64 protein-coding genes and 1 riboswitch (1 of these 65 running past the window's edge) are annotated in these 57,021 nt (G+C 43.6%); of the genes, 57 read left to right on the top strand and 7 right to left on the bottom strand.

The features are described 5' to 3' along the window. The 12 genes from mobP3 to B5Y67_RS06360 all read left to right on the top strand — a co-directional run. The coding region (gene mobP3, locus B5Y67_RS06410; RefSeq protein ID WP_088225674.1) for a MobP3 family relaxase at positions 1-2,255 on the top strand (2,255 nt) is incomplete at its 5' end. 18 nt (positions 2,256-2,273) lie between these two features. Further along, a complete protein-coding gene (locus B5Y67_RS26165) occupies positions 2,274-2,405 on the top strand; it encodes a hypothetical protein (RefSeq protein WP_282432761.1) in 132 nt (43 codons plus the stop codon). 18 nt (positions 2,406-2,423) lie between these two features. Beyond that, positions 2,424-3,857, top strand: coding sequence for a DUF3991 domain-containing protein (locus B5Y67_RS06405; RefSeq protein ID WP_088225661.1), 1,434 nt, complete (start codon positions 2,424-2,426; stop codon positions 3,855-3,857). A gap of 13 nt (positions 3,858-3,870) precedes the next feature. Continuing rightward, positions 3,871-5,688: a VirD4-like conjugal transfer protein, CD1115 family gene (locus tag B5Y67_RS06400; RefSeq protein WP_088225660.1), complete on the top strand. Its 1,818-nt coding sequence runs from the start codon at positions 3,871-3,873 to the stop codon at positions 5,686-5,688. Between the two features lie 11 nt (positions 5,689-5,699). Then, positions 5,700-5,969 carry a helix-turn-helix domain-containing protein gene (locus B5Y67_RS06395; protein WP_088225659.1) on the top strand — a complete coding sequence of 90 codons (270 nt, stop codon included), beginning with the start codon at positions 5,700-5,702 and terminating at the stop codon, positions 5,967-5,969. 468 nt (positions 5,970-6,437) lie between these two features. Further along, the gene (lpdA, locus tag B5Y67_RS06390; RefSeq protein ID WP_242975888.1) at positions 6,438-7,841 is read left to right on the top strand and encodes a dihydrolipoyl dehydrogenase; all 1,404 of its coding nucleotides are present in this window, start codon (positions 6,438-6,440) and stop codon (positions 7,839-7,841) included. An 82-nt stretch (positions 7,842-7,923) separates the two neighbouring features. Further along, positions 7,924-8,298 carry a hypothetical protein gene (locus tag B5Y67_RS06385; RefSeq protein WP_088225657.1) on the top strand — a complete coding sequence of 125 codons (375 nt, stop codon included), beginning with the start codon at positions 7,924-7,926 and terminating at the stop codon, positions 8,296-8,298. Positions 8,299-8,300: 2 nt separating this feature from the next. Beyond that, on the top strand, positions 8,301-8,594 hold the full coding sequence (locus B5Y67_RS06380) for a ferredoxin family protein (RefSeq protein WP_088225656.1): 294 nt from the start codon (positions 8,301-8,303) through the stop codon (positions 8,592-8,594). After that, positions 8,587-9,441, top strand: coding sequence for a putative zinc-binding protein (locus B5Y67_RS06375; RefSeq protein WP_088225655.1), 855 nt, complete (start codon positions 8,587-8,589; stop codon positions 9,439-9,441). The genes B5Y67_RS06380 and B5Y67_RS06375 overlap by 8 nt, the downstream gene beginning before the upstream one ends. Next, positions 9,434-9,835, top strand: coding sequence for a putative zinc-binding protein (locus B5Y67_RS06370; RefSeq protein WP_242975887.1), 402 nt, complete (start codon positions 9,434-9,436; stop codon positions 9,833-9,835). Before B5Y67_RS06375 ends, B5Y67_RS06370 begins: the two co-directional genes overlap by 8 nt. Before the next feature lie 2 nt (positions 9,836-9,837). After that, positions 9,838-10,332 carry a putative zinc-binding protein gene (locus tag B5Y67_RS06365; RefSeq protein ID WP_348982292.1) on the top strand — a complete coding sequence of 165 codons (495 nt, stop codon included), beginning with the start codon at positions 9,838-9,840 and terminating at the stop codon, positions 10,330-10,332. A 31-nt stretch (positions 10,333-10,363) separates the two neighbouring features. Then, positions 10,364-10,600: a 4Fe-4S dicluster domain-containing protein gene (locus B5Y67_RS06360; RefSeq protein WP_088225653.1), complete on the top strand. Its 237-nt coding sequence runs from the start codon at positions 10,364-10,366 to the stop codon at positions 10,598-10,600. A gap of 236 nt (positions 10,601-10,836) precedes the next feature. Here the strand turns inward: B5Y67_RS06360 and B5Y67_RS06355 are convergent, their stop codons facing one another. After that, positions 10,837-12,180: a methyl-accepting chemotaxis protein gene (locus B5Y67_RS06355; protein ID WP_088225652.1), complete on the bottom strand. Its 1,344-nt coding sequence runs from the start codon at positions 12,178-12,180 to the stop codon at positions 10,837-10,839. A 466-nt stretch (positions 12,181-12,646) separates the two neighbouring features. On the opposite strand from B5Y67_RS06355, the gene B5Y67_RS06350 reads away from it, so the two are divergent. The 21 genes from B5Y67_RS06350 (at position 12,647) to B5Y67_RS06250 (ending at position 27,798) form a co-directional block, all read left to right on the top strand. Then, positions 12,647-13,846: an MFS transporter gene (locus B5Y67_RS06350; RefSeq protein WP_088225651.1), complete on the top strand. Its 1,200-nt coding sequence runs from the start codon at positions 12,647-12,649 to the stop codon at positions 13,844-13,846. A 22-nt stretch (positions 13,847-13,868) separates the two neighbouring features. Further along, complete coding sequence (locus B5Y67_RS06345; RefSeq protein WP_088225650.1) at positions 13,869-14,870, top strand: lipoate--protein ligase; 1,002 nt, start codon at positions 13,869-13,871, stop codon at positions 14,868-14,870. Between the two features lie 143 nt (positions 14,871-15,013). Continuing rightward, a complete protein-coding gene (locus B5Y67_RS06340) occupies positions 15,014-15,250 on the top strand; it encodes a hypothetical protein (protein ID WP_088225649.1) in 237 nt (78 codons plus the stop codon). Between the two features lie 224 nt (positions 15,251-15,474). Then, on the top strand, positions 15,475-16,080 hold the full coding sequence (locus tag B5Y67_RS06335; protein WP_088225648.1) for a DUF2680 domain-containing protein: 606 nt from the start codon (positions 15,475-15,477) through the stop codon (positions 16,078-16,080). Positions 16,081-16,311: 231 nt separating this feature from the next. Further along, positions 16,312-16,836, top strand: coding sequence for a thioredoxin family protein (locus B5Y67_RS06330; RefSeq protein ID WP_088225647.1), 525 nt, complete (start codon positions 16,312-16,314; stop codon positions 16,834-16,836). Next, a complete protein-coding gene (locus tag B5Y67_RS06325; protein ID WP_088225646.1) occupies positions 16,833-17,525 on the top strand; it encodes a cytochrome c biogenesis protein CcdA in 693 nt (230 codons plus the stop codon). Before B5Y67_RS06330 ends, B5Y67_RS06325 begins: the two co-directional genes overlap by 4 nt. A 258-nt stretch (positions 17,526-17,783) precedes the next feature. After that, positions 17,784-18,110 carry a metalloregulator ArsR/SmtB family transcription factor gene (locus B5Y67_RS06320; protein WP_242975886.1) on the top strand — a complete coding sequence of 109 codons (327 nt, stop codon included), beginning with the start codon at positions 17,784-17,786 and terminating at the stop codon, positions 18,108-18,110. Positions 18,111-18,236: 126 nt separating this feature from the next. Then, on the top strand, positions 18,237-18,629 hold the full coding sequence (gene arsD, locus B5Y67_RS06315; protein WP_088187977.1) for an arsenite efflux transporter metallochaperone ArsD: 393 nt from the start codon (positions 18,237-18,239) through the stop codon (positions 18,627-18,629). Between the two features lie 46 nt (positions 18,630-18,675). Further along, the gene (gene arsA, locus B5Y67_RS06310; protein ID WP_088225645.1) at positions 18,676-20,412 is read left to right on the top strand and encodes an arsenical pump-driving ATPase; all 1,737 of its coding nucleotides are present in this window, start codon (positions 18,676-18,678) and stop codon (positions 20,410-20,412) included. A gap of 224 nt (positions 20,413-20,636) precedes the next feature. Next, entirely contained in the window at positions 20,637-21,005 is a 369-nt protein-coding gene (locus B5Y67_RS06305; protein WP_088225644.1) for a hypothetical protein, read from the top strand. Between the two features lie 302 nt (positions 21,006-21,307). Next, positions 21,308-21,553 carry a thioredoxin family protein gene (locus tag B5Y67_RS06300; RefSeq protein ID WP_088225643.1) on the top strand — a complete coding sequence of 82 codons (246 nt, stop codon included), beginning with the start codon at positions 21,308-21,310 and terminating at the stop codon, positions 21,551-21,553. Between the two features lie 14 nt (positions 21,554-21,567). Further along, positions 21,568-22,584 carry a permease gene (locus B5Y67_RS06295; RefSeq protein WP_088225642.1) on the top strand — a complete coding sequence of 339 codons (1,017 nt, stop codon included), beginning with the start codon at positions 21,568-21,570 and terminating at the stop codon, positions 22,582-22,584. Between the two features lie 32 nt (positions 22,585-22,616). Then, on the top strand, positions 22,617-23,003 hold the full coding sequence (locus B5Y67_RS06290; RefSeq protein WP_140419059.1) for a metalloregulator ArsR/SmtB family transcription factor: 387 nt from the start codon (positions 22,617-22,619) through the stop codon (positions 23,001-23,003). 18 nt (positions 23,004-23,021) lie between these two features. Next, the gene (locus tag B5Y67_RS06285; protein ID WP_207652403.1) at positions 23,022-23,492 is read left to right on the top strand and encodes a (2Fe-2S)-binding protein; all 471 of its coding nucleotides are present in this window, start codon (positions 23,022-23,024) and stop codon (positions 23,490-23,492) included. Positions 23,493-23,495: 3 nt separating this feature from the next. Beyond that, entirely contained in the window at positions 23,496-23,822 is a 327-nt protein-coding gene (locus tag B5Y67_RS06280; protein WP_088225641.1) for a YnfA family protein, read from the top strand. Between the two features lie 27 nt (positions 23,823-23,849). Then, positions 23,850-24,203: a putative zinc-binding protein gene (locus tag B5Y67_RS06275; RefSeq protein WP_088225640.1), complete on the top strand. Its 354-nt coding sequence runs from the start codon at positions 23,850-23,852 to the stop codon at positions 24,201-24,203. Positions 24,204-24,665: 462 nt separating this feature from the next. Next, the gene (locus B5Y67_RS06270) at positions 24,666-24,995 is read left to right on the top strand and encodes a hypothetical protein (RefSeq protein WP_207652402.1); all 330 of its coding nucleotides are present in this window, start codon (positions 24,666-24,668) and stop codon (positions 24,993-24,995) included. 269 nt (positions 24,996-25,264) lie between these two features. Next, a complete protein-coding gene (locus B5Y67_RS06265) occupies positions 25,265-25,744 on the top strand; it encodes a permease (protein ID WP_088187984.1) in 480 nt (159 codons plus the stop codon). After that, complete coding sequence (locus B5Y67_RS06260; RefSeq protein WP_088187985.1) at positions 25,741-26,277, top strand: permease; 537 nt, start codon at positions 25,741-25,743, stop codon at positions 26,275-26,277. Before B5Y67_RS06265 ends, B5Y67_RS06260 begins: the two co-directional genes overlap by 4 nt. A gap of 43 nt (positions 26,278-26,320) precedes the next feature. Then, on the top strand, positions 26,321-26,587 hold the full coding sequence (locus tag B5Y67_RS06255; protein WP_088225639.1) for a DUF3343 domain-containing protein: 267 nt from the start codon (positions 26,321-26,323) through the stop codon (positions 26,585-26,587). A gap of 53 nt (positions 26,588-26,640) precedes the next feature. Beyond that, the gene (locus B5Y67_RS06250; protein ID WP_088225638.1) at positions 26,641-27,798 is read left to right on the top strand and encodes an aminotransferase class V-fold PLP-dependent enzyme; all 1,158 of its coding nucleotides are present in this window, start codon (positions 26,641-26,643) and stop codon (positions 27,796-27,798) included. Positions 27,799-27,922: 124 nt separating this feature from the next. Here B5Y67_RS06250 and B5Y67_RS06245 read toward each other — a convergent pair whose 3' ends face one another. The 5 genes from B5Y67_RS06245 to B5Y67_RS06225 form a co-directional block, all read right to left on the bottom strand. Next, positions 27,923-28,999 (bottom strand): cation diffusion facilitator family transporter, encoded by a 1,077-nt coding sequence (locus B5Y67_RS06245; RefSeq protein WP_088225637.1) that lies wholly within the window; start codon positions 28,997-28,999, stop codon positions 27,923-27,925. A 164-nt stretch (positions 29,000-29,163) separates the two neighbouring features. After that, the gene (locus tag B5Y67_RS06240) at positions 29,164-29,481 is read right to left on the bottom strand and encodes a metalloregulator ArsR/SmtB family transcription factor (protein WP_170932609.1); all 318 of its coding nucleotides are present in this window, start codon (positions 29,479-29,481) and stop codon (positions 29,164-29,166) included. 69 nt (positions 29,482-29,550) lie between these two features. Continuing rightward, the gene (locus B5Y67_RS06235; protein ID WP_088225635.1) at positions 29,551-30,972 is read right to left on the bottom strand and encodes an MFS transporter; all 1,422 of its coding nucleotides are present in this window, start codon (positions 30,970-30,972) and stop codon (positions 29,551-29,553) included. 13 nt (positions 30,973-30,985) lie between these two features. Beyond that, complete coding sequence (locus B5Y67_RS06230) at positions 30,986-31,546, bottom strand: putative zinc-binding protein (protein WP_088225634.1); 561 nt, start codon at positions 31,544-31,546, stop codon at positions 30,986-30,988. A gap of 99 nt (positions 31,547-31,645) precedes the next feature. Further along, positions 31,646-32,023, bottom strand: a complete 378-nt coding sequence (locus B5Y67_RS06225) for a carboxymuconolactone decarboxylase family protein (protein WP_207652401.1) — start codon at positions 32,021-32,023, stop codon at positions 31,646-31,648. Positions 32,024-32,307: 284 nt separating this feature from the next. On the opposite strand from B5Y67_RS06225, the gene tatA (B5Y67_RS06220) reads away from it, so the two are divergent. Beyond that, a complete protein-coding gene (gene tatA, locus B5Y67_RS06220; RefSeq protein WP_088225668.1) occupies positions 32,308-32,520 on the top strand; it encodes a twin-arginine translocase TatA/TatE family subunit in 213 nt (70 codons plus the stop codon). Between the two features lie 178 nt (positions 32,521-32,698). Here tatA (B5Y67_RS06220) and B5Y67_RS06215 read toward each other — a convergent pair whose 3' ends face one another. Then, complete coding sequence (locus tag B5Y67_RS06215) at positions 32,699-34,141, bottom strand: transposase (protein WP_088225632.1); 1,443 nt, start codon at positions 34,139-34,141, stop codon at positions 32,699-32,701. A gap of 355 nt (positions 34,142-34,496) precedes the next feature. After that, positions 34,497-34,620: riboswitch (molybdenum cofactor riboswitch) on the top strand. A 226-nt stretch (positions 34,621-34,846) separates the two neighbouring features. On the opposite strand from B5Y67_RS06215, the gene B5Y67_RS06210 reads away from it, so the two are divergent. From B5Y67_RS06210 to arsB, 23 genes are all read left to right on the top strand, one after another. Continuing rightward, positions 34,847-35,182 (top strand): hypothetical protein, encoded by a 336-nt coding sequence (locus tag B5Y67_RS06210; RefSeq protein WP_088225631.1) that lies wholly within the window; start codon positions 34,847-34,849, stop codon positions 35,180-35,182. Positions 35,183-35,280: 98 nt separating this feature from the next. Further along, positions 35,281-36,474, top strand: coding sequence for an IS256 family transposase (locus B5Y67_RS06205; RefSeq protein ID WP_088225630.1), 1,194 nt, complete (start codon positions 35,281-35,283; stop codon positions 36,472-36,474). A 257-nt stretch (positions 36,475-36,731) separates the two neighbouring features. Further along, positions 36,732-37,268 carry a molybdopterin-binding protein gene (locus tag B5Y67_RS06200; RefSeq protein ID WP_242975885.1) on the top strand — a complete coding sequence of 179 codons (537 nt, stop codon included), beginning with the start codon at positions 36,732-36,734 and terminating at the stop codon, positions 37,266-37,268. A gap of 22 nt (positions 37,269-37,290) precedes the next feature. Next, entirely contained in the window at positions 37,291-37,875 is a 585-nt protein-coding gene (locus B5Y67_RS06195; protein WP_242975884.1) for a molybdenum cofactor guanylyltransferase, read from the top strand. Then, positions 37,863-38,912 (top strand): 4Fe-4S binding protein, encoded by a 1,050-nt coding sequence (locus tag B5Y67_RS06190; protein WP_088225628.1) that lies wholly within the window; start codon positions 37,863-37,865, stop codon positions 38,910-38,912. The genes B5Y67_RS06195 and B5Y67_RS06190 overlap by 13 nt, the downstream gene beginning before the upstream one ends. 57 nt (positions 38,913-38,969) lie before the next feature. Continuing rightward, positions 38,970-40,178 carry a gephyrin-like molybdotransferase Glp gene (gene glp, locus B5Y67_RS06185; protein WP_170932607.1) on the top strand — a complete coding sequence of 403 codons (1,209 nt, stop codon included), beginning with the start codon at positions 38,970-38,972 and terminating at the stop codon, positions 40,176-40,178. 240 nt (positions 40,179-40,418) lie between these two features. Further along, the gene (gene tatA, locus B5Y67_RS06180; protein ID WP_088225626.1) at positions 40,419-40,646 is read left to right on the top strand and encodes a twin-arginine translocase TatA/TatE family subunit; all 228 of its coding nucleotides are present in this window, start codon (positions 40,419-40,421) and stop codon (positions 40,644-40,646) included. Positions 40,647-41,033: 387 nt separating this feature from the next. Beyond that, entirely contained in the window at positions 41,034-41,630 is a 597-nt protein-coding gene (locus tag B5Y67_RS06175; RefSeq protein ID WP_088225625.1) for a 4Fe-4S dicluster domain-containing protein, read from the top strand. Beyond that, positions 41,630-42,796, top strand: a complete 1,167-nt coding sequence (gene nrfD, locus B5Y67_RS06170) for an NrfD/PsrC family molybdoenzyme membrane anchor subunit (protein ID WP_088225624.1) — start codon at positions 41,630-41,632, stop codon at positions 42,794-42,796. The genes B5Y67_RS06175 and nrfD overlap by 1 nt, the downstream gene beginning before the upstream one ends. 1 nt (position 42,797) lies before the next feature. Next, complete coding sequence (locus B5Y67_RS06165; protein WP_088225623.1) at positions 42,798-45,608, top strand: molybdopterin-dependent oxidoreductase; 2,811 nt, start codon at positions 42,798-42,800, stop codon at positions 45,606-45,608. 213 nt (positions 45,609-45,821) lie between these two features. Next, positions 45,822-46,487 (top strand): molecular chaperone TorD family protein, encoded by a 666-nt coding sequence (locus tag B5Y67_RS06160; RefSeq protein ID WP_088188000.1) that lies wholly within the window; start codon positions 45,822-45,824, stop codon positions 46,485-46,487. A 65-nt stretch (positions 46,488-46,552) separates the two neighbouring features. Further along, a complete protein-coding gene (locus B5Y67_RS06155) occupies positions 46,553-47,074 on the top strand; it encodes a rhodanese-like domain-containing protein (RefSeq protein ID WP_088188001.1) in 522 nt (173 codons plus the stop codon). Between the two features lie 126 nt (positions 47,075-47,200). After that, positions 47,201-48,649, top strand: coding sequence for a YeeE/YedE thiosulfate transporter family protein (locus tag B5Y67_RS06150; protein ID WP_088188002.1), 1,449 nt, complete (start codon positions 47,201-47,203; stop codon positions 48,647-48,649). 85 nt (positions 48,650-48,734) lie between these two features. Continuing rightward, a complete protein-coding gene (locus tag B5Y67_RS06145) occupies positions 48,735-50,213 on the top strand; it encodes a hypothetical protein (RefSeq protein WP_088188003.1) in 1,479 nt (492 codons plus the stop codon). Between the two features lie 88 nt (positions 50,214-50,301). Next, positions 50,302-51,258, top strand: a complete 957-nt coding sequence (gene phnD, locus B5Y67_RS06140; RefSeq protein WP_242975883.1) for a phosphate/phosphite/phosphonate ABC transporter substrate-binding protein — start codon at positions 50,302-50,304, stop codon at positions 51,256-51,258. A gap of 49 nt (positions 51,259-51,307) precedes the next feature. Then, the gene (locus B5Y67_RS06135) at positions 51,308-52,825 is read left to right on the top strand and encodes an ATP-binding protein (protein ID WP_088225622.1); all 1,518 of its coding nucleotides are present in this window, start codon (positions 51,308-51,310) and stop codon (positions 52,823-52,825) included. Beyond that, on the top strand, positions 52,818-53,477 hold the full coding sequence (locus tag B5Y67_RS06130; RefSeq protein WP_088188005.1) for a response regulator transcription factor: 660 nt from the start codon (positions 52,818-52,820) through the stop codon (positions 53,475-53,477). The genes B5Y67_RS06135 and B5Y67_RS06130 overlap by 8 nt, the downstream gene beginning before the upstream one ends. Positions 53,478-53,563: 86 nt before the next feature. Then, positions 53,564-53,989: a Rieske 2Fe-2S domain-containing protein gene (locus B5Y67_RS06125; protein ID WP_088188006.1), complete on the top strand. Its 426-nt coding sequence runs from the start codon at positions 53,564-53,566 to the stop codon at positions 53,987-53,989. Positions 53,990-54,083: 94 nt separating this feature from the next. Next, the gene (locus B5Y67_RS06120; RefSeq protein ID WP_088188007.1) at positions 54,084-54,710 is read left to right on the top strand and encodes a cytochrome b N-terminal domain-containing protein; all 627 of its coding nucleotides are present in this window, start codon (positions 54,084-54,086) and stop codon (positions 54,708-54,710) included. Between the two features lie 52 nt (positions 54,711-54,762). Then, positions 54,763-55,161: a hypothetical protein gene (locus B5Y67_RS06115; RefSeq protein ID WP_088188008.1), complete on the top strand. Its 399-nt coding sequence runs from the start codon at positions 54,763-54,765 to the stop codon at positions 55,159-55,161. 177 nt (positions 55,162-55,338) lie between these two features. Next, the gene (locus tag B5Y67_RS06110) at positions 55,339-55,668 is read left to right on the top strand and encodes a metalloregulator ArsR/SmtB family transcription factor (protein WP_088188009.1); all 330 of its coding nucleotides are present in this window, start codon (positions 55,339-55,341) and stop codon (positions 55,666-55,668) included. Between the two features lie 313 nt (positions 55,669-55,981). Then, positions 55,982-56,320, top strand: coding sequence for a metalloregulator ArsR/SmtB family transcription factor (locus tag B5Y67_RS06105; RefSeq protein WP_088188010.1), 339 nt, complete (start codon positions 55,982-55,984; stop codon positions 56,318-56,320). 12 nt (positions 56,321-56,332) lie between these two features. Beyond that, positions 56,333-57,021 carry the 5' portion of an ACR3 family arsenite efflux transporter gene (gene arsB, locus B5Y67_RS06100; protein ID WP_088188011.1) on the top strand. 400 nt of this gene lie beyond the right edge of the window, so only the first 689 of its 1,089 coding nucleotides appear in the window; the start codon lies at positions 56,333-56,335; its stop codon lies beyond the right edge, outside the window.

The raw sequence follows: 57,021 nt of genomic DNA, 5'->3' as shown, positions 1-57,021 counted from the left end.
GTAATGTGTGGACGCCCATCATTTCTCTGCGGCGGGAGGACGCCGCCCGATTGGGATATGACAATGCCGCTGCGTGGATGGCACTCATCCGCAAACAGCGGAATATCTTTGCCGAGCAGATGAAGATTGCACCGGAAAACCTTCGCTGGTATGCGGCCTTTCATAACGAAGGGCATCATCCTCACTGCCACATGCTGGTGTACTCAGTGAATCCCCGTGAAGGGTATGTCACCAAGCCCGCCATCGAAAAGATGCGAAGCACCCTGGCTAGGGAGATCTTTCAACAGGATCTCATTCAGATTTATGCAGAGCAGACCGCACAGAGAAATACGCTTTATGAACAGAGCCATGAAGCCCTGAAAGAAATCATCGGCAGAATGAGCGGTGTGTGTGAAAGCGGTATCATTGAAAGTCTGCTCTCACATCTGGCAGAGCGTCTCAGGCATACATCCGGTAAAAAACAATACGGCTATCTCAAAGCACCCTTGAAGGCCATCGTGAATCAGGTCGTGGATGAGCTGGCAAAGGATGCGCGTGTGGCGGAGGCCTATGTAAAATGGTCAGAGCTTCGCAGCGAGGTGCTGCGCACATATACGGATAAGCTCCCCGATCCTGTTCCGTTATCGCAGCAGAAAGAATTTAAGAATATTAGGAATATGGTGATCGCAGAAGCAATGAACATTGGCGGTCACCATTTCACCTTTGAGGGGGATAATCCGGCAGACGAACTGCTTCAAGAAGCCGAAGAATCCATTTCCGTGATGCTGGGGGATGAATACATGCCAGTCGAGGATGAAGCGCCGGAGGACAGTGAGGATATACCGTCTTCAGCTTCGGAGGGTTCACCCCGTCAGGATTCGGATGAGACTGACTCCGGCAAATCGTACATCGAGTGGAGTGATCGATATATGGAGGCCCGTGCCTTTCTCTATGGCAGCGATGAGGCGGAGCCTGACTTTGAGCGGGCCCTTCGCTTGTTTTTGGAGGAAGCAGAGGGCGGGAATGCTCTAGCCATGCATGACCTAGGCAGGATGTACGCTGACGGTCTCGGTGTGGATATGAATGCAGAAACCGCATTTGCCTGGTACGAAAAAGCCCTCTCAGCATTCCTGGACATTGAAGCAAATAAAGAAAGCCGGTATGTGGAATACCGCATCGGTAAAATGCACGCGGCTGGGCTCGGTACGGAACAGGATTATGTGGAAGCGGCAGGATGGTTTGAAATGGCGGCTTCCCGAAATCACAAATATGCTCAATATTCTCTTGCCGGTCTGTACTGCCGGGGGCAGGGCGTGGAACAGGACTATGAAGTGGCGTTCCGGCTCTACGGTAAATCTGCCGCCCAGCGCGTTCCATATGCTTATTACGAGCTGGCGAAAATGTATCGGGACGGTATCGGTACAGAGAAGGACGCCGAGGAAGCGGAGCTCAATTTTGAGAAAGCCTTTTACGGCTTTAAGCGTCTGGAGGAACAAAGTCATGACGATAGGCTCCAATACCGTCTTGGGCAGATGCTCTATACCGGAACCGGAACGGAAAAGGACCTGGATGCGGCTATCGGATATTTTGAAAAAGCCGCTCGCCTCGGCAATGTCCATGCTCAGTATATGCTGGGCAGGGTTTATCTCGACGAGAACAGAGGACACAGAAATTCAGAGAAAGCTGTCCTGTGGCTGACCAAGGCTGCGGATAACGGCAGCAGCCCTGCTCAATTTGCCCTGGGCAAGCTTTATCGTGACGGCAGTCATGTGAAGAAGGATATTGCAAAAGCGGTGGAGCTGTTCACGAAAGCAGCAGAGCAGAACAATTCATTCGCTCAGTTTCAGCTTGGAAAACTCTTCCTAAGGGGACAGGATGTACCCAAGGATGTAGAAACAGCTGTCGAATGGCTGACCGCATCCGCGGAGCAGGGCAATCAGTATGCACAATATGCTCTCGGCAAGCTATTCCTTATCGGCGAAGATGTTCCCTGTGACCGTGAAGTCGCAGTACGCTGGTTTACCTTGTCTGCTGAACAGGGTAATGTTTATGCGCGGTATTTTCTTGACCATATGGACTCTTTCAGTAATCCGTTTCTGTTCCTTGCGGCGACAAGGCTCCTGCATCACCTGAGCCGGATTTTCCGGGATGAACAGCAAAGACTTTCCGGTGGTACCGGCATGCAGACGGACAGCAAGCTGCGCCGAAAGATACGCGAGAAGAAGATCGCCCAAGGACATGCACCGGACGATCACGAATTCAGGCAAATAACCTAATTAAAAGGAGGGCTCCCCATGCAGAAACTTCAATCAAAACATCTGCATAAAAAAGAACCGATTCCTGAGAAAATTAAACCAACGTCGCTCAAACCATCCGCGCATCGGCGGGTGGCTTTTTTTCGCCGGTGCGGTAAGCGTAAACGCTGACTAAGGGGGTAGTAGAGTATGACATATATTCACTTTACAGACGAACAAAAACAACGGGCCAATTCAGTGGATTTGGTGGACTTCCTCCAACGGCAGGGCGAACAGCTAGTTCGCTCCGGCCGTGAGTGGCGCTGGAAACGCTTCGACAGCGTGACCGTGCGCGGCAGTCAGTGGTTCCGCCATTCCCGGAAAGAAGGGGGCCATGCCATCGACTTCGTCCAGCAGTTCTATGACATGAGCTTTCCTGAAGCCGTTACGCTGCTTCTCGGCGGCGAGTCCGGCGTGGAATGGAACCAGACCTCCAAGAGTGCGCCGCCTCCGCGTAAATCCTTCGCGCTGCCGGAAGCCAATCAGGATATGCGCCGGGTGTTTGCCTATCTTATCAAGCAGCGGTTTATTGACCGAGAGGTGCTGACGCACTTTGCCCATGAAAAGCTGATTTATGAGGATAAGGAATATCATAATGCTGTGTTTGTGGGGTTGGATGAAAACGGCGTTCCCCGTCATGCTCACAAGCGAGGAACCTACACCCAGGGAGAGCCATACAAGGGCAATGTGGAAGGCAGTGATCCTAAATACAGCTTTCACCGGATGGGGGAAAGCGATACGCTGTACGTTTTTGAGGCACCTGTGGATATGCTGTCGTTCATCACCCTAAATAAAGATGGCTGGAAGCAGTACAGCTATGTCACGCTTGATGGTGTGTCGGAACACGCTATGCTCTGTCAGCTTGATACGAATCCACGGCTGAAAAACATCGTGCTGTGCCTGGACCATGACGAGGCAGGCATTGAAGCCAGTGGCCGTCTGAAGGATATACTGCAGGAGAAGGGCTATGCGAATATTTCTGTATTTCAGTCACATCACAAGGACTGGAACGAGGATCTGAAAGCCAGGCATGGAGTCAGTCCCATCCCGGCACGGGAGCATCCGAAGCTGGAGCTTCTGCCTAAGGTGTGCGCTAAACTGCACGATTTATGTAAAGCTCTGTCAGCTTATAAAGATATTGACTCCTTCCTCGCAGAGTGCGGCGAGGCAGTGGAGCCGCTTCTAGCCTCCGGCAATACAGCGGCCATGAATGCTGAAGCCGTTCGGGAATGCCTGCAGTGTATGGCAGCCGGCGCATTGACAGCCAAGCAAAGGCAGCTGTGCCAGATGGAACAGCCTGTGACAATAGAGCAGCTTATTCAAAAGCTGCAGGACAGCTACCGTCCTCATGAAGATCGGGGCTGGCTTCGTACCAAGGCGGAGCAACTGCGCCAGGATGTTTTGGCTGTCAACCGTCAGTTTCAGGCATCCGGTATCCGCACGCTGGATGATAAAGAAAAGCTCTTGTCCTTTTATCAGCGTCTCGCAATGGACAGCGTTAAAACCATAATGTTTGTTGAGCAGGAACTGCCGTCAACGCTTCCGGTGCAGGAGCCGGCAGTAAATTTTTTGATGACCATGTAGAGGAGGGATCGAGTTGCAGACGTCACAAATCATAATTCTATCAGCCGCCGGAATGTCTATGTTCGGGGTTATTGGCTTGTTATCGCTCATAGCTCATTACTATACGCTCAATGGCATCAAGTCCAAAACTGTCGGCGACGGCCAGCATGGTACGGCGCGCTGGGGAACAAAGCGGGAGATTAAAAAGACTTATACTGAAGTACCCTATGAGCCGGAGAAATGGAGAAAAGGAGAAAGTCTTCCGAAAGTGCAGGGCCTGATAGTCGGCTGGAGAAAAGCGTCTCTGTTTGACGGCACCATCTCGCACGGCTATGCGCTGGTGGACGATGACGATATCCACTGTCTGATGATCGGTGCCGCAGGTGTCGGCAAGACCGCTAACTTTCTATATCCGAATCTGGAATACACCTGCGCCTGCGGAATGAGCTTTGTGACTACCGACACCAAGGGAGACCTCTACCGCAATTATGCCGGGATCGCAAAAGAAAATTACGGATACGATGTTGCTGTTATTGACCTAAGAAACCCCACCCGCTCGGACGGAAACAATCTTCTCCATCTGGTCAACCGGTATATGGATGCATATTTAAATAATCCTCAGAATCTTGCGTTTAAAGCCAGAGCGGAGAAGTATGCCAAGATTACCGCAAAGACTATCATTAACTCCGGAGGTTTCGATACAGCAATGGCTGGACAAAATGCCTTCTTCTATGACGCAGCGGAAGGACTGCTGACATCTGTGATTCTGCTTATAGCGGAATACTGTGAACCGAAGCAGAGACACATAGTATCCGTATTCAAGCTCATTCAGGATCTTCTGGCGCCCAGCGGCGTCAAGGGCAGGACTTTGTTTCAACTGCTCCTTGCTCATCTCCCGGATGAGCACAAGACCAAGTGGTTCGCCGGGGCGGCACTCAATTCGGCGGAGCAGGCCATGCAGAGTGTCCTCTCCACAGCCCTATCCAGATTGAACGCTTTTCTGGATTCTGAACTGGAGCAGATCCTGTGCTTTGACACGGCAATCGATGCGGAGAAGTTCTGTACAAACAAAAGTGCAATCTTCCTGGTGATGCCGGAGGAAGACAACACAAAGTATTTCATTATCAGCCTGATCGTCCAGCAGCTCTACCGTGAAATCCTGTCAGTGGCTGACGAGTATGGCGGAAAGCTCCCGAACCGTGTGATGATGTTCCTCGATGAGATCGGAACCATCCCCAAAATCGAGTCGGCGGAAATGATGTTCTCTGCTTCCCGTTCCCGCCGTGTATCCATCGTAGCGATTATTCAGAGCATTGCGCAGCTGGAGAAAAACTATGGCCGTGAGGGCTCTGCCATCATCATAGACAACTGTCAGGATACAGTGTTCGGAGGATTCGCTCCTAACAGCGAATCGGCGCAGATTTTATCAAAAGCCATGGGAAGCAAGACTGTCATGAGCGGTTCGGTTAGCCGGGGTAAAAACGACCCTTCGCAGAGTCTGCAGATGATTGAGCGCCCGCTGATGACGTCGGACGAGCTGAAGTCCATGCCCAAGGGCCATTTTATTGTCACAAAGACGGGCGCCTACCCGATGCGTACCAAGCTAAAGCTATTTACGGAATGGGGTATAACCTTCGGCAAGCCTTATGAGATTGCCGAGAAATCGGCCCGAAAGGTGGAGTATGCCGACAGGCGCAGAGTAGAGGAAGAAATCATCTGCCGGCAGTCTGCCTGTGTGGATGTGACGGAGGAAGATGAAGTCAGAGCAGCCGCATCGGGCGGATTACTGCACTTACCGATTAAGGAGCCGGAAGCGCCTGCCAGGACAAAAGCACCTGTTCGGATTGAATAGGAGGTAAAGCTGTGGGTTACTTTTCTTCTCTTTATTCCTCGGAGCTTCCGCATCGTGCCAGGGCTGTCTATATGTACCTTTATGACCGAGCAGATAAGGACGGCAAATGCTACCCGGCGATTGGTACCATCGCCAAGGAATTAAAGCTGTCCCGAAGCACCGTCAAACGAGCCATAGCTGACCTTGAAAAAAACGGCCGTTTGCGCAAGGAGCAAAGATGGCGTGAGAACGGCGGCAAGAGCAGCAATCTGTATTATTTGGTGCAGACAGATTCAGGCTGATAGGCTAAAAATGACCTTCCCCGCCGAGGGGAAGGTCTGTCTGCTTGTTGGACTATGGAAGGGTTCATGATGAACCGTGAAGGCGAACTTATCACTCTAAGAAGATATAACGACAGAAAAAGAACAACAAGTAATTTGTTAAGAGGTTCCGATAATCGGGTTGTGTGTATTAGTAGGATTAGCGGAAGTTAACTTGAAAACAATTAGCCCTTAGAATTCTTCGAAAGAAGAAGAGATTTAAACCGCACTACAGGTAGCCAGAATTTTATAACAATGACTTATACATTAACATTGAATAGGTTATAGGTGATAAATAAAAGAACCGTTGATTTAGAACAAAGAAGCAAATTATGTCTGTATCTGTCGATATTTAACACATTAAAAATGATAAAATCTAAACTGAATGATAGCAAAATAATATTAAAATATGATAAAATACTAATATGTTAATTTTAGGAGGCGTTTTAAATCAACAGTAAGGAGCAAATTACAGAGATTTGCATTCTTGGCGGTGGTCCTGCAGGATATGTTGCAGCCATACGAGCTGCTCAGCTTGGTGCCAAAGTGACGCTTATTGAGGAGAGAGATGTCGGAGGGACTTGCCTCAACCGGGGATGTATACCAACAAAATCTTTTCTTAAATCTTCTGAAGCCATATCCTTGTTCACCAAGTCAAAGGAATTGGGTATCGCAGCAACGGTCGCATCGATTGATGCTAAAGTGATCAGAGCTAGAAAGGATCGAGTCGTAAAAAGCCTTAGGTTGGGTGTGGAGCATTTGCTCGCCAAGAATGGGGTTGAGGTTCTAAACGGAAACGGCCAGATAGACTCAGCACAAAGGGTGGTGGTTAAAACTGTCGATGGAGAGGAAGTGAAAGTTAACTGCAACCGCCTAATTATAACCACTGGCTCTGAACCATTGATTCCAGATATACCTGGCATAAAGCTGGCAGGAGTTATCACCAGCGATGAGGCCCTGGAACTCACAAAGATTCCTGAGAGCATTACCATTATTGGAGCTGGGGCCATAGGCATGGAGTTTGCCGCGTTTTATCACTCTATGGGCACTTTGGTAACAGTGGTTGAAGCGCAAGAAACAATCATTCCGAACGAGGACAAAGAAATCACAGCGGAACTCCTTAAAATCATGAAGAGGCAGGGAATCAAATTTATTCTTAAAGCCAAGGTCCAAGAGATTTCTAACTCTGAAAATGTACTGGAGACCTTTATCACAAATGGAGAAGAGAAAAAAATTGTCTTGTCTTCAGAAATGGTATTAGTCGCCGTGGGAAGAAAATTAGCAGGGATATCCCCCGACATAACAGCTCTTGGCATCAAGGTAACGAAAGGCTCCATCGTGGTAAATGACCAGATGGAAACCAATATCCCTGGAGTTTATGCTGCCGGTGATGTCATCGGCGGCAGCTTACTTGCGCACTTAGCCTTTGCCGAAGGGCGAGTTGCTGCTGAAAATGCAATGGGTATCCAAAGCAGACTAAATTATAAGGCTGTGCCGTCTTGCGTCTATACTAATCCAGAAGTAGCTTCAGTGGGCTTGAGTGAAGAACAAGCTCAGGAACAAGGTTTTTCTGTCAAGGTTGGACGTTTTGATTTCCGTAATAACGGCAGGGCCCTATGTCACGGAGAGCGGGAAGGGTTCGTTAAGATCATAACGGAGGAGAGCACTGGGGTTATTTTAGGAGCTCGGATTCTGGGACCTCATGCATCTGAATTGCTATCCGAAATTACCTTGGCAGTCAGTCTGGGAATTAAGGCAGAGGTCTTGGCAGACATGATTCATCCTCATCCAGCCTTAGCGGAAGCTGTCATGGAAGCGTGCGGGGATGCGATCGGCAGGGCCATTCATAAATAGTCCGTTGGAGTTAGACAATGAACATTAGTTTTGGGTTTCTATTTATAGAAGCCTGCAAATTCCAATAAATGGGGGAATCAAAATGTCAGAAAAAGAATTACCAGGATTTATAATGTGTGTTTGCACGGGAAAATGCCCAGGTTTTCAAAGTATGGACATCTGGGATTTCATTAATCAGGTCCGAGTCGAGCTGCCGGTGGAATATGGATTTATCCATCCTCAGTTATGCGAAGAAGACGGTGACCGTTTCTTGGCAGATTACCTAAAAGCCCACCGGAAGGTCATCATTGGTGCGTGTGCCCCGAATATGCAGCGGAAGATGTTCAAGCAGGCCTTTAAAGACGCAGGATTGGACATTGAAAAGGACGCTTATATGTTAGATATAAGGGATATGACCAACGAAGCAGCGTTCAAAAAGGTGGAAGAATTGGCAGAACAAATCGAAGCGGAGGGATAAACATGAGTGAAGAGACGTTTATGGGAGTTCCGAGAAATACCATCGACTGGAGCCCCATTATTGACTATGACAAATGCAATTATTGTATGGAGTGTGTAAAATTTTGTCCGCACCAAGTATACGAAATCCGAGAAACTGAGGAGAAAAAGCTAATCGTAAAAAATCCGGACAACTGCGTTGTCTTCTGTCGTGCATGTGGAAAAACCTGTGGCGTGGACGCCATAACCTTCCCAAACAAGGGGGAAACAACCAAGAAGATCAAGGAAACTCGAAAGGGGATGGGAGCCGATGAGTAAAAGTTTTGCTGTCTTACCTTGCAATGGTCTGGACAAAGCTGCGGGCTGTATCGCCCGAGAAATAGCGTTAAACATTCTCGAGAATTCTGAAAGCGAGATGATTTGCCCTGTGTTATATCGGATCGCTGATGCAAGATATACTAAAATTGCTCAAGAGAAACCTTTGCTTGTGATTGACGGCTGTCAGACACGGTGTGCCAGTAAGCTTGCTTCGGAAAAAGGGTTAAAAGTTAACATAAAACTTATGGTAAACGAGGAAGCCAAAAACAGAGGAATAGAACTGGGAGATTCCTTAAGGCTTAGGGAAAAGGAATTGAAACTAGCTCAAGATCTTGTAACTGAACTGCTAAAAGTAAAAGAAACAGAAAAGGTTTCAGAAAGTGAGATAGTCTACCCCGAAACGCATGATTATGAAGTTTATCAAAAGGATAAATTCATTTTCCGAGTACCCAAAGAAGGCTTTTTATTTAATGAAAACGACAGTTGGGTATATATATCCGGTAATAAAGCTCGAATAGGGGTTACTGATTATGTCCAGCAAAGCCTATCGGATATCATGTTTTTTACTCCCCCTGTCGTCGGGAGTGAGGTGGAACAGTTTGGAGAGTTAGGAACGGTAGAATCGGGCAAAGCTGTCTTTGAAGTGGTCTCCCCTGTGTCGGGTAAGATTATCGCTGTCAATGAAGAACTTTCTGCCGCACCAGAACTTATTAATTCGAATCCTTATGAAAAGGGCTGGATCGCTGAAGTCGAACTCTCTGATTTGGAAAGTGATAGAGAACTTTTGCTTGATTTTACGGGATACTTCACGATTTTAAAAAGAAAGGTAGATGAATTTCATGTCTGAGAGGATTAAAGTAATCCCCTGTAGCGGAATGGGCAAGGTCTACGGTCTCGTGGCGAGGGAAAGTGCCTTGAAGGTTGTTCAGGAGCTGTGCCCGCAGGAATCCAGCACAGTATGCCTTGCTTATATCGTAACAGGAGATCAAGAGGCTAAGGAATTGATCGAAGGGCAAAAGTGTATTACGCTCGATGGCTGTCCTGCCATGTGTGCGGCGAAAAACGCTGAGTTGGCTGGTGGTGTCGTTACAGAAAAGGTAAGGGTTATCGATTCGTTTCGCAAGCACAAGGGAGCAAAGCCTGGAACAGCGACAGATCTTACAGAAGAAGGTTGGCTGGTTGTGGATGAAATAGCCGGCGAAATTGCTGAAAAAGTTAAACTGTTGAGCAAGGAGGGTTAATAATGTCTATAAATATGGTGAAAGTCGGAGTAGTATCCTGCAGCGGCGAGGACTGTTTGGGAGGGACTATCTCTCGACTTGCTACTCGGAAAATGCTGGACGAAATTCGGCCGGATACGACAGTGACAATATGTCTGCCGTTATTTCTGGCAGGGGGAGTGGAAGAACGGGGATTTGCCGAAAAGTTCCCGACGATTTCCGTGGATGGCTGCTCGAAAGCTTGCGCCAAAAGGGCAACGGAGAAATATAGTGGCAAGGTAAGCGCCGCAATTGATGTTTCGGATTTTATTGGCAAGGAAGTAGCCGAAGCAGAAGCCTTGTCCATCAGAAACCTGACGGATGAACACTCAGCAATGGTTGAGAAGGTGGTCAGCGAGATAACGGTGAAGTTTGATGAAGTACTGAGGGCTGCGCAAAGAGACCTGGTGGCTAAAGGCCTGGCCATGGTAGGTAGTGGTCCTTCCGGAGGCTGTGGTTGCGGCTGTGGGACAAAGTAAAAAAGAAATTGCATTATAGGGAGAGGCTAAAATGACGACGAGTTGGTATCCGATTATTAATTATGATAATTGTATTGAATGCGGGTCTTGTATTAATAAATGCTCACATGGTGTCTATGACAAAGAGAGTACGAAGCCAATTGTCATCTATCCGGAGGGATGTATCGATCATTGTACAGGGTGTCAGGCACTATGTCCGGCAGAAGCGATTCAGTATTATGGAGACGATGGTAGTGGCCCTAAGACAACCTGCAGCTGCGGTTGTTGATAGAGATAGTCATAGGGAATAGAATTAAGAACAGCGAAAATAGTCCTTTGGTAGACGTGCTTAGGGCACGTCTCTTTGCACCAGGGACAATGCGCCTTCCTGTAGATTGTCTTTGGGGGCGAGGAATGCTGTAAAATTACTAAAACATAATTATGAACCCTCAATCGTTCATTACCCAGTAATCGACCATTGAGGGTTCATTTATATAAAAATGCGTTAAAACGATAATGCAATTTTTAAAGTTTAAAGCATGCAATAGTATTTTGAAGATCCTTAGCCAGTTTATCAAGGTTCTCTGCTGAAGTAAATAAAGAGACAGCAGTGGCATTTTGTTCCTCTGCGGCAGCGGCTGCTGTTTGCGTACCCGTTGAAATTCCTTCGGCTTCCATCACTATTTTCTTGGTGCTAGTCCTCATGTTTTGCCCCTCATTTTGAATCTGATGCACTGAGGATTCAATTGCATGCGCTAAAATCGCACTATCTTCGACAGATGATCGGATAGTCTCAAATTGTGTAAATATTTCTCTTATGTATGTCCCACCTTGATTGACGCTCCGCACACTAGCCTCCATCTCTAAATGTGCCCCCTGCGAGGCATGCTGCATTTCTTGTACACGTGCCGTGATGTCCCCAAGGCTCTGTTGAACCTGTTCAGCTAATTTTCGTACCTCTTCAGCCACCACGGCAAATCCACGGCCATGTTCGCCTGCCCGAACTGCTTCGATAGCCGCGTTTAAGGCCAGCAGGTTTGTTTGTTGCGCTATGCTGTTAATAATTTCAACTGTCTGGGCAATCCGCTCAGATTTGTCGTCAACTTGCCCAATGACTTCGCTGAGACTATTCACTTGTAATTCAATAGCCTCCATTTGAGTAACGACATTTTGCAGAGATTCGCTTCCTGCTTTGGATAGATCCGCGGAACGATTGGAAGAGTAACTAACTTGTTCTGCCTGCGTTTCAGCTTGGGACAATTCCTCAACCACCCGTCGCATTCGTTCCTGGTTTTCGGCCATGTGATTTAACTGAAGCTGAATATCCCCAGCAATGGTGCTTGTGGCGGCTGCTACTTGTTCTGCCGCCATGGCTGACTGTTCGGCTCCAAGACGAATCTGTTCGGCGGTACTTTTAAGGCGTTCACCCGATTCGCTGACACTTCCGACCATTGTGCTTAACGACTGTATCATCCCGCGAAAGGCCTGTTGAATCTCTTCTCCCTCTCGGTTCCAAGGCATCCAGAGGGCTTGTTTCCTTTGGGTTATATCACCAGCGCTGATTTTATTGGCAGTAAGGATAAGAGAACTCAACATTTTCGTTAACGCCCGGCTAAGGAAGATTCCGATTAAGAGGCTGCCAATGATATCGAGGACCACGAGAACACTGGAGATGAAACGATAGGCTTGCAAATGATAGCATAGATCGGAAAGGGTATTCATCGGAAGTATCCCTTGTTGTTGGAGCTTTGTGAAGGTGTTTTGCATTTGAGACATTTCAAAAACTCCAATTATGCCGACCACTCCAGCGGCTAAAGCCATGAGTACTATAAGGGCGGTTACCTGAGTTCCTAAGCGCCATCTCTTCATTATTTTTCACTCCTTGAATCAGTTTGTTTAGACGTTAACAATAAATATGTAAGACGGAAGCTTATTACAAAATAATAATATGATATATTTATAATATGATAATATTAATTTTATTCTTTTCTGTCTTTCTTTGCAAGAGTCACTAAAAATTTATGTACAAAAAATAACGTAACCGAAAGGGCAGACTCTAACTCGGTAGGGAGGAAGAGCAAGGTTTTGTTCTATTATGCATAAGTGTAACTTGGCAGCCGCCTGCGCCAGCCAAGCATTTCTTTATTTCAATATACCTCTTGAAGTATTATAAAATTTAAGTATAATAAAATTAATATATTATAAATTACTAATATAATAAAGGAGTGGATGTGGGGATGCCCTGAACAAGGTCAAGTTTCGCAGGATCACAAATTACCACTAAGCATAGAAGAACAGATGAGAATCATTATTAAGGATTAAGGGGTGAAACGCTATGAATAAGGATGGAAACAAGATCATCCTGTTGCTCGGTTTAGCTGGTTTTATCGTTATGGCAGACAATTGGGTAGTATCTCCGATATTGCCCGCCATTTCTCAAAATTTGACGCTTGATATTTCAAGAGCCGGACTCTTAATCACAGCCTATATGATTCCCTTTGGAATTTTTCAGATTATCTTTGGTCCCTTGGCAGATCGCTATGGAAAAAAACAGGTTATAACGTTGGCGATGATCATGTTTACGATCGCGACAGGGCTTTGTGCGTTAGGTTCGAGTCTAACTAACCTGGCGATATACAGAGCACTAACAGGAGTGTTTGCTGCCTCGGTCATGCCAATATCCTTAGCTTTGATCGGGGATATGTTCCCGATCCAGGAAAGACAGGGTGCCATAGGAACGTTTATGGGAATTTCGTTTCTGGGGCAAGGACTCAGTATGGCCATCGGAGGCACGATTGCTTACTTCCTTAATTGGAGAGGGGTTTTTGGCATCTATGCTATACTGGCCATAATTCCGACGTTGCTGCTCCTTAAAAATTACAAGTCGCTGCCTTCGGAAAAGCACCCTGGCAACAAAATTTTTGCACCGTATGCGAAACTGTTGGGGACCAGTAGGAGTTTGTTTACGTATTTCATTGTTTTACTGGAAGGGATATTTATTGTTGGAAGCTTTTCTTATGGAGGGGCTTACATTGCTAAAACCTATGGATTTAACTATTTATATATTGGTTTAATTATGACGGCCTTCGGAATCATGTCCGTTATTGGCGGGAGAATGAGCGGTAAGTTAGCGGCTAAAATGGGGGCGCGCAAAGTATTGAGCTTAGGGCTTGTGTCAGCAGCCATGGCGGATATCATTATCTACTTGTATGGGGATATTCTGGGGATGCTGATCTTAGGTATTGCCTTGCTGGGACTTGGTTTCATCTTTACGCATTCTACCCTTCTCACAAGAGCTACAGAGTTTGCCCAGAAGGCTAGGGGTGCAGCCATGTCCTTGGTTGCCTTTTGCTTCATGGGGGGTGGCGGTATCGGTACGGCAATTGGCGGAAGGGTGATTGCCGCCGCCGGACTCGACAACCTTTTTCTAATTAACGGGCTTGCCCTGGTTATTACGCTGCTTTTGAGCTTTGTCTTAATCCGGGATCATGTCGTGGAACCTAATGAAATAAAGGAAATGATCAGAAATTTGTAAAGATATAGAAAGAGAAACTACTATGATTACGCAACTTCAAACTCGTGTTATTGAATCATTATCGTATGATCCGTGGGTAAATTTGGCCATCGAAGAATATTTATTAAAACAAATAGCCGAGGATGAAGTTATCCTTTATTTATGGCAAAATGACAACACGGTGGTCATTGGCAGAAATCAGAACGCCTGGAAAGAGTGTCGGCATCTTGATTTGGAACAAGAGGGCGGAAAACTAGCCCGGCGTTTATCCGGCGGTGGTGCGGTTTTCCATGACTTAGGCAATCTGAACTTCACCTTCATTATGAATAAAAAACATTATGACTTATCAAAACAGCTCAATGTAATTTTACAGGCAGTAACAAAACTTGGCATAAAGGCCGAGTTTTCTGGGCGTAACGATTTGATGATTGAGGAAAAAAAGTTTTCCGGTAACGCTTACTATTTTAATCAAGACAGGGCTTTGCATCATGGCACGATCCTAATTAATAGCGATTTGACGAAACTTAGTCGTTACCTACAGGTATCTAGTGAAAAGATAATTTCCAAAGGGGTTGATTCTGTTCGTTCCAGAGTGGTGAATTTAGTGGAAGTTAAAAGAGCTATCACTTTATCCGATGTAACCCAAAGCATGAAAGAGAGTTTTTTTCATAATTACCGGGGGAGCACCCAAGAAATGGCTGTGGATCGCAATGACTTCAATATTGAACCGTTGGTTAGGAAGTATTCCTCTTGGGAATGGCGGTTTGGCAACACTCCGAAGTTTGACATTTCAATTTGTCGCCGCTTTGCTTGGGGAGAAATGGAATTAGGGTTTTGTTTGAAAAACGGCCGCATTGATTCAGTGCAAGTTTTTTCTGATGCCATTGAAGAGCGCTTAATCAGCGATATCGGAAAAGGCCTTGAAGGATGCTCTTTTAAGAAAGACAGGATGATTGAGCGTCTGATAAAGATTAATAGTCAATCTGGAAATCAGGCGCTTATTATTAAAGATGTAGCCCTATGGCTCAGTGAAACAGAGATATAGATTTAAAAAACATCCTGTATAGATTTACTTATTGTTCTATTCCAGGGGGATCTTTAATTTAGCCCTAACCTGTAGCTAACATTGTGCTTGATTAGAGAAAAGATGATGATTTGGATAGGAAAATAGTAGGAGGGTGTGAGAACATGAAAACTTGTCGTAATTGTGGGTTGGGTATTGAGGCAAGCAACGACCTAATAAGCTGTTTTAAATACAAGACGGCGAGCAATTCAGATGAGGAAAAATCCGACTGCCTATATTTCATTGATAAGATTATAGAGGATGGCGAGCCTTTGCCTCCAATACAACATCTTATTTTGGTCGAGCAAGAATTAGGGAAGGGAAAAATGAAAATTAGTATTAACAATGGTTTTCGATTATAAATCTTTCATCTAAAATTCTCATTAACTTCTATAGGCAACTGAATTGCCTGTGATATTTTGATTTTAATGCGTCCTTTTTCAAAACCTCCTTCTTATATATTGAACACAAATATACTTTTCACGAAGTTTGAAAATGTAACAGTTTTGACACGATTGCTGGTTAAGATACTATTGTACCGGGTGAAAAATATATTGAGGTCAATTTACGAAGGAGGTATTACTGTATGAAAAAGAAACTCGCCATAGGGGTGCTAAGTGTTGTGTTATTGGTGGGAGGAGCCACGGCAGCGTTCGCTGCCACAGATTCATCAAAGCTTGATGAGATCAAAAGCTTAACCCAGCAAGTGTTCGGAATTCAAAAGCAAATAGCTGACAAAGAAGTTGAGGCTGGTATCATTACTCAAGCACAGGCTGACGCTATGAAGAGCTCTATTGACCTGCGCCAGCAATACAGTACCCAAGCAATAGCGAGTGGTCAGGTTTTTGGCCCGGGCATGGGGAGGATGCGTGGCGGCATGATGTATAATAACGGTCAACCTATGACGGATGATCAGCTTAAAGCTTGGGACAGTGCAGCTCAAGCTCGTCTGCAAGCACAGGCTCAGGCTATGAAGGCGAACGGCTTGACGGATGATCAGGTTAAAGCCTGGACTGATGCTATGCAAGCCCAAATAAAAGTGCAAGAAGATGCCCTTATGAAAGGTACTTTTGTTTCCGGAGGAATGGGAATGCACGGTGGCATGGGTGGCGGCAGAGGTATGCATGGCGGTTTTTGGGGTTATAATACAGTGCCAAGCGCAGGTACATCAAGTAGCTCAAATACACAATGAGTTTATTTCGCCGTGATCACCTAACGTATTAATGGTTAAACGATACCGGTACATTATTTTTTATCCTTGAACCCACTTTATATTCTCTGCAAACCCTGAAACAGCTTGTTTCGGGGTTCGACTTTTACCAGCGGCTTTGCTTTCGCCAAGACTCCGCAGAAGTCATTTAATGATATTATCTCAGACACCGAAGGTTGTATCGGTAAAAAACGCGGGAGGTTGGAAAGTTTAATGAATTATAAAGACAATAAAACCAAATTTGTCCTCAAATTTATAGTTCCTCTCCTTATTATCGGAGTAATAGTGGGAATTTATATCTTAAAAAGTAGCGAACAGAAGCTTATGGCAGATACAAATGACGAATTCGCGCTCGAAGCAACAGCCATAGATCTAGATCAGCTAAAAACTTACGGGTTACCGATTGTGATTGATTTTGGTGCGGATTCCTGTGTTCCTTGTAAAGAAATGGCACCCGTACTTAAGAAACTTAATAAGGAGACGCAAGGCAAGGCTATTATCAAGTTCGTAGACGTTTGGAAAAATAAAAATGCAGCTGATAATTTCCCGGTAGACTTAATCCCAACGCAGTTCTACTTTGATAAAGACGGCAATCCCTTTGTGCCTAAAGACCCCGAAGCCATGCAAATGATGATGTATTCCACGAAGGATACCAATAAACATGTTTATACTGCACATCAAGGAGGTATGACGGAAGCACAGCTTAGAGCTGTTCTGAAGGAGATGGGTGTGGAATGATCACGGAATGGCTTGATGTTCTTTCGACGCTTATTTCTCAAAATATGTGGATAGCTCCAGTGCTTGCTTTGCTTGCCGGTGTACTGACGTCCCTGACCCCTTGCGCATTATCAAGTGTTCCGCTAGTCATAGGCTATGTAGGCGGCACTGGAAACAATAACATGAAAAGGGCCTTTTGGCTTTCACTTACCTTTGCGGCAGGCTCAGCGGTCACGTTTACAATCCTGGGAACAGTATCGTCACTTGTTGGGAAACTGATGGGAACAACATCATCCTGGTGGTATCTTTTATTGGGAGTTCTCATGGTGTTTATGGCTATGCAAACCTGGGAGATTTATAATTTCGTACCTTCTACTTTCCTCATTGCCAAGAACACTCGAAGGGGGTACATTGGAGCCTTTATAGCAGGAATATTAGGGGGCGTTTTTTCATCCCCTTGTGCAACGCCGGTACTGATTACACTTCTTGCAGTTGTGGCAGAACGAGGAAGTTTGCTATGGGGGATCGTCTTGTTATTATTCTATTCTATCGGTCATAGTACCTTGGTGTTGGCTGCAGGAACATCAATCGGATTTGTAAAAAACATGACAGCAACCCATCGATATGGTACATTCACCGTTGTACTGAGAATTGTCTTGGGTAGTTCAATTCTGCTCATAGCGTTTTATATGTTTTATTTAGGATTTTAGAGTGGGGATTTGAGTTTTGCACCCTTTTTTTCAAATTATGTCTGAAAGTATTAGTACGAGCTGCCATTGTCTCTCAGTACTTGTGAAGTTCACTATTACGGCATTTAGTCACTAAAACTATTGCTGCCTGACGATAAATTTTAAGATGAAGCGGATAAAGGACATTCTTAAAGGTAAAGTTACTTGCAAAAGACTTTAACATATAATAATATGCTTATATAATTAATGAGTTATAGATAAGGGAGGAGGCCGAGACTTTTGGCTTATGAACCGCGTATTGATGCAATGGTTGAAAGATTCAAGGTTTTGGGAGATAAAACACGGTTGAGAATTTTAGTGCTACTGCAAGGTCGGGAACTACGCGTTTGCGATTTGACGGAAGTCTTAAGTATAAGCCAGCCTGGGGTATCCCAACAAATGAGACGCCTGCATAAAGCGGGATTTGTGAATGAACGCCGTGGAGGGCAATGGATCTATTATACGCTGAATATGGAAAATTCTCTGCTGGCTCTGCTTATTCCTACGTTGCCCAAGTCAGAAGAGGACGAAAAAAAGATTATGATGTCTAAAGGATGTCCTACTTAGTAATACGATTTTTAGTGCATGATTTGCAATAAACATAAGAGGAATGACACAAAATATAGGATCATGCATTGAATCGTTAGTTAAAAATTTGAACCGTCCTACAAATTAAAACGGGGAGCGAATGATATGAAAAAGATGCAAATATTTGAACCTGCTATGTGTTGTTCCACCGGACTCTGTGGTGTAGGGGTTGACACGGAATTGCTTCGGATTTCTACCGTTCTTAATTCATTGAAGAAAAACGGCGTTGAAGTTGACCGTTTCAATCTTACGAATGCACCGATGGAATTTGTCAACAATAAGGCAGTGAATGACCTTCTCCAAACTAAAGGGGTTGAGCAACTGCCGGCTACGGTCTTAGATGGGGAAATTTTGATTACAGGCCGATACCCCAGTAATGAAGAGTTCGCAAAGCTTCTCAACATTCCAATTTCCTTACTAAGTGAGAAAGAAAAAGACGAGACGTTTACAATTCTTCCTAAAACCTCAGGATGTGGTTGTTCGGACGGGAACTGCTGATTCAGTAAATTCAAATCGTGAGTTCCGGAAATGAGGGTGACAAACAATGCAGATTTTCAATCCACAGAAAATTACGCTGACAAAGTATTTATTTTATACCGGCAAAGGGGGCGTCGGGAAAACCTCCACCGCTTGTGCAACGGCCGTGAATCTTGCCGACAGTGGGAAGAAGGTGCTGCTCATCAGCACGGATCCTGCTTCAAACTTGCAGGATGTTTTTGAGACGGAGTTGACGAATAAAGGGGTTCCCGTTAAGGGAGTACCGAATCTCATCGTAGCTAACCTTGATCCCCTCCAGGCGGCAGCAGAATACAGAGAAAGTGTCATCTCTCCGTATCGCGGTAAACTGCCCGATGCGGTGCTTAACAATATGGAGGAACAACTTTCCGGTTCTTGTACGGTGGAAATTGCTGCTTTTAATGAGTTTTCCAACTTTATAACGAATGAAAAAACACAATTAGACTTCGACCATGTTATATTTGATACCGCTCCAACAGGGCATACCCTCAGAATGCTTCAATTACCTTCTGCCTGGAGCAATTTTATCAGTGAAAGCACCCACGGTGCCTCCTGTTTAGGACAGCTTTCCGGTTTGGAAGACAAAAAAGAGATTTATAAAAAGGCAGTGGAAACCTTAGCCGACGGCAATCTGACGACCCTCATTCTTGTATCCCGTCCTGAAACAGCACCTCTTAAAGAAGCTGAACGAGCGTCGAAAGAGCTGGCGGATATTGGTGTCAACAATCAGGTAATGATCCTAAATGGTGTATTGACCTCGTACGATGATCGTATTTCTGAAAGTCTCTATCACAAGCAGCAGAAAGCGCTGGCCGATATGCCCCAGGGGTTGCAATCCCTCACTATTTTCACCGTGCCGCTCAGAGCGTATAACATTACAGGTATGGAGAATGTAAGAGCCTTGCTGACTAAGGATAATTATATCGTCCGCGAGGAACGGTTACAGGCTCAGGCAATCCCTCAGCTTAAGGATGTTATTGAGGATCTCCATCATACCCATAAAAAGGTCATCTTTACCATGGGCAAGGGGGGAGTGGGTAAGACGACCATTGCAGCAGCCATTGCCATGGGATTGTCCGCCAGGGGTAAAAAGGTACACCTTACCACTACTGATCCTGCGGCACATCTCAAATTTGTGATCGAAGAGACCTACGGCATCACTATGAGTCATATTGATGAGCAGGCAGAATTGGAAAAATATCAAGAGGAAGTGCTTGCCAAGGCCAGAGAAACCATGTCCGAAGAGGATATAGCCTATATCGAGGAGGATTTGCGCTCCCCTTGTACCCAGGAAATCGCCGTATTCAGAGCTTTTGCTCAAATTGTGGAAAAGGCAGAAGATCAAGTCGTTGTCATCGACACGGCACCGACTGGTCATACGCTTTTGCTGCTGGACTCCACGCAGAGCTACCACAAGGAGATCCAACGTTCCCAAGGGGATATTCCCGAATCTGTGGTCAAGCTGCTGCCACGATTGCGTAATGCCGACGAAACCGAGGTCATCATTGTTACTCTTGCGGAAGCTACACCCGTGTATGAAGCAATGCGTCTGGAGGAGGATTTGCAACGGGCGGATATAGCCACCAAATGGTGGGTTATCAATTCCTCGCTGTATCATACCGGGACAACGAATCAACTGTTGTCCGCTAAGGCTAGCAATGAGATCGAGTGGATCAACAAAGTTGATACACATTCGAAGGGGAATTTTGCCGTTATCGCTTGGAGTGCTGAGGAGATCAAAGGAGATAAGCTGCTTACCCTCTAATCTAACTGAATGGAAATTAGGACCATTAAGTAATTGAATCAACCCGAGGAACAGCAAGAGTTCCTCGGGTTGACCTCATTTTAAGGGTAGTTCATGTATGTATAGGGTATATAAGAATAATGGCATAAAATAGTAAACCATGATTATATTTACAACTATGCTATTATAGAATGGTAATGATTAAATGATATCAAATAGTTATCGAAAGGGTTGGGAAATGACTAATGCAAATTACTGACGAAATGACTAATTGGATAAAGGAATTATCTGAAACCAAAGGCTATATCTGTCATGGCTTAGTTAATTACCAGAAGGGTGTTTCTGCAGTCAACGAAGAATCAGACCCAAGTGATCCAGCAAATTTTTTCGCTCAGCAATGTACTGCTATATTGAAGAGGTTAGGGACATCCTTGAATAATCTTGATGGAGGAATACCCGATAAACTTATAGTTGAAGCATCAAAAATGACCATGATTATCTTCCCTGTGAATGATACTTACTTTTGTGGAGTGGGTTTGACGCCAGGAATGGAGACTGCATGTGCAATTAAGAAACTAACTGAATTACGTGCTGCCTTTAGTAAAGCATTGTAATTTTATGATGCTTCCTCAAGATTTAACAAAAGTTGCTAGAGAGTTTTTCGTTTTGGCGAGAGACTCTCATATTTTCTTGTTTCGCATTTTGCTCTTCTCTTTCTTAAAACGAAAGACCATTTACTTATTCCTGGTCAATTCTTTTTGCGTTCATTTGTCATCTTTATGGTTTGCACCATTATTTAACCAATAAACAAAAAAATATATTTACATATTGAAATATCTAAATATAACAGTATAATAAAGATAAGACTACAACTTATTTAACAACTACCCTTACTATTGAAAGGATGTGCAAGACAATGGAAATCAAGATTCTAAGTACAGGCGGATGTGCCAATTGCAAGAAAATGGAACAGCTTGTTTTGGAGGTGCTAAAGGAAACAAAAACTGCGGCCGAGGTTATTAAGGTAACGGAAATTAAGGAAATCATGTCCTTCGGAGTGATGTCCACACCATGTTTGGTCATTAATAACAAAGTGAAGATTGCTGGTAAACTGCCTGCCAAGAACACGATTAAAGAATTTATTATGAGCGAAGATGCTTAAAGAAGGTGACTTATATGTGGCAAGCTTTTGTGGATTATTTAGTCTACCAGGTCATGGGGTTATCCCCTCAAAGTCATTTAGGTTCAGCATTAGATTTTTTCATCTATGACACTGTGAAAATTTTCTTGATGCTAGCGGTAATCATTTTTTTAGTTTCCATTATCCGAAGTTTTTTTCCACCGGAGAGGACAAGGAAAATTCTCAGTGGGAAGCGGGAGGTAAAGGTAGATACAGGAGACGGAACGGGTGCCGTAACCGTTGAAACAGAAAGCAGCCTGCGCGAGTTTCTCGGGAATGTTCTGGCAGCTCTGTTGGGGATAGTAACACCCTTTTGTTCCTGTTCAGCAGTTCCGGTGTTTATTGGTTTTGTGGAGTCAGGTGTGCCGCTGGGGGTGACTTTTTCTTTCCTGATTTCCTCACCAATGGTCAATGAAGTGGCTCTTATCATGCTCTGGGGAATGTTTGGTTGGAAAATCGCTGCAATTTATATTTCGACCGGAGTTATTGTAGCTATCATCGGTGGGATAATAATAGGCAGACTTAAATTGGAACATCAGGTTGAGGATTATGTCTATAACATCAAAATGGGGGAAAACGAGTTAGTTAAGTTGACCTGGAAAGAAAGAGTGGACTACGCCTGGGGTTATGTTCAGGATATCTTGAAGAAAGTCTGGCTTTATGTTCTCATCGGGATTGCCATCGGCGGTTTTATGCATGGCTATGCACCTGCTGATTTTTTGGTTAGATATGCCGGGAAAGACAACCTGTTTGCCGTACCTTTAGCTGTCGCAATTGGAGTACCGCTTTATTCCAATGCTGCAGGAATCATCCCGATTGTCAATGTTTTGATGGAAAAAGGAATGGCCTTGGGCACGGTACTTGCCTTCATGATGGCTGTGACCGCTCTGAGCTTGCCTGAGATGATTATTTTGCGTAAAGTCTTAAAGCCGAAGTTGATTGGGATATTTATTGGGATTATGACCGTAACGATTATTTTTGTGGGTTATCTCTTTAATGCCATTATGGCGTAGCCTAATTTACTAAGCTCAAGGAGGTGGAACGTTTGGGCCGACTAAGGAAAATCGCTGAATTCTATAGTGCTCTAGCGGATGAAACAAGGCTAACCATTCTGGAAATGTTAACAAAGCAAGAAATGTGTGTCTGCGAGCTCATTGTTGGGGTAGGTCTGTCTCAACCGGCAGTCTCCCACCATCTGAAAATCCTCAGGCAAGCAGAATTAATTAACGCCAAGAAAGAAGGCAAATGGGTTTATTATTCTCTCAATGCCGATGTTCTTCAATCACTATTTCCTGAAGATGAACCTTCTGTCTTCAAAGACTATGCTGAACCCATTCGAAGCTTGTGCACTCAAAGACCGTCTCCATCCCCCTTGCACAGTAAAAATGCAGCTTGTTTGCTAAAATTAGATGGGAATGAGTTTGAAGGCTGATAGAAAGATGGTGAAAAAGTGGTGGATTATTGTGCTCTTCAAAACGAACCAATAAACTTTGACTTAGGGTTTACTTGCCCGGAGTGCGGTGATAAAGGCAGACCCATAAAAATTATTACGTTGAAAAGTCTGTTAGTACCAAGTGCCTTAGCTAAACTAGAACCTTCAGCTTCTTACAAAATGTGTACCAACAAAGCTTGTTCCGTAGTTTATTTTAACGAAAGACAAGGGGTATTTAAAACGATAGACATTAAAGTCGAAGTCTACACAAAAAGCGAGGATGAAGACTGCCCAGTTTGTTACTGTTTCGGCTGGACTAAAAAAAGAGTGCTGCAAGAATTTAAGGAAACGGGCAGAGCTACCGCCTTAGAGGAGATTACTGCTCATACGAAGGCTGGCCGATGTGGGTGTGATGTAAATAACCCCGAGGGTTCTTGCTGCCTCAGTAACGTAAAATGTCTCTTGGAGTCAATTACTAAGGAGAGCTAAATCATGTTTAACGCCATGATACTTTTTATTCTCGCTGGCTTAGCGGAAATAGGGGGAGGTTACCTGGTTTGGCTATGGCTCAGGGAAGCCAAGTCATTTTGGTATGGAATTCTAGGAGGACTAATTCTCATACTTTATGGCGTCATACCCACCTTACAGAGGTTTCCTGACTTTGGCAGAGTTTATGCCGCCTATGGAGGAGTTTTTATCTTTCTTGCCGTATTATGGGGCTGGGGAATTGATCATAAAGTACCAGATATTTACGATTGGATCGGAGCTGCAATATGTTTAGTTGGTGTTTCTATAATATTGTGGGCGCCACGTCATTAGAGTGCATCGAAAGGGATGGTTACAATTATGAATATCGGGATTTTCCCATGTCAAGGTCGTTGTAACGTCAGTATGATGACAAAAACGGTGGCTGAATTTTTCGTAGATGACGAAATAATACGCGTACTACCCCATGTAGGTTTACCTCTTGACAATGAAAGTGGTATTCACGAAAAGTATATTGCCCTAAATGGCTGTCCGGCAAAATGTGCTTCTAAGGAATTTGAGATAGCAAGAATTAAACCACATGAAGAAATCGTCATGACTAAGGATTTTGATCCAAAAAATAATGAAAAATATGCAGAGTTATTAAATATTGATGAAGAGGTATCCTTAGTGCAGGAAGTGATCGAACGATTATTGGGTTCGACTGTTGTCTAAATTAGGACCGCTAGGTAATTGAATTAACCCGAGGTACCGGTACACGAGTTCCCCGGGTTAATTCAGTTTCTAAATGATATTTTTAGAAAGTGAACTTGCTCACTATTTTGGCCAAGAAGGGTATTACCATCAGATAATTTACCCTTGGCGTTATGTAGATCGAATAAATGCTTAGCTATCGCAAGTCCTAGTCTTGTGCCAAGGCCTTGACGGGATTTATCGACTTTGTAGAAACGGTCCAAAGGAAGGAGAGTTAATCGGCAGCAATACCATACCCTTGATCACGAATGATGATGGGTAACATATTCTTCTGAATTATTCTCGCTTAGACACAAAGGGGTGATCCGGTGAATATACATCATAATTTCAATAGGTAATTATCAGAAGCGCAAAATTTCCAAAATTATGATAATATTATTGTGTAACAAATCTGAGAAACAATTAACGGGGGAGGGGAGACGCATGGTTCAGGTGGATGTGTTCGGAATCCGTGAAGAGGCTCCGTCTGGTACGTGCAGTTGCGGTGGAGCCTGTGGGTCAACGACGGAAAAGACCATGGGGGAAATGTTTGAGGATTTGGTCCGGTTTTGTCAGGAAAGTGATTTAGCTTCTAACATAAAATTGCGGTTCATTGATGTTTTTGAAGATGATCTAAAGGGCTACGATACTGCGCACACAATGTTTAAGAACGGATTTGCTTTACCACTGGTTGCGGTTAACGGGGTGGTACGCTTTTATGGCGGAATCAGCCACAGTAGGGTCTATGATGAGGTTAAGAAGATTTGCCAATAGTAATAGGGGAAGGTCAGATCAGCGTCAGTTTTCAAGCAGGAGATCTCTCCCGGGTTAAAGTACCGATTAAGAAGTTTGCCTAATGGTTAAGTACGATGTGAAGAAGTAATGTAACAACCTTGAACTATCCAAATCAAGGGTTAGCAACAAACATCAATGTTTGTTTGCTGACCCTTGATTATTTCTATGCAGATATTGACAGAGAAGGTAATGGGAGTATTATTATAATTATATTATAATTTAGTAATATTAAGAAGGGAAGTTGGAATATGTTTACGATTTTGATGTATATAGCAGCTTTCGGCTTTCTTGTCCTTTCCTTTATAAAGGATAAGAAAAAGACCTATATGGCCTTAAAAAAGGCCTGGAAATCGTTTGAAAATATCCTGCCTCAGTTCTTGGCTATTTTAGTGATTATAGGGATCATGCTGGCGGTTTTGAGTCCTGAAGTGATTTCGGGATTAATCGGAGAAAAATCCGGGTGGTTAGGGATGTTGATGGCTTCTCTGGTCGGTTCTGTTACTTTGATCCCTGGATTTGTAGCTTTTCCGTTAGCGTCAGCTTTATTGAAAAACGGTGCTGGTTTCATGCAAATTGCCGTATTTATTTCAACCCTCATGATGGTTGGCATCGTGACCATCCCTTTAGAGATCAAGTATTTCGGCAGAAAAGCTGCACTACTCAGAAATAGCTTAGCCTTCGCCTTCTCCTTTATCGTAGCCATTGCAATCGGGGTGGTGCTGAGATGAAAATGCTGCTTAAACGCTATAAGTATTTCTTAGTACTGCTCGTCATTAATATCGTCGTTTATTGTTTGTATCCAACAGTCGGTCAAAAGTCTGCTGAGATCACTTGGAGCAATACGGTGGAAATGCTTTCGGTTATTCCACCCATATTTATTCTCTTAGGTCTCTTAGATGTCTGGGTACAACGAGAAACAATGATCAAGTTGATGGGCGAGAAATCAGGAATCCTGGGCATTCTCATCGCATTCTTCTTAGGTTCGGCCGCGGCCGGACCGTTATATGCAGCGTTTCCTATTGCTGGAGTACTCCTGCAGAAGGGGAGCAAGTTTTCTAACGTCTTAATTTTTATTGGGGCCTGGTCAACCACCAAAATACCGATGCTTTTATTTGAGGCTTCTTCCATGGGGTGGAAGTTTATGATGACTCGATTTGTCATCGATATACCGGGGATTATGTTAATTGCCTATATCACGGCAAAAATACTTAATGAAAAAGAAAAGCAATACATCTATGATCAGGCAGGTAACGTTGCTTAAGACAGCTAAGGGGAAATGTTCTTCGCAGTAAGGGGGGAATTATGTGTTATACGGAAAATTAAAAGAGTATAGGGCTGTAATCACGTTCCCATCGTTAACGGAAGCATTGGGAGCAGAGAAGGTCCTCACTCGGTTCGATTGTCCATTTGCCAGTATTCCTACTCCACGAAGTTTAAGATCCGGCTGTAATACGTCATTGTGCTTTCCCTTGGAGCGCAAAGAAATTGTCGATGAAGTGATTGATGATGGAGTCGTTCTGACGGGAGCGTATGAAGCACGCGAGGATGGATTTTTCTCATTAGTATGGTGACGACGATTTAAGCAAATACAAAATCCGGTTGTTCAGAAAGGAGTTGAAAGATCATGATTTACTTAGATAATGCGGCAACGACTTGGCCGAAGCCAAAACAAGTTGTGGAGGCTATCGAAGAGGCCCTTGTAACTAAAATGGGAAATGCCGGCCGAGGTGGACATGGCGCAGCAATGAAGATGGCCAGGCTGATCTATCAGACGAGAGAAGACTTGTGTGTTTTATTCGGTACAGATGATCCGAAGAGAGTTGTCTTTACTCAGAATGCCACTCATGCTTTGAATCAAGCCTTATTTGGACTGTTGCAGCCGGGGGATCATGTTATTACGTCTTCGATCGAACATAATGCAGTGGCCAGACCACTTTTCGCCTTGAAAAATCGCGGGGTAGAGGTAAGCGAAATTCCCGGGACGCTAGGAGGAGAGTTCGATCTTGAGGCCTACGACAAAGCTTTTCAACCCAATACCAAGTTAGTGGTAACCTTACATGCCTCAAATGTCACCGGAACATTGTTACCGATCAGAGAAACTGGTCAAATTGCTCATGAGCACGGGGCGTTATATTTATTAGATGCTGCGCAAACGGCAGGGGTTTTTTCTATTGATTTAGGACGCCTTGACGTGGACTTACTTGCTTTTCCGGGACATAAAGGCCTTTTAGGACCTCAAGGAACGGGCGGGCTCATTTTCAAGCCGGGAATTCACTTGGAGCCATTAATTTATGGTGGCACTGGGAGCCTCTCCGAAGAGGACCGTCAGCCGGACTTTCTGCCGGATGCCTTGGAGAGCGGTACACTGAACGGTCCAGGAATTGCGGGACTAGGGGCGGGCGTGCGCTACATCCTAGACCAGGGAATCGATCGGATACGGGTAAGAGAACAGGAACTTTGCCGGAAATTATGGAACGGTTTACGGGAGATTCCGGAGGTTAAGCTTTATGGAAGCGACATGGTGGAGCGACGGTCCCCCATTGTGGCTTTTAACATTGGAGAACTGGATTCCGTGGAAACCGCCTTTGCTTTAGAAGAAGAAGCAGAAATAGTTGCCCGAGCAGGGCTGCATTGTGCGGCCCATGCCCATAGGATGCTCGGAACCCTAAGTCAGGGAGTTGTTCGCTTTAGCCCTTCCCATTTCACGAGTGAGGAAGAACTTGAAACTGTGCTGCAGGTAGTGAGAAAGGTCGCAAGCGAATACTCGACATCATTGGTATAGCATGATTAGTTTCATCCCAAGCGACGAACGGGTGCATCTTTACAGTTGGTATAGATGCACCTGTTATTTATTCCAAATTCCCTTGCGGTTGAGTTCTATGAAAGTAAATAGCTCGCAAAAATGTTTACTCGGCTTTTCTCCAGAGAGTTTCCTGACAAAGGAGTGCATTACAGCCGCAGGGAAATGTTTCAAACTCGACTTCGATGGTTGTATGTGAAATTCCGAACTTTTCAAGAATATAAGCTTTTAATTGTTGCATTATTTCCCTGCTCTGATCCAGAGAACTATTGGAATCAATCACAAGGTGACAACTAAGGGCAACTCGTTCCGGAGTCACACTCCAGACATGAAGATCATGGATATCTTTAGTACCGGACAGGGTGCGAATGAACGATAATAAACGATCATATTCAAAATTGATCGGAGCCCCTTCCATTAAAATGTGCAGCGTTTCTTTTACGATCTTCCAGGCATTCCAAGCAATCAGAAGAGCAATTAAAACGGAGATGATTGGATCAATAACATACCAGTGCGTAAATTGCATGAGCACTGCACCAAGGATGACACCGGCCGAGGCTGCAGCATCTCCTAAAACATGGAGCAGGGCCGAGCGGACATTAAGGTTATCTTCCCCTCCCCGGAAGCCTAAAGCGATTGCTAGATTAACGAGCACACCGACGCCCGCGCTCAAATACATAATGGTACTTTCAACGGGTTGGGGATATTGGAAACGGTAAAAAGCCTCATAAAGAATTACGAAGGCAATAATAATCAGGGTAAGAGAATTGGCTAAAGCCGCTAAAATTCCAGTGCGATGGTAGCCGAACGTTTTATCAAGAGTTGGAGATTTCTGCGCTTGGACGGCCGCAAACCAAGCAAGACCTAAGGCGGCAACATCAGTCAGTACGTGACCGGCATCACTGAGCAGGGCTAAGCTATTTGCTAAGCTTCCTCCAATCACTTCAACAGCCAAAATTAAGAAGGTAGCAAAAAAGGCCCATTTTAACTTCGTTCCTGTGGCATGAACATGCCCTCCAAGAGCACCATGGTTGTGTCCGTGATGATCATGGCCAATATCAAGTTGATTCTGAGTATGGTCATGGTCATGGATGTGGTCGTGGTTGTGCTCATGCTCATGCTCATGCTCATGCTCATGCTTATGGTTATGAGTTCCAATTTCGAAATTATTGGGTTTTGACATTCAATTTTCCCTCCCTCTATAAATATCAAATTTTTAGTTTTATTGTTTCTTGTTTTATAAATATGTTTAGGTTATATGAATATTAAAACATACGTTTGAATGTGAAGTAAAAAAATATAACACCTAAAACGTAGGAAGGTGGTTGCTATGGTCGAGCGCTTTCTCTAAGATGATCTTGACGTGTTTGTCGTAAAGGTTATAACGAACAAGCTTTCCTTCTTTGCGAGACCCATTGACTTTAGCAGCCGCAAATGATGGGAAGCCGCAGAGATGGTCAAATCTGTAAGCTGAGCAATCTCATAGACGCAAAGATCTGGTTTCAGAAGCAGGGCATAAATAATCTTAACGCGTGTTTTATCAGCAAGAGCGTTGAAAAGAGGAGTCACTCGCTTAATCTGTTCGACAGAGTGTACAAGCTCATTTAAACGTTGCGGAGTTTGGCAATCTGTATGGCAGAAGTGGTGATGACCAAGATAGTTCAAAATGACTCCTCGTCTCAGACATTTTGCGTTTCAAATTGTGAACACTATGCGCAGATTATTGATAAGGTATCATTGATTCTTAGGAATTCTTTTGTCACCGCGATTGAGAGAGAACAGGGAACCGATAATACTTAACCCAGCAGCTATATAGTAAACGATCGCAGAGCTGGGTAAAAAAGCGGCGACATAAGGAAGGGAAGTTCTGGAGTTCATACCATACTGAAAAATCGCGACCGAAAGAGTGATCCCTAAGACCATCCCTAAGTTTTTGACTAATTGGCTGATGCCTGAGGCTACGCCCAATTTATTCTTGGGTACTGCACCCATAATGCAGGAATTGTTGGGGGCTTGAAAAAGACCCAAGGAGGCTCCCATGCCAAAGACAGCGAGGATAACTTGAATAACTGGAGTTTTTTCGCCGACATTGGCCAAGAGGACCAAAGCGAAGGCATTAAGAATCATGCCGCTGCTGGTTAAAAACGAATAGCCGATTTTGTCAGAGAGCCGTCCGGCGAAGGTCGCCATAATCGCCATGCCAAGGGGAAAGGCCATCATAAACAGTCCTGCCAGCTGCGGCGTGTATCCTAAGACCTTTTGGTAATAAAAAGGAAGGAGTACCGTACTGGAATACATGGTAATAAAGGAGATTAGTGCAGCTACGATAGATGTCCAGAAAATGCGCATTTTAAAGAGCTCGAAATCCAAAATGGGGTTGAGTGCTTTTCTTTCCTGAAAATAGACAGCGATCAGACTGAGGAGAAAGATTGTACTGCTCGTCAGAATTGGTGTAGAGAACCAACCAAAATCATTGAGATTAGAAACACTGTAGATGAAGCTAACCATCCCAATGATGACGTACACAGCTCCCCAAGTGTCAAACTTTTTACTATTGCGGGTTTTACCATGATCTGCCGGGATAATAAAATGCGAGGCTAAGAAACCAGTGGCTGCAACCATAGCGATAAGCACAAAAATCATTCGCCATCCCCAAAGTCCGATCACAATGCCGCCGAGCGAAGGCCCGGCTAAGCTCCCTATAGCTGCTACTGAGCCAAGGAAACCAATGTTTTTCCCGCGTTGTTCAGGGGGATAATTTTCCGTGGCGATTGCTAAGCCGTTAGCCATGATCATGGCTCCCCCGACCCCTTGCAAGACTCGGGTAAAGATCAAGAGATAGACATTATTGCTGATTATGCAGAGAAGCGAAAAAATGCCAACTAACGCAAACCCGCCGTTATAAATTCTCTTCCGGCCGAACATATCGGCTAAAGTCCCAAAGATTAGAAGTAACGCTGACATGGTTAGGAGGTAAACAGAGGGTACCCACTGGATCATGGACAAACTGACTTTGAATTCCGCAGCCATACGTGGGAGTCCGACGTTTACGACTCCACCGTCAAAGGTTGATAGAAAGGCGCCTGTGGCAACACAGGCTAATACATAGGAACGTTTTTGTTTAGCTGCCGGTAAGGGAGATACAGAAGAAGACATAGCCCTAACCTCCTTAGTCAATGCTTAGAACGGCTTGGACCACAGCATTCGTTACTTGTTTAATTGCGCTCGAATCGCTGAGCCGGAAATTTTTAGGAACATTCAAATCTTTACTGACAATAAGATGCTGATCAACCTTGAGCTCAGCCTTTTCTAAGGTTCTTTTAGCACAGGACATCGGACATCCATCTACGGCGACAATTCCTCGAGCGTTTTTAGCACCATTCATCATATTTTTCAAGCCGGCGGATATGCTGGCTAGGCAAAGGAGTGCGACACGGTTATAGCCCAAGATATCAGCTGTTTCCACACAGCCTGTGACGGTGGATTGCCCAACATTTGAGGCCCCCGCGCAATAAAACAGGGCAACAGGGCTCTTTTTCTCTTCAACTTCTTTTCCTTCTGTAATGGCATTCATATAGGGAAGGTACCAATTCGTGTCTTTGTCTCCCTCAGGCTTAGGTGAGCCGGAGGAGTCAGAAACGTTTGTGTTCGTATTCGGGAGATTTTTCACTAAGTTATCTTGGAGAGGTTCTCCACTTTGACAGGAGCATCGTACATTATTGTCTGACATTTTAAATACACCTCTTTAAATTTTTATGGTTTACAAGACTGTAGTTTACCGAGGAATGATCGGAAAATGTCGATCATTCCTGGGTTGGGTCGGAAGGTTTTATTCTTGAGGGAAGATGCGCAGCCCAGTATTAACTCGGTTCATGCCGGTTGCACTGTCAATGACCGCGATAACTTCTAAGAGTTCTTCATCGGTAACCCCCATGTTTTTGAGCTGTTTGCTGAAGTTGGCAATGCACATATCTGAGCCGTTGTTGATGGATGTAGTTAAGGCAATCAGCATTTTTGTTTTAGCGTCGATTTTCCCGGGAGCCATTGCTGTTTTCATTTTCATGAGCGTCGCTTTCATGTAATCGGGAAAATTGGCTAAAGCGCGAAACGTCGTAGGAACCATCCCTTTTTCTTTCTCAAGATTCGCAAACACTTGTTTTACTTCTGGGGATGCCTCTTGATCTTGGATAAGCTTTACTGTTGACATGAGTTTTGCCTCCTCTTTTTTTAATGCCATAAATTTAGAGTATTTGTGAAGAACTACATGGCATTTGCCTTATTATCATATTAGTAAATTCTAATATAATAATTTTATCACTTTATTTTTTAAAAACAAGAGGTATCCTATGATTATTTTTTAGCTTCGCTTAGATTCTCGGTGTCGGGAATTTTCATGGATATTAAACAGATAAATGTCAGGGTTTTCACGTATAGCAAAGAAGGTTTATTTCGTTTATGCTTAATACATCTATAGAAACGGAGGCGGGAGATGTGTTAATTTCTTTCGGTTTTCTAGCTCCAACCGAATTGATTGTTGTTCTTGTTGTCGCTCTAATCATCTTTGGTCCAGGCAAGTTGCCGGAGTTAGGCAAATCTTTAGGCAGAGGAATCAACGAGTTTAAAACGGCCTCTCAAGAACCTATTAAAATAGTTGAATCTATAAGCACCCAGAAAGATATCGCTAAAGATAGTGAAGAAGGGTAATCATTAAAAGATCACCACAATAAAAAACACAAACGTCCTCACTCCACTTTGATTGTGAAAGGAGGACGCTTTTTGATTGTAGTAGTATTTATTACTCTGAAGTTTCGCACCCCTGAAATACATTTGATTCACTTTCTAGTTAGCCTTTAGAAAAGGGTATTTCACTCGATTTTAATGTTTAACTGGCTTTTTCAAGGTTCTTAAGCTGATTATTTAAAAAAGAATTCTCGAAAAGCTCTTTTAGGTACAGATATTCAGCGGAATTCTTAAATTCCAAAATGTCCACAATACCAGACTTGGAGATACCTGTGATCACCACTTGCAACAATTCATCGAACAATTCCCAGAGTCGCTCGGCTAGATTCTTCTCAATGAGGTCATCTTTGATTGCTGCAAATAATCCATCTAATGATTCATAAGCGTTTACTCGCCTAAAATAGGCCAGCAAGGTATAGATTATATAACACGTTGTTACATGGGCAATCTGAGCATCAAAATCCCGAGATTGACAAGTCCCTAACTTTAGGTACTGTTTGGTTTCCTTGAAAAATACTTCGATACTCCAACGGGCGCTGTAAATCTCCATCATGCTTAGGAATCCAAGGGAGATATCTGTTGACAGAAACAATCGCCACTTCTTTTGATAGGGAAAACGACAGTAGTAGAGTTTGACTTTACCGATCCCTTCGTAATCAACGATGACTTCAAAATAACGGCTATTCCGTTTACGGCAACGTTTTTCGTCTCCTTTAGTTTTCAAAACTTTATGCAATTCACGGGCGTTAAGAGATTGCCCATTGTAAGTATAGTTCCTTGGATCTTGTCGCACCCCACAGATCAGGTGCATAGGCTTTTTACCTAAGCCCCGGACCGTTTCGATAAACTCATGGCTGCTGAACCAACTGTCGACAAGCACATAGTTCGCACGAAATCCCTTTTTGACGGCTCGCTTTAGCAGGTTAAGACCATTGGTAATTTTGCTAACGTGACACTCACGGATACGTTTGGCTCCAGAAGATTTGGGATTTCGCAATTTTTTGTACTGTTCCTTGCGGTGTCGGGCCTTCTTTAACGGCTTTTCTGCCTGGAGAGTGAAATCCAAAGGATTGAAACTTTTTCCGTCATAGAAACCAAGGGTTAAATTTTTATAACCAAGTTTCATGCCTTTTCTTCCTGCGACATGGTCAAATACCCTGGAGATCTTTTCAATTCTGCGCCCTGTCTTAGCGTGAGTTGTATCGTCCAAAATGAAGGCAGATTTGTCTGCGATTTCGTTGTTAGGATTTACCAAATGTTGAAACTGTTTTGTTATTACCAGTAGTAAAGCCCTCCACGGCAATTTCTCATTGTTTTTCAAGCGATAAAGAGCATCTTTTTTCATAGCGGTAATCTTTTGAAACTCACTTTTGTACAAAGCGTTAACACTTTCAATTAACATAAGAGGGAGCATGACCATGATTGTGATAATTTCAGAAGCGCTATAGCCATCCTGTTTTTGAAAACCTACTTTACAACATAGTGTTTTAAGCTTGAACGTTTTCATGACATTCAATATAATAGTGTCAATCGAATAACCATGACTTTGGAGGACATCTTCAATTTCTTTGACAGATTTCCGCATGATAACACCTCGTTTTTGGTTGATTTGGCTGGACACTTAATTATACCAAAAACCCAGTGTTCATGCGGATTTTGCTTATCTTTTATCCTTTATTTGATAGGATTATAAGCCGTTTTCATTGGGTGCGAAACTTCAATATTACTATTAGGGTTTTCCCTTACAGGTACTAGCATTTATCCTAGATTTCATTTTTCATATCATTTCTTATAATTGAATTTATAGTCGTTATTCTTTAGGGGCAGGAGGGTATAAAGACTTTATGAGGACAATGAAAATGAAGTAGACTCATAAACAAGATAACAGACAAGATACCTTAATAAGCATATGATAATTCGAAGTCAATTTTTTCGCAAAAGTTATAGAGAATCTCCGAGCCTCTTTACCTAAACTGATAAAAGCAGGGTAATTTGGCCGTTTCGGGTACGGAAGGAAACAACCGTGCCTCCGCGTTTTTGGAAAGGAGAATTCGGGTTGTGTTTACACAGTCCTTGTTTGACATATTCCAAACAAGGATTTTTTTATGATTTGTTTACGAATAAATGTAAAAAATGGAGGTAAGATTTATGAAAATGATTCATGTGTCAGAAGCCGTAGGCAGTGCGCTTTGCCATGATCTCACAAAAATTATTCCCGGCAAATTCAAAGGAGCCGCTTTTTAAAAAAGGGCATATAATACGCCCAGAGGACGTAGAGGTTCTTCTCAGCATGAGAAAAGAGCATATTTATGTTTGGGAAATAACAAAGGGGACCATCCATGAAAATGAAGCAGCCTTACGGCTTGCTGGCGCAGCCTGTGGGGGAAATTTGACGCTAACTGAACCTTCTGAAGGAAAAGTCAATCTTATTTCCAAAGAACGAGGATTGCTTAAAATCAACAAAGACTTGCTATATTCATTGAATTCAATTGATCAGATCATCTTTGCATCGAGGCATAATAATACCTTGGTCAATGAAGGGGATGTAGTTGCAGGAACAAGAGTGGTTCCCTTAGTCATTGAGGAAGACAAAATAATTGAAGCCGAGACGGATAAGGTATCATAAGTTTCGCAAATATAATTTGTCCTAAAAGAAGGACATAGAAGCAACCACTTGGAAAGATAAAGTTACCACACCAATCTTCCAAGAAAGGGGCTGCGACTATGTCTGAAAAAATTATACACTTAAACGAGGGAGCCATAAAGCAGGAATTAAAAGAATTGGTACGCAACAGCGTTGAGGAGACCCTGAACAGCCTGTTGGACCAAGAAGCCACTGAACTGACAAATGCCAGTAAATACGAGCGTACCGAAGATCGTAAGGGATATCGATCTGGCCATTATGAGCGTAATCTAACTACGACTTCCGGAGAGGTCACTTTGAAAGTACCCAAACTTAAAGGTGTCGCTTTTGAAACAGCAATCATCGAACGATACCGCCGGAGAGAAAGTTCTGTTGAAGAAGCCTTAATTGAGATGTATTTAGCGGGTGTCTCCGTACGGAGAGTCGAGGATATTACCGAAGCTCTATGGGGAACCAAGGTCTCTGCCGGGACGGTCAGCCAACTTAATAAAAAGGTCTATGGGCACATTGAGACATGGCGCAACCGGCCTTTACAAGGCAGGTATCCCTATGTTTATGTCGATGGGATTTATCTTAAGCGCAACTGGGGTGGCGAATACGAAAATGTAGCTGTCCTTATAGCTATCGGTGTGAATGAAGATGGCTACCGGGAGGTCATTGGAGCATCCGAGGGAATGAAAGAAGACAAAGCCAGTTGGCAAGAGTTTCTCAAGAGCTTAAAAGAACGTGGACTTTCTGGAGTCCGATTAGTTGTCGGAGATAAATGCCTGGGGCTTTTGGAAGCGGTTAACGAAACCTTTCCCGAGGCCAAATTCCAACGCTGTTACGTTCATTTTTACCGAAATATTTTTTCAGTCACTCCTCGTTCAAAAATGAAAGAAGTATCAGCGATGCTTAAAGCGATCCATGCCCAGGAAGATAAAACGGCCGCCAAGGAAAAAGCCGCCGCAGTCGTACTCAAACTTCAGGAAATGAAGCTAAAAGAAGCGGCCAAAAAGGTTGAAGAAGGTATTCATGAAACTCTAAGTTATATGGATTTCCCGTATGTCCATTGGTCCAGGCTGCGTAGTAACAACGTCATTGAACGATTAAATCGGGAAATTCGCAGGAGAACCCGAGTAGTTGGCACCTTTCCAGATGGTAATTCAGCACTGATGCTGGTCTGTGCCCTACTTCGACATGTAGCCAGTAAGGATTGGGGAACGAAACGATACATGAGCATGACCCATCTCGATGAAATGAATCAAGAGGCGACAAATTCTGTTGCAGGTTAACTTAAAAGAACGCTCTGGGGCAGACTTGACATGGGTCCCCACGTCGGATACATCAATGGGTCGAGGGCTGTGGCTATCAGGAGGTATTTCTTTAGGGTAAGCCCCATCCCTCATTTAAGGGTAGCATCCGCCGTCCCCATATCAAGTCTTACTCTGGGGTCAACGGGAAATTAACCCCTGTATTCTTACCAAGTGGAAGCGAATTTGCGAAAAACTCTTGACGGTACCCCGAGACGGTATTACATCAGGATATATTAGTGACAATATTACCTTTTCAATTGTTTAAGGTCGGGTTGATAACAACGGGCAATGAGGTGTTTTACAAAAGAATTGAGGATAAATTTGGGCCGGTGGTTACTAAAAAGCTTGAGGCGTTAGGCAGTTCAGTGTTAGAACAAGTTTTTGTTCCGGATGATTCAGAGAAAATCTCAGATACTATTAAGAGCCTTATTAGTAAAGGTGCAGAGGCTATTGTAGTGACTGGGGGAATGTCAGTCGACCCTGATGATGTAACTCCATATGGAATACGGCAAACTGGTGCCGAGATAGTAACCTATGGACTGCCGGTCTTACCTGGGGCAATGTTTCTTTTGGCGTATTATGGAGAAATTCCAATCATGGGCCTTCCAGGGTGTGTGATGTATAGTAAGGCTTCAATTCTTGATCTCGTGCTTCCTCGGATTCTATGTGGAGAACGTTTAGTCAGACAGAATCTCGTTGAACTATCACACGGTGGATTATGTTTACAATGTCCGGAGTGTAAATATCCAATATGCCCGTTCGGGAAGGCATAACAAAAAATGGAGGGTCGATAAGTTGGAAATTAAGGCTACCGGTGTACTACTAGCAGGCGGGAAGAACTCAAGAATGGGGAGACATAAGGCTTTTCTGGAACTTGATGGACGTCTGTTTATTGACAAAAGCCTTGAAGTGCTCCAACGAGTCTTTTCAGAAGTGTTAATCAGCAGTAATGAACCATCTTTGTTTTCTAAGTATGATGTACAGGTTATTAGAGATGAGATTATTGATAAGGGTCCTATAGGAGGGCTTTACAGTAGCATGAGGAGAGCAAATTACGATAAACTATTTTTTGTTGCTTGTGATATGCCGTTTTTAAGTTCTGAGCTTATCCTAACGCTTTATCAACGTACATCATGTGCTGATGTTGTTGTACCTGATTTCAGGGGATTGCATCCCTTACATGCCTTTTATTCCCAAAAGTGTATTCCTTATATAGAGAAGAATATTAAAGAGGGTCTGTATAAAATTCTTGATTTTTACCATTACTGTACTGTTAACGTTGTTTCCGAACAGGCACTTTCCCAATTTGGAAACATGGATAGGATTTTCTGCAATATTAATACTCCCGAGGACTTAAGGAGATTACAATGGCTAAAGTGATGTGTGATGTAATTAATCTCAAGGAGAATTGTTTGAATACAAAACGGTCGATTGCCAATCCTTGCCGTTTATGCTTTGATTCCTGTCCCCATAAAGCAATAGACGGTTCAATACAAATTAAAGCGGATCATTGTACTGAGTGCGGTCTATGTATGGCGATTTGTCCGAGTGATGGATTTGTAAACAGAATTTATGATGAGCTTATGGATTATGTGGCTCTCAGCCAAAGTGTGTCATTAAATTGTCCACAGGCAATAAGAATGGATTTTGAAATCCCATGTTTAGGTATCTTTGATCAGGATAGCTGGGGAAGCTTGCTGATTATGGCACGAGAAAAACCGGTTAACATTTACACGGGTGAATGCAGAAACTGTCCGGACAAACAAGCATGTAAAATAAGTATCCAAACATTAATGGAATATTACTCAGAACAAGTAGCGAAGGCTTCATTAAAAATTAGAGTCGCTCCAGATACTGGGGATGATTTGAATAATGCACAATCTTCAAAGCATGACAGAAATAAGGAATCTGGGTTATCAAGACGTCAGGAGTTCAATGGGTGGTTGAATCAAAACAAAAGAAAATTAGAAGATGTGTTGCCAAGTTTAATAAATACAAAAGGATATCCCATACCGAAATCAAGGAAAAGATTGATTCAATTACTCCAAGACAGAATTGAAACTAAAATTCCTTTTATGGTACCAACGATATCTGATTGTTGCACGAGTTGTGGTATTTGCACTTTAATCTGCCCTCAGAATGCCCTGCTGAAAAAGGAAAACGGGGATTCGATAAAGATAATATTAGAACCCTATAAATGCGTTCAATGCAACCGTTGCATCGATACTTGCCGCCCCCAAGCGATGAAATCAGAAATGAAACATCTTTCCTACAAGTATTTGACTGGAAAAGTGTTGCTGCACGAGGGGATTCCGCTAAACTGCAGCTGCTGTGGAAAACAGATTTTTGAGGATAATAATGCGCATCTTTGCATAGCTTGTGCATCCAACAATACATCGGCTGATAAATTTCTTTAATCAGACTACACAATAAATTCAACTTCTATTTTTATAAACCAGATGAGGAGAGTGTTTATGTTTGAGTTGATTTCGCTTGAGGAATCTAACCATATTCTAAGCAGATATGGCCAAACATTAGGTGTTGAGCACGTATTGCTTAGGGATTCCCTCCGAAGAGTATTGGCAGAGGACCTTACAGCCCAAACAAACATACCGCCGTTTGATCGTTCGGCAGTTGATGGTTACGGGATAAGTTCAAAAGATACGGGTCTCAATCAATTTAAGATCATAGGGGAAACACCCGCAGGCTATACCTATGAAGATCTAATAACCCCTGGCAATGGGCTAAGGATTTTCACAGGTGCTCCGGTTGCTAAGGGAATCGTAGCGGTCATCCGCCAAGAAGATGTGTGTGTCCAAGGGGAACAAATAGTTGTTAAAAAACAATGGAAGCCGGGAGATAATATCGCTTTATGTGGTGAAGATGTAACTGAAGGTGAACCTTTGTTGAGTAAAGGGACAGTTATTACACCAGCATATATTGGGTTGCTGGCAGCCCAAGGAATCTCTAAAGTCCCTGTCTTTAGACAGCCAAAGGTCGGGGTTCTCTCAACGGGGGACGAATTAGTTGCTTTGGGTGAGCCGTTAACTCCGGGTAAGATATTTAACAGCAATCTACCATCTCTTATTGCTTTAGTAGAGGATTTAGGGGGAGAAGCGCTAGATTTAGGTATCGTCTCGGACTCCCTCGAAACAACCTCATTAGCTATAGAAAATGCTCTAAAAAAAGTGAATTTATTAGTGACAACCGGTGGGGTGTCAGTTGGAGATTATGATCGACTAAAAGAAGCGATTCTTCATATGGGAGGTGAGATACTATTTTGGAAAGTTTCCATTAGGCCAGGCACTCCGATGGTTATCGGTCTTTATAAGGATCAAATCATTATCGGCTTATCCGGGAATCCTGCTGCCGCCATGATTGGAGCAGAATTATTTTTAGCTCCCTTAATTAGAATGATTCTAGGACACCGTGAGGCGAATCTTAAAAGGTGCTATGCGAGAGTCCGTGGGGATATCCGTAAACCAGCTTCAACACGCAGAATGATAAGAGTGCAAATTGTGGAGACTTCAGAGGGGATAATAGCAAAGATATCCCCAAAACAAAAATCGGGTGTCTTGAAATCACTTGCGGAGGCTAATGGTGTAATTGATCTTGCACCCGGAGCGGTTTTAAATGATGGAGATGGCTGTCAAGTTATTTTATTTAATCGTTGGAAACAGTAGAGCATTAACTTTCGTTAATCTTACTTGGATGAGACAATAGTTAGCCATTCAAAGTACAATGTGAATAAGGGGTAGCCCTAATATACCTATACCAGGTTATTTAACCTATAATTATCTTAGATTCTTGGTGGCAGGATTTTTCATGGTATTAACGGATAAATTGTCAGGGTTTTCACGTATAGTCAATCTACTTAATTTCGTTTATGCTTAACACATCTCATAGAAACGGAGGCGGAATATGTGTTAATTTCATTCGGTATCCTGGCTCCAACCGAATTGATCGTTGTTCTGGTTGTGGCCTTAATCATCTTTGGTCCAGGCAAATTGCCTGAGCTAGGAAAATCCTTAGGCAGAGGAATCAACGAGTTCAAGAATGCGTCTCAAGAACCTATTAAAATAGTTGAAACTATTGGAACTCAGAAAGATAACGCAAAAGATAACGCTAAAACTATCGTAGAAGAAGGGTAATATTAAAAGATTGCACAATAAAACATGAGCGTTCTCACTCCACTTGGATAAGTGAAAAGGAGGACGCTTTTTGTTTGCTCGAAATAACCACTTGGAATTCTGAGGACTGATTTATTACACATCCTCTTATTTATTAGCTAAAGGAGACCGCTTTGTAAGGTAAATCCCTTACAAAGCAATCAGTCCTCATAGGGATTTTGAGTAAATAAATCAGGTGTTTACCTTCTAGTAAATAGCTAAAATTAATCTAAAATTTATAGTGATGAAAGAGTTCATCTGCCTCCGAGTTCCGGCTGTTTCAAGTTGGAACCGATAGGGTGCGGAAATCTGCGCCTGCCCGTATTTGGCGAAGGTGGCAAGCACTTATTATATGAAGGAGATGAGATAATGGGAAAACGCTACGCCATGGTGATAGACCTGCGCAAATGTGTCGGCTGTCACGCTTGCCAAGTGGCCTGTAAGAGCGAAAACAATGTACCTCTTGGCGTCTTTAGGAACTGGGTCGACGAATTAGAGACGGGTAAATTCCCCACTGTATCCCGTCAACGTTTGCCTAGACTGTGTAATCACTGTAAAAATCCATCCTGCCTCAATGTTTGCCCTGTGAAAGCAACCTATCAACTTGAGGATGGTACGGTTCTCATTGATTATGATCGTTGTATCGGTTGTAAGTATTGTATTGCGGCCTGTCCGTATGATGCCCGGTTTATCAATCCGGTGAGAAAAACCGCCGAAAAATGCACTTATTGTCACGAAAGACTAGAGGCTGGGTTACAACCAGCTTGTGTTAATACCTGTATTTCGGGAGCTCGGGTATTTGGGGACCTAAACGATCCGACGAGCGAAGTCTTTAAACTAGTGGCCACTCAACCCGTGAATGTCAGTAAGCCTGAAACGAACAATCGACCACAAACATATTACATTGGGGCTGACGACAAAGCCTTGCGGCCAAATCTCCTCAATATTGTAGGAGGTGAGAAGTAATGACGACGGTGCATTTATTTAACACGAATCACGAAATTTACTGGGGATTACTCATCGCCGTATACTTCTACTACACTGGCATGAGTGCCGGTTCCTTTATTCTGACAAGCCTGGGAACTGTTTTTGGGATAGAGAAATATAAAAAGGTTTCCAAAGTCGGTGTTTTAATGGCTATCGTCCTTTTGCTCTTTGCGCCTTTACACCTGCTGTTTGACCTGGAGCAGCCGAGTCGCGCCCTCAATCTTTTTCTGCACGTCAATCCAAGCTCGGCAATGTCCTGGGGTGTCTACCTGCTTGTTTTATATCCGATTTGTTTACTCATCTATGCTTGGTATATGTTCCGTCAGGATTTTGTCAATAATATGAATGGATCAGGCTTTAAAGCAGGACTTTATCGTTTCTTACTCTTTGGCAAGACTGACATGTCTGCTGCGGCCAAAGAAAATGACAAGAAGAAGTCTAAGTTTTTCGGAACTTTAGGTGTCCCTTTAGCCTTGGCTGTTCACGGATACACGGGCTTCATTCTGGGCAATGTTCAAGCACGGGCAATCTGGCATACACCGTTAATGCCAATTATCTTTTTGATGTCTGCTATGGTATCGGGAACAGGACTCTTTATCATTGTGCTCCTGTTGGTTGAGAAATTTAAATTTGGCAAGGTAAGTGACGATATCAAATCCCTCATTCCTGATATTGCCAATCTTATGAAATGGTTTATTGTCATTGATGGGGCTCTGATGATTATTTACTTTATCGTACTTTGGTATTCCAGTGAAGCGGGTTATGCCGCAGCCTACTATCTCTTACACGGAGATGCCTGGAGTTTCTTGGGCTTGGAGAATGGTTTAGGGATGCTCCTTCCGCTCTTGATCCTTCTCTCTAAGAAAGCGCGCCAAAGTATACCGGCCGTGGTGGTAGCTTCCGTGCTGACGATTATTGGGGTTTTAGCGATGCGGATCAATCTGGTGATCGGTGGACAAGAACTTCCTTTGACTGGCAGCAAGATGCTTGAGTATGTTGTTTCAGGACATGATCTTACCATTGTTATCGGATTAGCTGTGGCAACAACTGTGGTACTTTCTTTCCTTTATGCTGTCTTGCCGATGAATCGTCCGGGTGCTCAAGTTAAATTGACAAGTCAAGCCACGAAGGGGGTTGCTCAATAATATGAAAACATCGCGCCGGAATTTTTTAAAGGCGGCTGCTGCTTTAGGAGCTACGATGGCCGTTTCGCCGTTAGCCTTTGGAGATATTACTCAGAAGCCCATTCCTAGTTGGACAGAAGGCTCTCCCGCTGAGGATACTTTGGATACAGATCCAAGTGTCAGTTTTATCTATTCAACCTGTTTAGGATGTCGGAGTGACTGCAGCTTAAGAGGCAAGGTCAAAGATGGTGTTGTTATTAAATTAGATGGCAATCCCTATAGTCCGATGACTCTGAATGACCCTATTAAATATTCTACCGATCCAAAAGAGGCCCGCAAAGTTGCCGGAAAGCTCTGCCCGCGTGGGCAAGCCGGATTGCAAATCCTCTATGATCCCTTACGGGTGCAGCAGCCCTTAAAGCGGGTGGGCAAACGGGGAGAAAACAAGTGGCAGGCAATCAGTTGGGATCAAGCGTATAAAGAGATCATCGAGGGCGGCAACCTCTTTGGTGAGGGGAACGTAGAGGGCCTGCGCTCAGTGCGCGATTTATCTACGCCAATTGATCCAGAAGCACCGGAACTTGGACCAAAAGCGAATCAGTTCGTATTTTTAGCGGGTCGAATTGAGAACAGCCGTGCTGAATTAGTCAAACGCTTTGTTAACAATTCCTTTGGTTCGATAAACTGGTTTGAGCACACAACGGTTTGTGAACAAAGCCATCATATTGCGACAGCGAACACCTTTGCCGGTAAAGGGCATTTGAAACCGGATTTTGAGAATGCCAAATTGATTATGAACTTTGGTGCCAACTATGGCGAAGCGAACTTCCCCATGAATGGTCTGAGCAGAAAATTAGCAGACTTTCGCATTAAAGGAGGACGCTTGATTACGGTTGACCCACGATTTTCCGTCAGCGCTTCGCATTCTGATGAATGGGTTCCTGTTCTGCCGGGGAGTGATGCAGCACTTGCTTTAGGTATGATTCAGTGGATCATCGACAACAAACGTTATGATAAGTTCTTCTTGGAGGCGCCTTCTAAAGATGCCGCGGCACTTCGAGGTGAGTCAAGCTGGTCAGATGCAACCTATCTTGTCCGCACAGATAACGGGAAATATCTCCGTGGCGATGAAGCCGGTTTGGGTGGTACGAAAGATGACTATGTTGTTCTAGTTGGAGGGACCCCTTTGCTCGCCGCTAAAGCGAATGCCGCTGACTTGGTTGGAGAGGTTTCCATCAATGGAATAGCTTGTAAGACCGTCCTCCAATTGCTCAGTGAGCGTTCAAAAGAGAGAAGTCTGGATGAGTATGCTAAAATCTGCGGGGTTCCTCAAGAACAAATCGTGCGGGTAGCGGATCAATTCTCTTCTTATGGTAAACTGGCAGTCGCCGATTTCTACCGTGGGCCGGTACAGCATACCAATGGCTTCCAGACTGGACGTACGATCTGCATTCTCAACATGCTGATGGGGAATGTGGATCACCGTGGCGGTTATCAATCAGGTGGCAGCACCCTTAGCTACATGGGCGATAAGAACGGCAAATATCAAGTGGCTAAACTACACCCCGGAGCCGTAAAAATGACAGGAATCCGGATTTCTCGGGAAAAGGCCAAATATGAAGATTCAACGGAATTTAAGAAGAATGGCTACCCGGCAAAACGTCCTTGGTTCCCGTTGACAGGGGATGTGTATCAGGAGGTTGTAGCAGGCTGTATTGATGGTTATCCTTATCCGGTAAAGATTCTATGGCTCCATATGGCTACTCCTGCTTATTCCATCCCAGGCATGAAAGATCGAATTATTAGTGCCTTTAAAGACACGAAGAAGATACCGCTTCTGATTTCTACCGATATCGTCATTGGGGATACCACGATGTTCGCCGATTACATTCTCCCGGATGTTACTTATCTGGAGCAATGGAATGCTCTTGGGGCACCTCCAACGATTCTGGGTATGGTAGCAGATGTTCGTCAACCGATGACCCATGTATTCCCGCAAGCAAAATCAGTGGAGAATATGTTTATCGATATTGCAAAGAAAATGAATCTCCCAGGCTTTGGCGACAATGGGTTTGGAGCCGGCATGCCACTGAACAAAGAAGAGGATTGGTACCTGAAGCTGGTCGCTAATTTTGCCAGCCAATACGGCAAAATCCCCGGTGCTACAGAGGAAGCACAAGTTAAATATATTCTGGATCGCGGGGGTGTCTTTGATTCCGGAGGAGCCTATGATGGTTCCATGATGAAGAACAAAGTGGCGAGTCTTTGCACGATTTACGCGGAGAAAGTGGCGACCACTAAAGATTCTATGACAGGTAAAAACTTCGATGGGATTCCTCAATATTACCCTGTCAGAGATGCAAAAGATCAGCTCGTCAAAGACGATGGTTATGACTTTATCGCTACGACGTATAAACAAGCTTTTCACTCGCACAGTCGGACAATTTCAGCTCCCTGGTTAACGGAAATCCAACCCGAAAACTTTATTGAAATGAATAATGAAGACGGGGCAAAATTAGGATTCAAGGACGGGGATATGGTTAAAGTCAGCAGTCTGAGCAATAAAGAAGGGGTTAAAGGCAAAGTTCGCTTGCGTCCCGGTGTTCGCCCCGGCGTGGTTACAGTCTGTGCCAGTTATGGCCATTGGCACTATGGTGCTATCGACTCTGTTATTGACGGTAAGACCGTTGCGGGAGATAAGAGGCGAGGCACAGGGGTTAATATCAACTTCGCCCTGCGAGTTGATGATTCAATCGGCAATGTTTGCTTGGAAGACAAAATTGGCGGAAGTTGTTCATTCTATGATTCTCGTGTGAAAGTTGAAAGAGCCTAATCCAACGAGCATCACACTGTTAATCGAATAGTGCAGGAATATCCTGCACTATTCGATCAAATACGCTAGAGAAAATCTTACATCGGAATTTCAAAGTATACACACTTAGGCAAGATTAAGCAGGTATACTTTGGAGTTTTTTGACAGATATCTCCTAGTGCCTTAATATATTGAAAGACTATTATATTATTAATCGAGGAAAAGAGTGACAAGATGATTGAGGCAACTAAAGATCTCGGATTTATTAAAGAGTCAGAGACTCGGGCTATATTGTATAACATTTTCGCGGCTGTTATGGCCCGTAAATTGGATGAATCATGGCTTAATCCTCATTTTCAGGGACAACTGAACAGTGGGTTACCGGATGTGGAGGGTAAAGAGGAACTATTATCCTCCCTGTCTCAAGCAGCAGATAAGCCTGGGTACTTTAAGGAAGTCCAGTTGGACTATGATGCTCTTTTTATTGTTCCCGGGACAAAGCTAATCTTCCCTTACGAATCTTGTTATACGCACCGCAATATCGATGGGACTTTTGGTCGGTTATGGCAGGAGCCTGCCCAGAATATGTATCGGATTCTCAAGGAGTGGGAAATTCAATTTGCCGAGGGTTGGGACCTTATTCCGGATCATATAGCGATTGAACTTTCCTTCATGGGTAATCTTTGTCAGCTGGTTACGGCTCGACAAGCCAACGAAGAAGAACGGCAAAGACTCTTAGAATGGCAGAAGAAGATTTTAGCCAACCACCTTTCTCTATGGGTTTATGAATTACTTGACAATATGGAGAATAAAGCTGAGACTGCCTTCTACAGAGGGGTTGCAAAGCTGCTTCGGGCTTTTCTAAGAGAAGAAGAAACCTTCGTGAACACGTTTAATTGAAACTTTCTTCCAAAATTGGTGGGAGAGTATCCCTGAACGCTCTTGAAAAGTGGTGATGATTAAGAATGAGGTTAAAGTTCATTCTCCTAAGCATGGTGGTCATTGCTTTTTTATCCGGCTGCGGAACGAAAGCGCCCTCCACATCTAATCCAGCGGGTCCTGCACAATCTGTTCAGCCTTCTTCGGCCAACCCGGAATCTTCCGGATCGACACCAGGGTCCTCAAGTTCCACGGATAAAACGCTGCCTTCAGGGTCTATGATTTCTGCGAGCCAGCTTGCTGCCGGAATGAAAGCCAATGACGCTTGGCAAATCATTGATGTCAGAGAACCTAATGAATTCGCTTCAGGCCATATAGAAAAAGCGATGAATATGCCGTTAGGGAATATAACATCTCATTTAAACGAGATTTCAAAAGACAAAGAGGTGATTCTTGTCTGCTTAAATGGATCACGCTCTTTCACTGCCTGGCAAATACTTACTCAAAAAGGCTATACCCCCAACAATGTTAAAGTTCTGGTTGGCGGGATGGAGCAATGGAAAAACCTAGGGAGCGGCGAGGTAACAGAGAGCATTGGCGGATGTTAAAATGAAGAAATTCAGGTTGTTTGAAGTACAGCCCTTGTTTGTCAAAGTTCAAACAAGGGCTGTACTTCATTGGGAGAACTGAGTCAATCGAGCAGAATCAATGAGAGATAAAGAGAGGTTAAAAATGTGGGCGGAAGCGTAGTAAAGGCGGTTAAGAAACAATGGTCGTTCTTTTGGGCTGGCCTAACCTTTGGTATCGCCCAAATCCTTTTCATGATTGCGGATATTCAAAGAGATTACCAGGTCTACGGTAGAGCAGTCGTCGATCCGTTGCGAGTGACTGCCGGACTTGGGCAAATGTTCCGCGGACTGGAAATATTTCTTTTGGGGGGAAAGACCAATTTGTATGGACAGGTCTTTCAAGCGGATGTTTGGTGGCCGATTATTGGAATGATTCTGGGGGGAAGCTTGGTAGGTTTAATGGAGGGAGAATTTCGCAGCTGGGTAAAGTATGATAAAAAGATGCTGATTGTTTCCTTTAGCGGAGGAATTGTTTTTAGTTATGGCACTCGACTTGCCGGAGGGTGTACTCTCTATCATTTACTGGGAGGAATTCCTCTGATGCAGATTGATAGTTGGGTGGTCGTGGTGGTCATGAGTCTCAGTGGAATGCTGACCTTTATGTTATTGACTAAGCTAGGCTTAGCAGGGTATTTTAAACATCAGGAAACTCGCTCTTATGTAGAAACAGCACAGTTAAGGGGCTGGAAAGGGGAGAGCTTGGGTTATGAGCCAACGTATAGGCCTTGGCGGGATCCTTGGCGTTGGATTGGCGTATTGTTCCTGGTTTTACTGATTGGGGTAGCGGTACGGGGCAGCCTGTTTAACCTTTCCTATACTATGGGATTCTCTCAAGCAGGCTGGGCCTATCCGTTATTGACGCTTCTAGCCGGCATAATAGCTGGGATTGCTATGGCCAAGAGTGGTTTTGGCACTGAATGCGCTACGGTCTCTCTGGAACTATCGCCGGCTATACGTAACAACGACGAGTGGTGCAAAACTTTGGGATTGCCCCGGATTACGCAAACTTTGTTTAAGGGAATGTTTCCTTTCATCGGAGTAATGACCGCGATCGTCATCACCAATGTCTTTATTATTATTGCCTGGATTGGCTACGGGATTCCTTTAGGGCATCACATCTTGATTAAAGATCAGCTTAACATAGGGCATTTGCTGGGTGGGGCGATGTTGGGCTTTGGGGCAGTAGCCTTAATAGGGTGTGAGATTCGTTCCTACATGCGTCTTGGGCTCCTCTACGGCAACACACTGATCGGGTTTATTGGTTTTGCTATTGGCTACCTTCCCTACACTTTGTTCCCGAAAGCTCATGAAGCATGGCTCAGTTCAACCGTCCTAATTCATCAGGCTTACAATTGGCCCGAGCTTCTATCTGGAAACCCAGGAGTACAGCATCTTGTAGGTATCCTTTACTCTTTGTTTTTATTGGTAATATTTATTTGGGCGATCCGGGCCTCGGCTCGTTTTATGCAACTTCCCCTGAAAGCAGTGCTTTTTAAGAATACGGAATTAATCCAGCTGTCCCTGGATGAGAGACAGATTGATTACACGGATTGAATTAAAAAGATTGAATTAAAAAGATCGTGGGAACTTCTCGACGTTAGGGTTTTCATGTTGCTTATAAAAAAGAGGTGAATTCCCGTTGCTTAAAATTCGTTTACCGGGGATGAAAACGGGACAAGGGTTTGAATGGTTATTTCTAGGCTCTGTTTTGCTCTTCGTGGCAGTGTTTTTAAGTGTTCTATGGGTTAATAGTCATCCCAGCTGGGAAATGTGGCAAACTAAATATTATCGTTCTCAAATTGCCCAGTTAAACCAAAAGATCAAGGCGACTCAAAATCCTGTGCTTAAGAAAGCTTTGGAGGAGCAATGGGAACGGGATATTATGAAAGAACAAAAGCCGGAGATCAAAACCTTAATCCTTCCCAATGGGAATGTAGAACGCTGTCAGACTTGCCATTTGGGAATAGAAGAAATTTCCGCTTCCCATCCGTCTGAGACATTTGGCTGCGTGGTTTGTCACGGAGGAAATGCCCTCTCTCTGGATCAAAATCAGGCTCACGCCGGAATGTATGGGGCAGGACATCCGGGGCGCTTAGAGGTCAGTCAGCTAAGCTGCGGCTCTCAAGCTTCGACCGCTCAATGCCATGCCGGGCATAAGCGAATGGAGGATAATCAAACCGTCTTAGTCTCCACATCCTTGATGGCGAATAAAGGAGGGGAACTTTCCATGGTTCGCTATATGTATGGCCTTGATATTTCCCCAAAATTATCCGTAAAACCTGGTGAAATTGCTTCGCAAGTCCAGGCGCCGTTTAATGGGCAACCACTTGAACAAAAATTAATAAAAAATTGTCTGGAAGTGTGCCACCAGAACAATGGAAAACTGCCGGAACAAGCATCCTTAGGAAATGGCTGTGAAAGTTGCCATGTTCTAACCGATCGAAACCATACCTATCAGGGACAAGATGTCACTGTGAAAGGAGAGGCGGGGCATGGCCTTACTCATAGCCTCACTACCCAGATTCCGTATACTCAGTGTAATCAATGCCATAATCTGGGTATGCCTGATCTTTATACCCTTCAGTTCAATCTCCGGCCAGATCTGTCTCAAATAAAAGCGTCTTCCGAAACTGGCAAGGAGAGTTTGAGTGAGCGAGTGAAAAATGTCTACCAGCCCGGAATGGTCTTTACAAAGTGCGAAGTGGAACTGGATTGCATAGACTGTCATACTCGACAAGAGGTTATGGGAGATGGACATCTCTACCCTACGGAATATCAGGCCTTAAAACTCCAATGCTACGACTGTCATGGCACTAAAGAAGACCTTCCTGCGTCATGGACGATTCGTTCGCCGGATGACCTTGCTTTTGAAGAAGAACAGGCAAATACGAATTTACCGAAATTGAAAGTGGGGGATAGAATCCTGAAAACTGCCAAAGGGGAGGAATTACCCAATATCAAGTTGGAGACTGAAGGATGGGTATTGACTAGTAAAGTCACGGGAGAGAAATATCCAATCCCCTTGGTGTCAGGAAGCGGATGTCAGCAAAACCCCCAAGCCCAGTCTTCAAACGATTGCCATAAATGCCATGATGTTTCGGGGAATTTGAAAAAGTAACCTAAGTGTGCAGGATATCTAGGGTGAAAAACGAATTATGGTATATAAAACAGGTTAGTATAGGTGTAATGCATTTGGAGGTACTATCATGAGTTTTCAGATAGGAAAAAAGGTGGGCCGTCATGTTAGTTTGGCAATAATTCTCATATTAGCGGTGTTTATGCTCGCAGGTTGTCAAGGAACTGACCGCTTGCCTATGGTTAGCATAGAATCAAAAGATCCTTCACTCACTAATCCACAGCCCTTAGAAAATCAGGATTCCTTAAGGGTTGGGATTTCTTCGGTTTTATCTCCTCGTGAAACACTGGAAAACTATCAGTCCTTGGCCGATTATCTCCAGAAAAAAATTGGCAGACCGGTGGAATTAATCCAACGCCAGAGTTATAAGGAAATTAATGATCTTGTTCGGGATAATGGCGTGGATGTAGCCTTTATTTGTTCAGGTGCCTATGTTTCGGGAAAACAAGAGAATCTCATGTTGTTGGCCGTTCCCGAAGTGAATGGGAAATCGACATACCAGTCTTATATTATCGTGAATTCGAACAGTCGATTTCAAACTTTTCAAGATCTTAAGGGGCAAGTGTTTGGCTTCACAGATCCTATCTCTTTTTCCGGGACCATTGCCCCCTCCTATATGGTTACACAATTAAACAGTCGACCAACCGATTTCTTTAAACGAGTAGTTTATACGTATAGTCATGATAATTCGATCAAAGCTGTCCTGGATAATGTGGTTTCTGCGGCTGGGGTGGATTCTTTGGTGTATCAATATTCTGTAGCCAAGGATCCTTCCTTAGCAAAGAAAATCCGGATTATTGCCGAATCTCCTGAGGTCGGGAGCCCCCCGGTCGTGGTAAATAAGAATATAGACTCTCATCTTAAGGCAGCTTTGCTGGAAGCATTGTTGCAAATGGATAATGATTCTGTAGGTAAAATGGCCTTAAAAGCGCTATTATATGATCGTTTTGTTATGCCCAATGAAGCTGCTTATGGACCTATTCAGTCGATGGTGAACGCAAATTCCGCGATCGATCAAAAGAAATGAGTTTCTGAAATAATTGGGTTGAACAGCGGAAGTGATGATGGGAGGTCTTATGGGTTTAATATCCTGGGTTAAAAAAACTAGCGAAAGATTACAGAAGTATATCCTCGTTAAGTACGCGCTGGATATACTTAAACGTGTTCGTGTCCAGAAAAAGATACTTGGCTTGGTTGTTGGAGTAGTGTTGCTATTGAGTAGTATGATTGTTTGGCAGATGGGAAATATTCTAACGAACAATTTGCGAGACCAACTCGACAAGCGGGCCGTTTCGATCGGGAGTGATGTCGCGGCAAGGGCTACTAATGAACTTTTGATTAATAACGACTATGCTGTTTATGAGTTGTTGCAAAACACCTTAAAAAATAATGAGGATGTCCTCTACCTGTTCGTCGTCGATCCCCAAGGAAATGTTCTGGCGCACACATTTGGCGAGGCTTTCCCTAAAGAATTGCTCAAAGCAAATACCGTCTCGGGAACGGCTGATTATCACTTAACGGCTTTCCGTACCGAAGTGGGGATTGTTCGAGATGTTGCCATTCCTATCTTGAATGGCAAACTGGGTGTAGATCGGGTAGGAATGGATGAAAAAGGTCTGCAAAAGGCAGTGCTCCAGATGACATGGAATCTCTTGCTTATTGCACTTTTTGTGTCGGCCCTGGGTATAATTGCTGCGGTATTGCTGACCCGTGTGTTAACTCAACCGATCCGTGAGTTGGTGGCTTTAACTCAAAGGGTGACAAAAGGAGAACTTGACGTACAGGGAATCGTTCATTCTCAGGATGAAATCGGAGTCCTTACAGAAGCATTTAACAAGATGACACTATCTCTAAGTCAAAACTACCGTGAAAGAGAAAATTTAATGGATGCTCTAAGGGAGAAGGAAGAGATGCGTCTTCAGCTCTTAGAAAAAGTAATGACGGCTCAAGAAGAGGAACGAAAACGCATCTCAAGAGAGCTTCATGACGAAACAAGCCAGGCATTAACTTCCCTCATGGTGGGAATAAAGGTTTTAGAGACTGAAACTTCCTTTTGTGCCGTAGGGGATCGCTTGCAAGAAATGCGTCGGGTTGTTTCGCAGACCTTAGAAGAAGTTCATCATCTTGCACGGGAGCTTCGACCTAGTGTGCTTGATGATATGGGATTGGTTCCGGCTCTGGAACGTTACATCCGGGAGTATGAGTCAAAATTCGGCATAGAAATAGATTTTAATGTCAACGGGTTTCGTGAATACCGCGTTTCTGCAGCTATTGAGGTTGCGCTTTATCGAATTGTCCAGGAGGCTTTAACTAATGTTGCGAAATATGCCGAAGCCAGTATGGTGTCTGTCTTGCTGGACTGGAGGGACGACTGGGTTTTGGCTATTGTCGAAGACAATGGCAGGGGATTTGATCCTGATCAAGTCGTTGTCCAACCCGGACGGGGACTTGGACTTTTTGGGATGCAAGAGCGAGCTGCGTTACTGGGGGGAACTTTTAACATAGAATCCCAATTAGGAATAGGAACAACCGTTTTCATTAAGATTCCTGTGAACATGAATCAAGCGCAGGGAAAGAAGGAGTTTCATGTCTGAAAAGAAACTGAGGATTTTACTCGGTGATGATCATGCTGTGCTGAGGGCAGGGTTGCGAGTGTTGCTGAACCTTGAAGAGGATTTTGAAGTTGTTGGTGAGGCAGCTGATGGTGAAGAAGTTATTCGGATGGTTGAGAAGACCTTGCCTGATTTAGTGTTACTCGACCTTACGTTGCCAAAGATCAGTGGTTTAGATTGTATTGGACGTATCTTGGAAAAACACCCGCTGACTAAAATTCTGGTTTTAACCATGCATGATGATGAGGAGTACATGAAGGCTGTTATTCGGGCCGGGGGCAAAGGATATGTCTTAAAAAAGGCGGCAGATGTGGAACTGCTATCAGCTATCCGGACGGTTTCGCGTGGAGAACTCTATATTTATCCACCTATGGCTGGGTCCCTGCTTTATCAGATTGTTGCACCTCAGACACGTGAACGCAAAGAAAAGAAAGAAAAAGGATTGAGCGAGAGAGAACGAGAAGTGCTAAAGTATTTGGCCTTAGGGCATACGAACCAAGATATTGCAGGCCTTCTTCATATTAGCGTAAAAACTGTTGAAACCTATAAAACGCGTATTATGGAGAAACTCGACTTGCACAAGCGGGCGGAACTTGTTCGATATGCTATGGAAAATGGGTTGATTAATGACTGACGTTACTAACTTATCTGGATCAAAGAGATATTGCACGTAAAGGTTAAGGCATCAGAAAAGTTTGAGTTTATAAGGACGGATTAAAAATGTCATCGCAGGAGCATTTATTTTCCAGACGAAAGTTTATAATATTGGGTAGAGGTGTCCTGGTTTTAGTAGGACTCTCTACAGTATTTCCTATTGGGAAATACTTGGCTTTTGGTGATAAACGCACCGAAGTGGAACGATTTTCTAAAGATGAGATCAAATTAACTAACAAATGGCAAAGAGTCGCCGATACCCGCTTTTGGCTCCGACAGGGGGAAGAAAGGCCGGAGGCTATCTGGGCAACCTGTACTCATTTAGGCTGTGAAGTCCGTTTCGACCCCGGCAAAGATCTTTGGGTTTGCCCTTGTCATGGCAGTAAGTATTCGTTTGAAGGCAAGCCGATTTCCGGTCCGGCCAAATTTCCCTTGCCTATGGCTAAGGTTGAAGAACAAAAAGGTTACTTTTTGTTAAAACCACCAGTGTAAAATCTTCTTACTTTGATTTGAATTGAAGAAATAGCTGACTGATTTTCATAAACAAATAAATCTCTAAGAATATCTAATTATGGAGAATAAATTCGTGCATAGACGACAACAGACTTCTCTATGGCAACATATTCGCCCACAACGGATCTCCGGCAAGTCCCTTAGATTCAAGGCAACTTTTTGTTTGGGAGGTCTTTCCTTTTTATCTTTTTTAATTCTAGTCGGGACAGGGATGTTGTTATTATTTAACTATCAACCAGGTGAAAAAGCATATTCTTCATTGGTAGAAATTAATTCTGTACTTCCATACGGAGCCTTGATCCGATCGTTACATTTCTGGGCAGGGCAGTTTATGGTTATATCAATATTTTTACATATGGTAAGGGTAGTGGTTTCCCATGCCTATAGACCACCCCGTGAATTAAATTGGGTTATTGGCGTCCTATTACTAGGACTTACATTAATTATGGATTATTCAGGCTACTTGCTTCGAGGGGATCAAGAGGGCGGGGCAGCTGCAAGTGTAGGGGTATCCTTGCTTCAAGTCATCCCGGGTGGAAAAGCTCTGGCTTTTATTTTTTTCGGTAATCCGAGCCCTTTAAATAGTAGTACTCTCCACCTATATATTTGGCACTCGCATGTTTTGGCCTGGGTAATAAGCGTTCTTCAAATGTATCATTTCTGGCGGATCCGGCGTAATGGCGGAATTAGATCCCTCTAAAATCAAATTTTAAACCCCTGTATAAAAGGATTTATTTAGGAGACATTTCTAAATGGCAGAAAAGAAAATCAATAGTTTAATAAAATTTGAGGATGAGCGTGGTCAGGTTTCAATCTTGGAATTGCGGGCGCGGGAATCTATTTGCTTGTTCTTGTATCTGACAGGTTTACTGATTTTTGCCTCTTTCATGGATATATCCTTGGGGAGTTCTCCTGATGATGTTTCCATTATTCAGGCAAAAGCCCCTTGGGTATTCGGAGCAATCCAGTTCCTTCTTTATCATTGGCCAGCTTGGGTCAGCGGCTGGCTGTTTCCTATTATTTCTTTCATTTTACTGTTGGGTTACCCTTGGTTGTCGAGTCGGATAACAAGAGTTTGGGCTAGAGTAATTTTTGTCCTGTTTACAGGGGTCTGGGTATTATTAACTGTGCTTTACATCTTTATACATTAAATACTACTATCCGTCAGGATGCTGGGGACTAGCTCTTCTGTTAATTCCTTAATCCCCTCTGGAAAAGAAAATTAGCAAATTATAAGAAAAACCTTTGAAATTAATGAAGATATATTATAATATTATAATAAGAATTTATTACTGACTTAAATTATCTAGATGATAAGAGGGATTTGTGTGGAAGAACAGATCGTATCCTTAAAGAGCGATTTTTTTAAGGCTTTAGCGCATCCAACCCGGATACGTATCCTTGAACGATTGGCAAAAGACGGAGAAATTTGTGTTTGTGAGCTAATCGAGGATTTAGGAATTGAACAATCGAATTTATCACAGCACTTAAGTATTTTGCGTAAACAACAAATTATTTCATCGACTAAAGTGGGGTTAAAAGTCATGTACAGGATCAAATACCCCGAAGTATTAACTGTACTTGGGAACGTTCAGAAAATACTTGCTCACCAATTTCAAGAAGGTGAAGCCTTGATGAGGCATCTTGCTGACAGTTAGAGGGCAGAGTGGGAAGAGACGTCATATGGGTTTTTCGAACTATTAATCAAGAGTAATTTTATAAACAAGGGGTTGCCTCTTCATTGAATGAGACAGCCCCTTCTTTACGTTTGATGAAACTCTCAGATAATATCTGTGAGTTTTTTTAGATGACCAATGTTCTGAATTTAAAGGAGCATTGGGTACTATTTGAAGTTTCTCTTAGTTGAACATATGAATAAAGTTTGGTTAAACGGTTTCTTTTTTCTAAAGTATAAGTTATAATATTTGTATATCCGCATAAGCGAATATAAGATCTAGTGGAGGTGATTGAATGCAAAAATTACTCAATACCTTAAAGTCGTTATCTGACGAAACCCGACTTCGAATAATTAACTTATTATATGAAAAGGAGCTTTGTGTCTGTGATCTTATGGAAACGCTGCAAGTTACTCAAACCAAAGTGTCCAGACACCTTTCCTATTTAAAGAATGCTGGACTAGTTTCAGACAGAAAACATGCTCAATGGGTCTATTATTCAATTATACAAGATGATGAAAATAAGTTTTTAGACACTTTGGTATTTAACAACTTAAGAAGTAAAGAACTGTTTAACAATGACTTGGAAAGTCTTTATGAATGGCTTCAAAGGAAAAATATTGCATGTGATTAAGGAGGAGTTATTATGAGCAGAGAAAAGACTGTCAGGTTATCTTTTTTAGACCGATTTTTAACGCTTTGGATTTTCTTGGCAATGGCTATCGGGGTCATTGGTGGTTTTATCTTCCCTAGTCTTGGCAAAACACTAGAAGGAATGAGTACGGGTACGATCTCATGGCCAATTGCAATTGGTTTAATTGTAATGATGTATCCTCCACTTGCAAAGGTTAAATATGAGGAAATTGGGAAAGTAGCAGGAAATAAAAAGGTATTTACTTTTTCCCTTATTCAGAACTGGATAATTGGACCAATTCTTATGTTCGTTCTTGCAGTTTTACTATTACCTGATATGCCAAAATATGCGATAGGCCTAATCATTATCGGCCTTGCCCGTTGCATAGCCATGGTTATTGTCTGGAATACTCTTGCAAAAGGTGATAACGAATACTGTGCAGCCTTAGTTGCTTTAAACTCTATATTCCAGATACTTTTTTACTCTTTCTTCATATACCTATTTGTAAGGTTGATTCCCGGACTTTTAGGCTTATCATGGAATGTTGAGGGACTAGAAAAAGTTACAATTTGGAGTGTCGCTCAAAGCGTACTGATCTACCTAGGAATTCCTTTTGCCGCCGGATTTTTGACTAGGTTTAGCCTTTTAGGTGTAAAAGGCAAGGAGTGGTATGAAAAAGTATTCATTCCTAAAATTTCTCC

Source organism: Desulfosporosinus sp. FKB (genome assembly GCF_002196705.1).
In the GTDB taxonomy this organism is placed as follows: Bacteria; Bacillota; Desulfitobacteriia; order Desulfitobacteriales; family Desulfitobacteriaceae; genus Desulfosporosinus.
This window is presented reverse-complemented; position numbering and strand designations above follow the sequence as displayed.

Bases quoted from the DNA above. Each gene is read 5' to 3' on its own strand.
- B5Y67_RS26165 (WP_282432761.1), top strand. From the start codon at position 2,274: ATGCAGAAACTTCAATCAAAACATCTGCATAAAAAAGAACCGATTCCT.
- B5Y67_RS06405 (WP_088225661.1), top strand. From the start codon at position 2,424: ATGACATATATTCACTTTACAGACGAACAAAAACAACGGGCCAATTCA.
- B5Y67_RS06385 (WP_088225657.1), top strand. From the start codon at position 7,924: ATGTCAGAAAAAGAATTACCAGGATTTATAATGTGTGTTTGCACGGGA.
- B5Y67_RS06380 (WP_088225656.1), top strand. From the start codon at position 8,301: ATGAGTGAAGAGACGTTTATGGGAGTTCCGAGAAATACCATCGACTGG.
- B5Y67_RS06375 (WP_088225655.1), top strand. From the start codon at position 8,587: ATGAGTAAAAGTTTTGCTGTCTTACCTTGCAATGGTCTGGACAAAGCT.
- B5Y67_RS06370 (WP_242975887.1), top strand. From the start codon at position 9,434: ATGTCTGAGAGGATTAAAGTAATCCCCTGTAGCGGAATGGGCAAGGTC.
- B5Y67_RS06365 (WP_348982292.1), top strand. From the start codon at position 9,838: ATGTCTATAAATATGGTGAAAGTCGGAGTAGTATCCTGCAGCGGCGAG.
- B5Y67_RS06360 (WP_088225653.1), top strand. From the start codon at position 10,364: ATGACGACGAGTTGGTATCCGATTATTAATTATGATAATTGTATTGAA.
- B5Y67_RS06355 (WP_088225652.1), bottom strand. From the start codon at position 12,180: ATGAAGAGATGGCGCTTAGGAACTCAGGTAACCGCCCTTATAGTACTC.
- B5Y67_RS06350 (WP_088225651.1), top strand. From the start codon at position 12,647: ATGAATAAGGATGGAAACAAGATCATCCTGTTGCTCGGTTTAGCTGGT.
- B5Y67_RS06345 (WP_088225650.1), top strand. From the start codon at position 13,869: ATGATTACGCAACTTCAAACTCGTGTTATTGAATCATTATCGTATGAT.
- B5Y67_RS06340 (WP_088225649.1), top strand. From the start codon at position 15,014: ATGAAAACTTGTCGTAATTGTGGGTTGGGTATTGAGGCAAGCAACGAC.
- B5Y67_RS06335 (WP_088225648.1), top strand. From the start codon at position 15,475: ATGAAAAAGAAACTCGCCATAGGGGTGCTAAGTGTTGTGTTATTGGTG.
- B5Y67_RS06330 (WP_088225647.1), top strand. From the start codon at position 16,312: ATGAATTATAAAGACAATAAAACCAAATTTGTCCTCAAATTTATAGTT.
- B5Y67_RS06325 (WP_088225646.1), top strand. From the start codon at position 16,833: ATGATCACGGAATGGCTTGATGTTCTTTCGACGCTTATTTCTCAAAAT.
- arsD (WP_088187977.1), top strand. From the start codon at position 18,237: ATGAAAAAGATGCAAATATTTGAACCTGCTATGTGTTGTTCCACCGGA.
- arsA (WP_088225645.1), top strand. From the start codon at position 18,676: ATGCAGATTTTCAATCCACAGAAAATTACGCTGACAAAGTATTTATTT.
- B5Y67_RS06305 (WP_088225644.1), top strand. From the start codon at position 20,637: ATGCAAATTACTGACGAAATGACTAATTGGATAAAGGAATTATCTGAA.
- B5Y67_RS06300 (WP_088225643.1), top strand. From the start codon at position 21,308: ATGGAAATCAAGATTCTAAGTACAGGCGGATGTGCCAATTGCAAGAAA.
- B5Y67_RS06295 (WP_088225642.1), top strand. From the start codon at position 21,568: ATGTGGCAAGCTTTTGTGGATTATTTAGTCTACCAGGTCATGGGGTTA.
- B5Y67_RS06280 (WP_088225641.1), top strand. From the start codon at position 23,496: ATGTTTAACGCCATGATACTTTTTATTCTCGCTGGCTTAGCGGAAATA.
- B5Y67_RS06275 (WP_088225640.1), top strand. From the start codon at position 23,850: ATGAATATCGGGATTTTCCCATGTCAAGGTCGTTGTAACGTCAGTATG.
- B5Y67_RS06270 (WP_207652402.1), top strand. From the start codon at position 24,666: ATGGTTCAGGTGGATGTGTTCGGAATCCGTGAAGAGGCTCCGTCTGGT.
- B5Y67_RS06265 (WP_088187984.1), top strand. From the start codon at position 25,265: ATGTTTACGATTTTGATGTATATAGCAGCTTTCGGCTTTCTTGTCCTT.
- B5Y67_RS06260 (WP_088187985.1), top strand. From the start codon at position 25,741: ATGAAAATGCTGCTTAAACGCTATAAGTATTTCTTAGTACTGCTCGTC.
- B5Y67_RS06250 (WP_088225638.1), top strand. From the start codon at position 26,641: ATGATTTACTTAGATAATGCGGCAACGACTTGGCCGAAGCCAAAACAA.
- B5Y67_RS06245 (WP_088225637.1), bottom strand. From the start codon at position 28,999: ATGTCAAAACCCAATAATTTCGAAATTGGAACTCATAACCATAAGCAT.
- B5Y67_RS06235 (WP_088225635.1), bottom strand. From the start codon at position 30,972: ATGTCTTCTTCTGTATCTCCCTTACCGGCAGCTAAACAAAAACGTTCC.
- B5Y67_RS06230 (WP_088225634.1), bottom strand. From the start codon at position 31,546: ATGTCAGACAATAATGTACGATGCTCCTGTCAAAGTGGAGAACCTCTC.
- B5Y67_RS06225 (WP_207652401.1), bottom strand. From the start codon at position 32,023: ATGTCAACAGTAAAGCTTATCCAAGATCAAGAGGCATCCCCAGAAGTA.
- B5Y67_RS06215 (WP_088225632.1), bottom strand. From the start codon at position 34,141: ATGCGGAAATCTGTCAAAGAAATTGAAGATGTCCTCCAAAGTCATGGT.
- B5Y67_RS06210 (WP_088225631.1), top strand. From the start codon at position 34,847: ATGAGAAAAGAGCATATTTATGTTTGGGAAATAACAAAGGGGACCATC.
- B5Y67_RS06205 (WP_088225630.1), top strand. From the start codon at position 35,281: ATGTCTGAAAAAATTATACACTTAAACGAGGGAGCCATAAAGCAGGAA.
- B5Y67_RS06190 (WP_088225628.1), top strand. From the start codon at position 37,863: ATGGCTAAAGTGATGTGTGATGTAATTAATCTCAAGGAGAATTGTTTG.
- glp (WP_170932607.1), top strand. From the start codon at position 38,970: ATGTTTGAGTTGATTTCGCTTGAGGAATCTAACCATATTCTAAGCAGA.
- B5Y67_RS06175 (WP_088225625.1), top strand. From the start codon at position 41,034: ATGGGAAAACGCTACGCCATGGTGATAGACCTGCGCAAATGTGTCGGC.
- nrfD (WP_088225624.1), top strand. From the start codon at position 41,630: ATGACGACGGTGCATTTATTTAACACGAATCACGAAATTTACTGGGGA.
- B5Y67_RS06165 (WP_088225623.1), top strand. From the start codon at position 42,798: ATGAAAACATCGCGCCGGAATTTTTTAAAGGCGGCTGCTGCTTTAGGA.
- B5Y67_RS06160 (WP_088188000.1), top strand. From the start codon at position 45,822: ATGATTGAGGCAACTAAAGATCTCGGATTTATTAAAGAGTCAGAGACT.
- B5Y67_RS06155 (WP_088188001.1), top strand. From the start codon at position 46,553: ATGAGGTTAAAGTTCATTCTCCTAAGCATGGTGGTCATTGCTTTTTTA.
- phnD (WP_242975883.1), top strand. From the start codon at position 50,302: ATGAGTTTTCAGATAGGAAAAAAGGTGGGCCGTCATGTTAGTTTGGCA.
- B5Y67_RS06135 (WP_088225622.1), top strand. From the start codon at position 51,308: ATGGGTTTAATATCCTGGGTTAAAAAAACTAGCGAAAGATTACAGAAG.
- B5Y67_RS06130 (WP_088188005.1), top strand. From the start codon at position 52,818: ATGTCTGAAAAGAAACTGAGGATTTTACTCGGTGATGATCATGCTGTG.
- B5Y67_RS06125 (WP_088188006.1), top strand. From the start codon at position 53,564: ATGTCATCGCAGGAGCATTTATTTTCCAGACGAAAGTTTATAATATTG.
- B5Y67_RS06115 (WP_088188008.1), top strand. From the start codon at position 54,763: ATGGCAGAAAAGAAAATCAATAGTTTAATAAAATTTGAGGATGAGCGT.
- B5Y67_RS06105 (WP_088188010.1), top strand. From the start codon at position 55,982: ATGCAAAAATTACTCAATACCTTAAAGTCGTTATCTGACGAAACCCGA.